This window comes from Halobellus captivus, from assembly GCF_007655485.1.
GTDB classification, from domain to species: Archaea; Halobacteriota; Halobacteria; order Halobacteriales; family Haloferacaceae; genus Haloquadratum; species Haloquadratum captivum.
Window position 1 is genome coordinate 1 of sequence record NZ_VJXQ01000004.1, and the last position, 43,171, is coordinate 43,171.

At 64.1% G+C, this 43,171-nt stretch carries 33 protein-coding genes; 20 read left to right on the top strand and 13 right to left on the bottom strand.

Translation table 11 applies throughout. The features are described from left to right. Window positions 1-513: 513 nt before the first annotated feature. Complete coding sequence (locus FJT57_RS16690) at window positions 514-681, bottom strand: hypothetical protein (protein WP_203229160.1); 168 nt, start codon at window positions 679-681, stop codon at window positions 514-516. A 276-nt stretch (window positions 682-957) separates the two neighbouring features. After that, a complete protein-coding gene (locus FJT57_RS11495) occupies window positions 958-1,377 on the bottom strand; it encodes a VOC family protein (protein ID WP_144905354.1) in 420 nt (139 codons plus the stop codon). 300 nt (window positions 1,378-1,677) lie between these two features. Here FJT57_RS11495 and FJT57_RS11500 point away from each other — a divergent pair, with 300 nt between their 5' ends. Together FJT57_RS11500 and FJT57_RS11505 are read left to right on the top strand one after the other, a co-directional pair. Continuing rightward, window positions 1,678-3,348, top strand: a complete 1,671-nt coding sequence (locus tag FJT57_RS11500; protein WP_144905356.1) for an anthranilate synthase component I family protein — start codon at window positions 1,678-1,680, stop codon at window positions 3,346-3,348. Next, on the top strand, window positions 3,345-3,917 hold the full coding sequence (locus FJT57_RS11505; protein WP_144905358.1) for an anthranilate synthase component II: 573 nt from the start codon (window positions 3,345-3,347) through the stop codon (window positions 3,915-3,917). Before FJT57_RS11500 ends, FJT57_RS11505 begins: the two co-directional genes overlap by 4 nt. Window positions 3,918-4,003: 86 nt before the next feature. Here FJT57_RS11505 and FJT57_RS11510 read toward each other — a convergent pair whose 3' ends face one another. Continuing rightward, complete coding sequence (locus FJT57_RS11510) at window positions 4,004-5,866, bottom strand: BCCT family transporter (protein WP_144905360.1); 1,863 nt, start codon at window positions 5,864-5,866, stop codon at window positions 4,004-4,006. Between the two features lie 26 nt (window positions 5,867-5,892). After that, on the bottom strand, window positions 5,893-7,098 hold the full coding sequence (locus FJT57_RS11515) for a potassium channel family protein (protein WP_203229161.1): 1,206 nt from the start codon (window positions 7,096-7,098) through the stop codon (window positions 5,893-5,895). A gap of 168 nt (window positions 7,099-7,266) precedes the next feature. Here FJT57_RS11515 and FJT57_RS11520 point away from each other — a divergent pair, with 168 nt between their 5' ends. The 4 genes from FJT57_RS11520 to FJT57_RS11535 all read left to right on the top strand — a co-directional run bounded on the left by FJT57_RS11520 (window position 7,267) and on the right by FJT57_RS11535 (window position 13,448). Then, the gene (locus tag FJT57_RS11520; RefSeq protein WP_144905362.1) at window positions 7,267-7,677 is read left to right on the top strand and encodes a DMT family transporter; all 411 of its coding nucleotides are present in this window, start codon (window positions 7,267-7,269) and stop codon (window positions 7,675-7,677) included. Window positions 7,678-7,864: 187 nt separating this feature from the next. Then, a complete protein-coding gene (locus tag FJT57_RS11525) occupies window positions 7,865-8,245 on the top strand; it encodes a Rid family detoxifying hydrolase (RefSeq protein ID WP_144905364.1) in 381 nt (126 codons plus the stop codon). 184 nt (window positions 8,246-8,429) lie between these two features. Further along, window positions 8,430-10,265: an aldehyde ferredoxin oxidoreductase family protein gene (locus FJT57_RS11530; RefSeq protein ID WP_144905366.1), complete on the top strand. Its 1,836-nt coding sequence runs from the start codon at window positions 8,430-8,432 to the stop codon at window positions 10,263-10,265. Window positions 10,266-10,700: 435 nt separating this feature from the next. Then, the gene (locus FJT57_RS11535) at window positions 10,701-13,448 is read left to right on the top strand and encodes a PEP/pyruvate-binding domain-containing protein (RefSeq protein WP_144905368.1); all 2,748 of its coding nucleotides are present in this window, start codon (window positions 10,701-10,703) and stop codon (window positions 13,446-13,448) included. Window positions 13,449-13,594: 146 nt separating this feature from the next. Here FJT57_RS11535 and fdhF read toward each other — a convergent pair whose 3' ends face one another. Then, window positions 13,595-15,709, bottom strand: a complete 2,115-nt coding sequence (fdhF, locus tag FJT57_RS11540) for a formate dehydrogenase subunit alpha (RefSeq protein WP_144905370.1) — start codon at window positions 15,707-15,709, stop codon at window positions 13,595-13,597. A 751-nt stretch (window positions 15,710-16,460) separates the two neighbouring features. Between fdhF and FJT57_RS11545 the strand changes: the two genes are divergently transcribed. Next, the gene (locus FJT57_RS11545) at window positions 16,461-17,021 is read left to right on the top strand and encodes a hypothetical protein (RefSeq protein ID WP_144905372.1); all 561 of its coding nucleotides are present in this window, start codon (window positions 16,461-16,463) and stop codon (window positions 17,019-17,021) included. 88 nt (window positions 17,022-17,109) lie between these two features. Here the strand turns inward: FJT57_RS11545 and FJT57_RS11550 are convergent, their stop codons facing one another. Further along, window positions 17,110-18,831 (bottom strand): formate--tetrahydrofolate ligase, encoded by a 1,722-nt coding sequence (locus tag FJT57_RS11550; protein WP_144905374.1) that lies wholly within the window; start codon window positions 18,829-18,831, stop codon window positions 17,110-17,112. A 355-nt stretch (window positions 18,832-19,186) separates the two neighbouring features. On the opposite strand from FJT57_RS11550, the gene folP reads away from it, so the two are divergent. The 3 genes from folP to FJT57_RS11565 all read left to right on the top strand — a co-directional run bounded on the left by folP (window position 19,187) and on the right by FJT57_RS11565 (window position 22,641). Then, window positions 19,187-21,664 (top strand): dihydropteroate synthase, encoded by a 2,478-nt coding sequence (gene folP, locus FJT57_RS11555; RefSeq protein WP_144905377.1) that lies wholly within the window; start codon window positions 19,187-19,189, stop codon window positions 21,662-21,664. 76 nt (window positions 21,665-21,740) lie between these two features. Further along, window positions 21,741-22,334, top strand: a complete 594-nt coding sequence (locus tag FJT57_RS11560) for a hypothetical protein (protein WP_144905379.1) — start codon at window positions 21,741-21,743, stop codon at window positions 22,332-22,334. 52 nt (window positions 22,335-22,386) lie between these two features. Further along, window positions 22,387-22,641, top strand: coding sequence for a hypothetical protein (locus tag FJT57_RS11565; RefSeq protein WP_144905381.1), 255 nt, complete (start codon window positions 22,387-22,389; stop codon window positions 22,639-22,641). Window positions 22,642-22,936: 295 nt separating this feature from the next. Here FJT57_RS11565 and FJT57_RS11570 read toward each other — a convergent pair whose 3' ends face one another. After that, entirely contained in the window at window positions 22,937-24,682 is a 1,746-nt protein-coding gene (locus FJT57_RS11570) for a BCCT family transporter (RefSeq protein WP_144905383.1), read from the bottom strand. Window positions 24,683-25,225: 543 nt separating this feature from the next. Between FJT57_RS11570 and FJT57_RS11575 the strand changes: the two genes are divergently transcribed. Beyond that, window positions 25,226-25,621 (top strand): hypothetical protein, encoded by a 396-nt coding sequence (locus FJT57_RS11575; RefSeq protein WP_238993979.1) that lies wholly within the window; start codon window positions 25,226-25,228, stop codon window positions 25,619-25,621. Window positions 25,622-25,709: 88 nt separating this feature from the next. Continuing rightward, complete coding sequence (locus tag FJT57_RS16695; protein ID WP_203229181.1) at window positions 25,710-25,871, top strand: hypothetical protein; 162 nt, start codon at window positions 25,710-25,712, stop codon at window positions 25,869-25,871. A gap of 129 nt (window positions 25,872-26,000) precedes the next feature. On the opposite strand, the gene FJT57_RS11580 is transcribed toward FJT57_RS16695, so the two are convergent. After that, the gene (locus FJT57_RS11580; RefSeq protein ID WP_144905385.1) at window positions 26,001-26,444 is read right to left on the bottom strand and encodes a universal stress protein; all 444 of its coding nucleotides are present in this window, start codon (window positions 26,442-26,444) and stop codon (window positions 26,001-26,003) included. A gap of 269 nt (window positions 26,445-26,713) precedes the next feature. Continuing rightward, entirely contained in the window at window positions 26,714-28,894 is a 2,181-nt protein-coding gene (locus FJT57_RS11585; protein WP_203229163.1) for a (Fe-S)-binding protein, read from the bottom strand. A 375-nt stretch (window positions 28,895-29,269) separates the two neighbouring features. Here FJT57_RS11585 and FJT57_RS17200 point away from each other — a divergent pair, with 375 nt between their 5' ends. The 4 genes from FJT57_RS17200 to FJT57_RS11600 all read left to right on the top strand — a co-directional run bounded on the left by FJT57_RS17200 (window position 29,270) and on the right by FJT57_RS11600 (window position 33,860). Next, on the top strand, window positions 29,270-29,404 hold the full coding sequence (locus tag FJT57_RS17200; RefSeq protein ID WP_275264664.1) for a hypothetical protein: 135 nt from the start codon (window positions 29,270-29,272) through the stop codon (window positions 29,402-29,404). A gap of 175 nt (window positions 29,405-29,579) precedes the next feature. Further along, the gene (locus FJT57_RS11590; RefSeq protein WP_144905390.1) at window positions 29,580-32,114 is read left to right on the top strand and encodes a GcvT family protein; all 2,535 of its coding nucleotides are present in this window, start codon (window positions 29,580-29,582) and stop codon (window positions 32,112-32,114) included. 17 nt (window positions 32,115-32,131) lie between these two features. Continuing rightward, on the top strand, window positions 32,132-32,887 hold the full coding sequence (locus FJT57_RS11595) for an electron transfer flavoprotein subunit beta/FixA family protein (protein WP_144905391.1): 756 nt from the start codon (window positions 32,132-32,134) through the stop codon (window positions 32,885-32,887). 1 nt (window position 32,888) lies between these two features. Further along, complete coding sequence (locus tag FJT57_RS11600) at window positions 32,889-33,860, top strand: electron transfer flavoprotein subunit alpha/FixB family protein (protein WP_144905393.1); 972 nt, start codon at window positions 32,889-32,891, stop codon at window positions 33,858-33,860. Window positions 33,861-33,903: 43 nt separating this feature from the next. Here the strand turns inward: FJT57_RS11600 and ilvA are convergent, their stop codons facing one another. From ilvA to FJT57_RS11620, 4 genes are all read right to left on the bottom strand, one after another. Then, a complete protein-coding gene (gene ilvA / locus FJT57_RS11605; RefSeq protein WP_144905394.1) occupies window positions 33,904-35,166 on the bottom strand; it encodes a threonine ammonia-lyase in 1,263 nt (420 codons plus the stop codon). A 36-nt stretch (window positions 35,167-35,202) separates the two neighbouring features. After that, window positions 35,203-37,752, bottom strand: a complete 2,550-nt coding sequence (locus FJT57_RS11610; protein ID WP_144905396.1) for a GcvT family protein — start codon at window positions 37,750-37,752, stop codon at window positions 35,203-35,205. Between the two features lie 205 nt (window positions 37,753-37,957). Beyond that, entirely contained in the window at window positions 37,958-38,689 is a 732-nt protein-coding gene (locus tag FJT57_RS11615) for a creatininase family protein (protein ID WP_144905398.1), read from the bottom strand. 39 nt (window positions 38,690-38,728) lie between these two features. Beyond that, window positions 38,729-39,397, bottom strand: coding sequence for a DUF7509 family protein (locus FJT57_RS11620; protein ID WP_144905400.1), 669 nt, complete (start codon window positions 39,395-39,397; stop codon window positions 38,729-38,731). A 110-nt stretch (window positions 39,398-39,507) separates the two neighbouring features. On the opposite strand from FJT57_RS11620, the gene FJT57_RS11625 reads away from it, so the two are divergent. From FJT57_RS11625 to FJT57_RS11640, 4 genes are all read left to right on the top strand, one after another. Continuing rightward, the gene (locus tag FJT57_RS11625; RefSeq protein WP_144905402.1) at window positions 39,508-39,906 is read left to right on the top strand and encodes a winged helix-turn-helix domain-containing protein; all 399 of its coding nucleotides are present in this window, start codon (window positions 39,508-39,510) and stop codon (window positions 39,904-39,906) included. Between the two features lie 75 nt (window positions 39,907-39,981). Further along, window positions 39,982-40,935 (top strand): succinylglutamate desuccinylase/aspartoacylase family protein, encoded by a 954-nt coding sequence (locus FJT57_RS11630; RefSeq protein ID WP_144905404.1) that lies wholly within the window; start codon window positions 39,982-39,984, stop codon window positions 40,933-40,935. Between the two features lie 119 nt (window positions 40,936-41,054). Further along, on the top strand, window positions 41,055-42,221 hold the full coding sequence (locus FJT57_RS11635; protein ID WP_144905406.1) for a hypothetical protein: 1,167 nt from the start codon (window positions 41,055-41,057) through the stop codon (window positions 42,219-42,221). A gap of 54 nt (window positions 42,222-42,275) precedes the next feature. Next, a complete protein-coding gene (locus FJT57_RS11640; protein WP_144905408.1) occupies window positions 42,276-43,133 on the top strand; it encodes a methylenetetrahydrofolate reductase in 858 nt (285 codons plus the stop codon). Window positions 43,134-43,171 lie beyond the last annotated feature (38 nt).

Below are 43,171 nucleotides of genomic sequence, written 5' to 3' on the forward strand. Positions count from 1 at the left end.
CTGGCTCAATGCTCCAAACTAAACACTACCAGGTCAACGAGGGAAGATTCTCTATCAATGTCCGAGAGAGAGCAGCGGACATCGTGGTGTCTCATTCTTAATGTCTCACTCCCTTAGCGCCGTTCGTGTTGCTGCCCGAACGCTGTCTCACACAAAATGTGTGTCACACGATATCTGTCTCACACGAAAGTTGTCTCATACGACGAGAGCGCGGCCGCAGGAGCGGGGCAAACTTCGGAATTTCACCAGGGGTTGACTAGGCCAGTCAGCGTGGATTTCCTTTGCTTGTCCTTCTATGTCCCACAGTTCACCCGGCATTCACCGTATCGATCACCCCTGACTGTCCCTCGTGACCGTAACTGCGGACAAAGTGGAGGGGTGTGTTTCGAAATCCGTCACTCGAACTTCAGTTATCATCCTGATCGTTATGAAACCGTGAAGCCGTGATCTGAACCGCGAAAAGTGAAAATTCCGCTCGGAATATGGCAGCCGACTCCGAGAATTACGGAGTGATTACTTGTTGTAACTGTCGGGAATCAGGACGACACCGTGTCGATTGACGAAACGACCGACGATGGATTCGAGGCGATCCACTGCCGTCGAGATCGATGACGCGGGGAGGTAAAAGTCGGTGCTCTCAGTTTCGCTTCGACGCTCTTCGTGTTGGGTTGCTGTTGCCATCGTGTTATTGAGAACGTCCCGGATCCATCTGAGGCTTTGTTAGTACTCATACGCGTATTTTTATTCTCAGTTCATCCTTCACGATTTATATTGCATAAATTTCCAACCCAATGGAATCGGTTGGATATCCATCCGACCGTTCCCCTCCTCGGCTGCACACATCTTCACACACTCGGACTCTTCCCCACTGCATCCGAATTGTCACTCTACACGCTATCCCTACGTCCAACACCCCCGGCACTCACCGTATTTCCGTTTCCAGAACCATTTCCGATTTCACTTGGACAGTACTTCCACGAGATTACCCTCCGGATCGCGTATGAACAAAATCGTCGTGCCGCTCTCAGTGGTTTGTGGTTCGCTCACTGTCTCAACGTCGCTCGGTAGCGCTTCGTAGAACGCCGCAACGTCATCGACGGTCAGTCCGATGTGCATTGCTCCGTCCCGGTCGATCTGTGGGCGGTCGTCGCTCGACTCCGTCGAGTCGTACGAAACGAGCTCCAGTCGCGTGTTCCCCGCGTCAAGATGAACGAACGACGCGCGAGCATCATCGACACCGACGCCCGTTGCGAACGCTTCCCCGCCGACGGAGAACCGAGAAATAACGTCTAAGCCGAGCCTCTCGGTGTAGAACGTCACTGCCCGATCGAGATCAGTAACAGTAAGGCCGACGTGATGGGCCGTCAGTTCGGACATATCCGTACTCGGAGCGCCGCTGATCAAAGACCCATCGAACATTGATCCCGACGCGTCCACCGGAACACGCGAAGTTTCACCGGCACCCGCTGTGGAACACCTCTCTTCTGTTTGCCATTTACACATCCGGCATACTCTGTCGTAATGTTCTCGGCTTTGTTACGATATGGCAGATATTTCGCGACATTCGACCGATGAGACTCGATGCTTCGCGCAAAGTTTTTGGCCGTACGCGACGCAGACTCGGTAGAAAACGCCGGGTCATTCGCAGTGGCTTCTGGCGGGAGCAACTCGTATCCGATGAGTGAGATTACGGTCATAACCGAACAGGAGAATTTCGTCGAAACGGCGGCCTCGGCTCCACACGGGGCTCGCGTTCCGGTAGAGGTTCGAACCGTCGTATCAGATCCATTCGAGGCGTATCGTCGCGTTCGTGACTCCGGCACCGACGGGGTGTATCTCGAAACCACCGGCGGGCAGTCCGGGTGGGGATACTTCGCCGTCGATCCGATCGAGCGCGTCGAAGTCCCAACTTACACTGGTGAAACGGCTCCCGAGTCGGAGACGTCAGCGACAGACGTAGACGCGGGAGCGTCGCCAATGCGCGATGAAACACCCACTATCGATGCAATCGACTCGCTCTTGGACCGCGAACTGCTCGTTCGCGGGGACTGTGAGGTTCCCTATCCGTGCGGTGTCTTCGGATGGCTCTCCTACGACGTCGCGCGGGAGTTGGAGTCCATCCCATCGACGACCGAGAGCGACGGGCTCCCACAGCTCCAACTCGGGGTCTTCGACAGCGTGGTCGCGTGGAAAGAACCGCGGGTCGGCGCGGGTGGCAAAGCGGCCGAGGACGGTGACACCGCCACGAGCGACGCCGACGGGGTCGAACTACGGATCACTGTCTGTCCGATCGTTTGCGACTCGCCCGAAGACGACTACAGGGCGGCACTCGAACAGGCGATTGCCCTGGCTGAAGATGTACGTTCCGGGCCGATATCGTCGCCCGAACCACCGGTATCGGCTAGCGGTGCCACGTTCGAGAGTGACTGCGGCGAAGACGCGTTCGCCGACCGCGTACGATCGATCAAACAGTACATCCGCGACGGCGACACGTTCCAGACGAACGTCTCGCATCGCCTCGTCGCACCTGCGGCGGTGCACCCGGTACAGGCCTTTGATGCGCTCCGGCGCGTCAACCCCGCCCCGTATTCGGGACTGTTGGAGTTCCCGGGGATCGACCTCGTGAGCGCGAGCCCGGAGCTGCTCTTGGAAGTAGACGGCGATCGGCTCCTCACCGAACCGATTGCGGGCACGCGCCCGCGGGGGGAGACGCCCGAAGCGGATGCTGACCTCGAAGCCGACCTGTTAGCGAACGAAAAAGAGCGCGCGGAGCACGCGATGCTCGTCGACCTCGAACGCAACGATCTGGGGAAGGTCAGCGAGTACGGGACAGTCGAAGTCTCCGAGTACCGACGGATCGACCGCTACTCCGAGGTTATGCACCTCGTCTCGCTCGTCGAAGGCGTTCGAAGACCTGAGGCGACCATCGCCGACGCCGTCGCGGCGGTCTTCCCGGGTGGGACGATCACCGGCGCGCCGAAGCCGCGGACGATGGAGATCATCGAAGAGGTCGAGACGACCCGCCGGGGCCCCTACACCGGCAGTATCGGGATCTTCGGATTCGACGATCGCGCGACGCTGAACATCGTCATCCGCACCTTGGTTCGACGCGGCAGGGAGTATCGGCTTCGCGTCGGAGCCGGGATCGTTTACGACTCGGTACCGGCGGACGAGTACCAGGAGACGCTGGATAAGGCGCGGGCGCTCATCAACGCCGTCGACGAGGCGCTCGGCGAACGGGCGTCGTTCACCGTCGAGGGGGACGAGGGGGTCGAAGCGGCCGAAGCGGCTCAATCGGAGTCCGGGTCGGACGACCCACGGCCCCTGGAGGTGGACGAATCACAATGATCCTCATCATCGACAACTACGACTCCTTCGCATACAACCTCGTCCAGTACGTCGGCGAGTTCGAGGACGTCGTCGTTCGACGGAACGACGCGATCGATATCGATGGCATCTACGAGCTCGACCCCGACGGTATCGTCGTTTCGCCGGGACCGGGAACGCCGCAGGAGGCCGGAATCTCGATCGACATCTTCGCCGAAACGGACTACCCCGCACTCGGCGTCTGCCTGGGTCACCAAGCGCTCTGTGCGGCCCACGGCGCACCAGTCGGACACGCCCCGGAGGTTGTTCACGGAAAGCCCTCTCTCGTTCGCCACGACGGGAGTCCCCTCTACGAGGGCGTCGACGAGACGTTCGAGGTCGGTCGCTACCACTCGCTGGCGGTCGAACCCGGACACATCCCCGATGTGCTGGTGGAGACGGCCGCGACGGAGGACGAACAGGGCGTCGTAATGGGCGTCGAACACGTCGATAGGCCACACTACGGCGTCCAATTCCATCCGGAGAGCATCCTCACCGACGCCGGAAAGCAGATCGTTCGGAACTTCTGTCGGTCGATTGCGACCTCGTAAGTCGTCGGAGATCCACTTCCGACGTCGTCGCAGAACCGCACATAGCAAACAGTCCGTGGATCTTATCCCCTTCCATCGCCGTCAGGTCACTTTTCGCGGTCCGGCGGGTCGAAATCGTGATGCAGCTGAACCGATGGAAGGCGGTTCAATACGTGCCGAACGAGCGACGTGTGCTCTCCGCCGCGCTCCTCTCGGATACACGCGAGTGCGAGACCGATCATCGCGACGAGAGCTAAGACGGCGAAGGGTGCGCCGGTGAGGACCGCGAGCGCCTGGAGCGTCTCGCCGCCGCCGATGAGAATCACGGCCAGTGCAACTGCCGCTTGGAACGCCCCCCAAAGCGCGATACTCCCCCGAGAGGGGGCAATTCCCCGTCGCGAGGCGAGAATCGCGGCGATGAGCGTGGACGTGTCGGCGGAGGTGACAATGAACGCGACGATGAGCGCGAAGAACAGAAATATCAGTAGATCGCCGAGCGGAAGCGCAGACAGAAGGGGAAATCCGGCGACGGCCTCCGAGCCTCCTCGCGCTTCGATCGCGGAGAGAATATCAACACGACCGGAGTGCTGCATCGACAGCGTCGACCCGCCGACGACGAGGAACCAGACGCTCGTCGCCGCAGACGTGGCGGCGACGGTCGTCAGCACAACTGTCCGAATGCGTCGGCCACGAGAGAGCGCAGCAAGGAACGTTCCGGCGAACGGTGCCCACGAGAACCACCACGCCCAGTTCCAGACGGTCCACGATGCCGCCCACGACCCGGACGAGACGAGGCTCATCGGAATGAAGTGGATCACGTAGGATCCCAGGGCGGTCGTCCCGCGCTCGACGACGAAGGATTTCGGGCCGACGGCGAACAGCAGCAGCGCGAACACCGCGAACAGCACGACGCAGGTGCCAGCGATCCGCCTGATCCCTCGGTGCAGGCCCGACACGGCCGATAGTACGTAGACTGCTGCGAGACCGCCGACGAACAGTACCGGGGCGAACGGGCCGGAGGAGACGCCCCACTGGAATTCGACACCGGTCAGAAACTGCTGGGAGACGAGTGCAATCGACGTCGCGATGCCGCCGATCGTCGCGAACACGGCCAGGGTATCCAGTGCGCGACTCCAATACGAATCAAGGTTATCGACGCCCACGAACGGCGTCAGTATCGAGGAGATCCGTAACGGGGCGTCACGCTCGAAAACGAAGTAGGCGAGCGGGATCCCGATAACCGCATACGCACTCCACGCGCTGAGACCCCAGTGGAAGAGCGTGTACCTGAGCGCGACGTCGACGGCGGCCCCTGACTGCGGCGTCACGTCGAACAACGGCGGAGGGGTCTGGTAATGAAAGAGCGCTTCGGCGGGGCCCCAAAACACGATCCCCGCGGCGATCCCCGCAGTGAACACGAGCGCGAAGTACGTCGGTAGCGTGTAGGTCGGCTCGACGTCCCCGCCGAGTCTGATATCCCCCCAGGAGCTCCCGAACAGGAACACGCAGAAGCCGACGGCCAGCAACACCGTCGCGACGAGCAGTGGGCCGAACCCACTGAGGACGGTTTCGGTGAGCGATCCCACGGCCGCAGTTGTTCCCGCGGGAAACACGATCTGAAGCGCGAAATACAGTGAGAACACGACCACCGGCAGACCGAGTATGACCGGGTCGTGTGATTTCATCACATCGGAGAGATGATTCAGCAGTGAGCCGCGGCGAACGTGGAGCAACGTCGAGGCGGTCGACGTCTCGGTCCCCAACCCCTCGTACGGGAGCGCGGCCAAGTAGCCGAGGCCCGAACCGAAAAAGAGAAGCGAGACGACGAGCCACGCCCGTCCCCCGAGTACGTTGTCGACGACAGACGGAAAGAAGAACCCGACGAGGACGACCGACCCCGCTCCGACGAAGGTTGCCAGTAGCGCGTTGGGCAGCATACGCGCCGGTTCGGCCCCGTCTCTCGCACCCATACGACACTTGTTAGCACGAATTGATATTATTCTGTTGCATCGTTTGCTTCCGTCGACGATTCCAGTACCGAGTCTCCCAACATCCGACCACCGATCGCTCGGAGGTCGATGATCTCGTCGGCGCCGACGGCGTCTAACTTCGCAACGTGGGTCTCCTCGTTCGCGACCGTGACGATCCGGACGTCCGGATTCACGGTTCTTGCCGCCAACACGGCGAGGACGTTGGTCGCGTCGTCCGCACTTGCAACTGCGACGCCGGTCGCAACGTCCAGGCGCGCGTCTCGCAGGGTTTCCTCGTCCGTCGGATCGTCGGTCAGTACCTCGATTCCCTCCTCGCGCATTTGGGCGGCAGCCTCGGCGTTCGTCGTGACGACCACCACGTCGGTGTCGCCGAGTCGGTCGAGGAACGATTCGGTCACGTCGCCGTACCCGAGCACCACCACGTGATCCTCGAGCAGTGAGAGTTCTGATGCAGTCATGGTTCCGAATGCCGCGGCCATCCGCGATTCGATCGCCGGGCCGATGAGCGCGCCGACGGCGACGGTGAACGCACCGGTGCCGAACAGGATCACCGACAGCGAGAACAGTTTGGCCTCGACGGTGACGGGCGTGATGTCACCGTAGCCAACGGTCGCCACGGTGACGACCACGTAGTAGAACGCGTCTCCCCAGCCGTTGAGCTCGAGAAATTGTCCCCGAAGCCCGTACGCGCCCACCGTTCCGTACAGGGCGACGCCCACGATCGCCGCCAGCGACGCGATCTGAAACGACGAGAGGTCGATCCGCTGCGCGAAGCTCTCTCGGTTCAGGGCGAGAAGCGGAATCGCCGCGACAGAGAGCACGAACAGCGGTAATTCGGTGGCATTGCCCGTTACCAAGGGGAGGAGCGCCAGGCCGGGAAGGAGCACCAGCGCCGCGACCCACGCGATCCGCTTCCGTCGTTGTAGGCCGACCGTAACGAGACCCAGCGGGAAGGCGAACAACACGCCAGCGAATCTGACAATCGTTTCGACCATCGGAAGGATCGCCGCGAGCGGCCCCGATACGACCGGATCCGGCTGACTCAGGTTCGAGAGCCCGGTGACGAAGGCGAGCACTGTCACCGCAGCCATCAGCGCGACCGCTGGTTTCGCTCCGGAGAATTCCCGCCACGCGACGAGCGGAACCCGTTCGGTCTGGTAAAACACCTCCTCGAACGGACGTTCGTCGGACCCCCGTTGTGAGTCAACCACCCTCAAGGGTACTCACACCCGCAATAAAACTGTAATGTCAATAACTCGTCTAGTTGTGCTTCGTCGGCAGTCTGAACAGCGGTGCGTCCGTAGCTGTGGGATAGCAATGAGTTGGCACTATCACAAGACGGATCCAGACTGGCGGGACCGACCGCGAGGTGTCGACGTGTGAACCCCGCCATTCTCTTCGGGCTGGGAACGATGCTCGCCTGGGGGTTCTGGATCACGTTCGGCGACGTGGCTTCCAACAGTATCGACCCGGAAACGGCCGCGTTCGTCTCGTATCTGACCGCTACTGTCGCGACGGGAATCTACGTGGTCGTCTCCGATGCGTCGTTGGCGATCAATCACCGCGGCCTGCTCTACTCGGGTATCGCGGGTATCGCGGCGGCGATCGGCGTCCTCTCCACCTTCGTCGGCGTCACCGTCGGTTCGACGGCCATCGTCTCGACGATCGGCGGGATGTACTTCGTGACGGCCGCTGCGATCAGCGTCGTCGCGCTCGGCGAACCGCTCTCGGCCCAGAAAGTTGCGGGGATCGGTCTCGCGCTCGTCGCAATCGTCATCATCAACCAGTGAGGGGCGTGTTAGAGGCGCCTCTACCGCCTCGTGCGTAATCCATTCCGTGTACGTGAGTACCGTCACGGTGTCCTCGCCGCTGCACTTCGTCGAAACCCGACACAACGTTTCACGCTCCGTTCACGTTGTGCTCCGATCGGTCCGAGCAACCGAGTTTTAAGACGATCGCTGGGGTATTCCATGGCGTATGAAGCGAACCATCAGCACGGACGACGCCCCGGCCGCGGTCGGCGCGTACAGCCAGGCGACGACGAACGGGAGCCTCTTGATCACCGCCGGGCAGCTGCCGCTGACCCCCGACGGCGACCTCCTCGACGACGAGTCGGTGGCCGACCAGACGCGACAGTGCCTTCGCAACGTCGAAGCGATCCTCGAATCGGAGGACCTCTCGCTCTCGGACGTCCTGAAGACTACCGTCTTCCTCGACGACATCGACGACTTCGACGAGTTCAATGAGGCCTACAGCGAGTTCTTCGACGACGAACCCCCGGCTCGGAGCGCCGTCGGCGCCGGTGCGGTTCCGAAGGGGGCAGCCGTCGAGATCGAGGCGATCGCGACGACGGAATAGCGCCGAACGATTCGTCGGATGGCTCTGCAAATCTCGGTGGGACTGCCCTGCGAACCACTATGAGACGGCCACGCGGATCACTGTCAGACGGCCCCGCGGATCACTGTCGGATGACTCCAGTACCTGCCGCCAGACGACCCCATAGCAAACGCTTAATGAGTCTTCGACTGCTATCAAGTGCTGAATGAACGTTGCGGCCACCCCCCACGTCCTCCGGGTCGATCTGACCGACGGAGAGATCGAGCGCGATCCGATCCCGGAACGGTGGCTGGCCGAATACGTGGGCGGCAAGGGCCTCGGCGCGCGCTATCTGTACGACCGACTCGCGCCTGGTACGGACCCGCTCGGCCCCGACAACTACCTGCTGTTTATGCTCGGCCCCCTGAGCGGGCTGCTCCCGGGTGAACCGCAGTTCGCGGCGATCACGCGCTCGCCGCTGACGGGCACGTTTCTCGACTCCTACAGCGGCGGGGAGTTCGCGTCGTCGCTGGTCGGCGCACTCGACGGCGCGCTCGGCGTGGCCGTCACCGGACAGACGGACGAGCCGCTCGTGCTCGAAATCGAGGACGGCCAGGCGACCCTGTCGCCCGCTGACGATCTGTGGGGTCGTGACGTTGTCGACACGTGCGAGGCCCTCGACGGCTCCGTCGCCTGCGTCGGCCCGGCGGGCGAGAACCGCGTGCGGTACGCGACGATCGCCTCCGACGGCGGCGACCACCACGCCGGGCGAGGCGGTGCGGGCGCGGTAATGGGCGCGAAGGGACTCAAGGCGGTCGTCGCCTGCGGCGAGCTCCCCGACCCGTCCCCGGACGTTGCCGCGCTCCAGGAGACGTACGAACGTCGATACCGCGAGACCGACGTCGGCCGGTGGCACGCGGCGAGCGCGACGCTGGAAACCGTCGATTTCGCCGACGAGGTCGGCGTGCTCTCGACCCACGGCTGGCAGGAGGGATCGTTCGACGGCGCGGAGGATATCGGCATCGACGCCGTCCGGGCGGCGGCCGTCGACCGCGAGGCCGGAGCCGACAGCGACATTCCGGGCGGGTTTCGCGTGTCGACCTCGTCGGGCGAGTCGGTGCCCCGAGGGGCGACACCGATGTCGCTCGGTGCGGGACTGGGTATCGACGATTTCGACGCCGTCGCAGCGCTCGGACAGGTTTGTGATCGACTCGGCGTAGACGTCATTAGCGCGGGCAACGCCGTCGCGTGGTCGGTTCGAGCGGGCGAGGACGGCGTCGTCGACCTCGATTCGGCGCTGGGACCGTCGCTCGGGTCGTCGCTACAGTTCGGTGACGAGGCTGCCGCTCGCGAACTCATCGAGGCGATCGCGGTTCGGAAAGATGGGCTTCCGGATGCGCTCGCAGACGGCGTCGACGCCGCCGCGAAGCGCCTCGGCGGAGCCGACCTCGTGCCGACGATCAAGTCGATGGAGCTTCCGGCCTACGATCCCCGAGGCTCGCCGACGATGGCGCTCGCGTACGCGACGAGCGATAGGGGCGCGTGTCACAGAAGATCGCTCCCGGCCGAGACTGAGGTCTTCGAGGGCGACTCGTGGGACGACACCGACCGCGTCCGACTCGTCATCCGCGAGCAGACGATCACCGCGGTTCTCTGGAGTCTCATCGCCGACGACTTCGCGGGTGCGGTCCTCGAAAACGACCTCGGAGCCGAGTGGCTCTCGGCCGTGGACACGCCAGCCCCGACCGATCCGTCCGAACTCCTGCGCGTCGGCGAGCGCACGTGGACGCTGACGCGCCTGTTCAACGCTCGCGAGGGATTCGACGCCGAAGACGAGACGCTCCCCGTGCTGTTCGAACAGCCGCTCGCGGGTGGCCCCGCGGCGGGTCAAACGATCGACACAGGCTGGTTCGACGGCCTGCGCCGCCGCTACTACGCCGCGCGCGGCTGGAATGCCGACGGGATACCCACCCGCGGACTCCTCGATCGATTGGATCTCGGAGACGTCGTGGACGACGACACGCCGGTCGCTCGTGATTCGGTCGCGCGCTGTAGCGACTGAGGGAACGGACGCGGTACGCTGACTACTCGATTCCTACGCGGCTCTCTTCTGTGCGGTTCTCTTCTACGTAATTCCCTTCTGCGAGATTCTCTTCTACGTGACCCTCTTCTATGCAACTTTATTCTGTGCGCTCCGGTTAGCCGTTAGAAATCTGGAACCACGAGCAACACGTTTGCGTTCCGATTCGGACCTGCGCACAACACGAGAAAATCCGCAACCTGAAACTACCCATAACACCGCTGTTCACCATTGTGAGCGTCGAACTTCAGCGGACATTGCGGTGTCTAACGAAGAGCCACGAGATGTCGTTACCTCCCAACCCTGCTCCTCCGTCCCATCGCGAGGCCGTTTTTCAACTGGCGCTCATCCACGATCTGTTGACTGAGTAACCTATCGTTATAGCGCCCCGGAACGTAGTATTCGATACTGACACCGATGCCTGGGTCTCATAGCGACTCGATCGTGCGGTGGTTCGACGAACGGGGAGTCGGGGCCATCGGCGTCGCAGGCGGAAAGGGCGCGAATTTGGTGTCGCTGTCCCGCGCTGGCCTGCCCGTCCCGCGGGGCTTTGTCGTTACCACGGCGGCGTACCGGGAACTCGCCGCTTCCCCACGCGTCCAGCGATCGATCGATCGGTTGGATACGCTCGATTTCACAGACGGCGAGGCCCTGTCCGCTGCCGCCGCCGAACTTCGATCGCTCATCGAGGAGCAGACGTTGGGGTCGTCCGTCGAGACCGATCTCGTCGAGGCCGCGGAATCACTCGCGACGGCATCGTTCGCGGTTCGATCGAGTGCTACGGCGGAGGACCTTCCGACGGCCTCGTTCGCGGGTCAACACGAGACGTTCCTCGGCGTCGCACCCGAGGACGTCCCGGATCGCGTTCGGGACTGTATGGCCAGTCTCTTCACCGACCGGGCGATCGCCTACCGCTCACGCAACGATCTCTCTCACCGCGACGCGGCGATGGCGGTCATCGTCCAGCCGATGGTCGATGCCGACGCCGCGGGCGTCCTCTTCACCGCGGACCCCGAGACAGGAAATCGATACGTTTCGTCCATCGATGCGAGCTACGGCCTCGGAGAGAGCGTCGTCGCTGGCGACGTTACGCCGGACCACGCTCTCGTCGACACCCGGACCGAGGAAGTGCTCGAGTACACGATCGGTACGAAGACCACTGCCGTCGAGTTAGCGACGCCTCCGACCGTGACGAAGGAGGCACGAGAGCCCTTCTCGGAAAAAATACACACTGGAGAAAGTGGAACGAGGAGCGTCGACCTCCCGGCGGACCGTCGGGAGTCCCGCGTACTCACGGACGATCAGCTTCGCACCCTCACGGGGCTCGGAACGCGTGCTGAAACGCTGTTCGGTGCGCCGCAGGACGTCGAGTGGGCCCTCGCCGACGGTCAGTTCGTCATTCTGCAGTCGCGGCCGATTACGTCGCTGTTCCCGTGTCCGTCGCCAGCCCCGGTCGACGACCGCCTTCACGTCTACATCAGTATGGGGCATATGCAGGCGATGCCTGAGTCGATGCCGCCGCTCGTCCGTGACGTCTGGCGGACCTACACCGAAAACGTGCTCTCCTCGGCGGATCTCGACGCCCCACACCCAAATCTCACGGTCGAGGCCGGAGGTCGCGTCTACATCGACGTCACTCCGTTCCTGCGTCGTCCTCCCCTGCGAACCCGGGTGATCGAGCGGATCGCGGCGATAAACGAGCCGATCTCCGCAGGTCTCGATGACATCGTCTCCCGACGACCCGAAGAGTTCGAGCCCCGCGGTGTTCCGATCAGCGCGCTCCCGAGGTACGTCGAAACGGCCGGGAAGTTGGTCCGGCTTGTCGGCCCCGCGGTCCCCGGCGTCGTTCGGCACCTACTCCGTGCGATGGCCGGTCGCGAGACGCCGGTAGACGACCGCTATTGGGACCGCGTCGGCGAACTGTTTCTCGGCGACGTCACTGACGCGACGAGCCCGGAAGCCCGGGCCCGCGCCGTGTTTGACGCGATCGACATCAGGCGTATTCTCCGCGACGTGTACCCTCGAATCAGCCCGCTGTTCTTGGCGTTCGCCCTCGGCGGCTGGCTCAAGCGAGCGTTCCCGGACTACCCCGAGGAGGTGAACGCCGTCGGCCGGGGGTTCGAACGCGACGTCGTCACCCGCATTAATCTCGGCCTCGGTGACCTCGCAGACGTCGCTCGGGGCCGCCCGAACGTCGCCGCCGCGGTTCGCGACGGCGCTTCACTCGACGACATGGCAGCGGTGAGCGGCGGTGCGGAATTCTGTGAGGAGTTCGAGCGGTTCCTCGACGAGTTCGGACACCGCGGGACAGGCGAGATCGACCTCAGTCGACCGCGTTGGCGCGAGGACCCGTCGATGCTTCTCGGCGTCGTCAGGGCCAACCTCGAACGCGAGACGGCGGGCGACCACCGAGAACGCATCAAACGTCTCGACAGCGAGGCCGAGACGGCCGCCGAATCGCTCGAAGCGCGCGCTGATCGCGGCCCCTTCGGACCGCTTCGCCGCCGGTACGTCCGTTGGGTCATCCGTACGTACCGCGACACCGTCTACCTCCGCGAATACCCAAAACAGGAGGCCGCGCGGGCGTTCACTGCGTGGCGGAGCGCGCTGCTCGACGCGGGCGAGCTGCTCGTCTCTCGTGGCCGACTCGAACGGCGGGAGGACGTGTGGTACCTCTACAGAGACGAACTGTTTGACGCCCTCGAGGGAGAGCGAGTAGACGTCGACCTCACCGCCCGGAAGCGAGAGCACGCCCGAAATACAGAGTTCGACGCGCCGCCCGTGCTGACGAGCGAGGGCGAAACCGTCCGCGGCCGTGCGGACCCCGGGACGCTTCCCGAGGGATCGCTGGTCGGAACCGGCGTTTCGTCGGGCGTCGTCGAGGGCGTGGCCCGCGTAATTCGAGATCCGGCGACAGCGACGGTGAACCCCGGTGAGATACTCGTCGCACCGTCGACCGATCCAGGGTGGACCCCGCTGTTCTTGAACGCCGCCGGGTTGGTCTCCGAGGTCGGCGGCGCCGTCAGCCACGGCGCGCTCGTCGCCCGCGAGTACGGCCTGCCAGCCGTCGTTTCCGTCTCCGAGGCGACGAAACGGATTCGGGACGGGCAACGCATCCGCATCGACGGGACTCGCGGAACGGTCGAACTGCTGGATGCGGAGTGAATCGAATACGCTGCGAGCAATAGATTCCCGCTTTCGGTGCCGCTTCGGTACCGCTTTCAGTACGAACGAGAGCCGCCCCCCGTCGCGCTGTGGGCCTCTCGTTCCCTTCGAACCGGTGACGGCGAGTGTCCGTCAGCCCGGTTCGCTCAGTCGTCGGCGGGCGCGTCGCCGGTGGTGGAGGGCTCGACGCCGACTTCGATCTCCGCGGCGGCGGCCTTGTACTCGGGGATCTTCGCGCGCTCGTCGAGCACGTCGTTCGTGAGCACGTTCGCCGCCGCGGCGGCGAAGTGCGGGGTCGTCCAGATGACGCCCTCCTTGATGTCTTCGGTGACGTGCGCTTCGAGTTCGATCTCGCCGCGTCGAGACTTCACCCGCACCGTCTCGCCGTCTTCGATGCCGTAGCGCTCGGCGTCGTTCGGATGGACGTCGACGAAGTTCTCCGGGTACTGCTTGTTGAGCCGCGGCGAGCGGCGACTCATCGTCCCGGTGTTGTAGTGCTCTTCGAGGCGCGCGGTGGTGAGAATCAGCGGATAGTCGTCGTCGGGTACCTCTTTGGGCGGCTGATGGCTGACGCCCTCGATGTGGCCGAGGCCGCTCTCGGTTTCGAATCCGTCGGCGTAGAGGTACTGGTCGCCCTGGTCACCGGGCTCATAGCAGGGCCAGTGGATGCCCTCCTCGCCGAGCGCGTCGTAGCTCATTCCGTGATAGCTCGGGGTGACCTGTCGGAGCTCCTCGAACACTTCCTCGGGGGTGTCGAAGTCGAAGCCCTCGCCGAAGAGTCGCGTGCCGACTTCACAGAGGATTTCGAGGTCGTGCTTGGTGTTCTCGTGGACCTTCTCGACGCCGCGCATCCGCTGGACGCGCCGATCGGTGTTGGTCACGGTGCCGCCGCGCTCGGCCCACGTCGTCGCCGGGAGGAGCACGTCGGCGTACTCCGCCGTCTCGGTCATGAAGATGTCCTGGACGACGAGGAAGTTGAGCTCCTCGAGGAGGTCGGCGACGTGGTTGGCGTTGGGCTCGGACATAATCGGGTTCTCGCCCATCACGTACATCCCCTGGATCTGCTCGCCGATCGCGCCGGTGATCTCGACGTTCGTCAGACCGGGTTCGTCCGGAATCTCGAATCCCCAGACGTCCTCGACGCTCTCGCGGGCCTCGTCGTCGTCGACGAGCTGATAGCCGGGGAGGACGTTCGGCATGGCGCCGACGTCCGAGGTCCCCTGTACGTTGTTCTGCCCGCGCAGCGGGTTGACGCCGGTGCCGGGGCGGCCGACGTTGCCGGTGATGAGCGCGAGGTTGATCTCGTTTTGGACGTTGTCGACGCCGCAGGTGTGCTGGCTCATCCCCATTCCGGTGAAGATGGTGGCGTTGTCGGCGGTCGCGTACTTCTCGGCCGCGAGTTCGATGTCTTCGAGCGGGACGCCGCACTCCTCGGCGGCGGCTTCCTTGTCGAAGTCCTCGAGCGTCTCCTTCAGGTGCTCGATGCCCTCGGTCCGCTCCGCGATGAACTCCTCGTCGACCCAGTCGTTCTCCAGGACTGTCTTGAGGACGATGTTGAGAAGCGGGATGTCAGTGCCCGGTTCGAGCTGGAGGTGCTGGTGGCGGTCCGTCTCCTCGATGTCGAACGAGCGCGTCGTCTTGTTGGCGTGCGGATCGACCTGAATGACGGTCGCGCCCTCGAGGACGGCCTGCCGGAAGTAGTTACTGTTGGCGATGGGGTGCTGCTCGGCGGGGTTCGCGCCCTGGATCCACAGCACGTCGGCCTCCTCTTCGAGGTCTTCCATACTGTTCGTCATCGCGCCCGCGCCGAGACTCGTCCGCAGCGCGTACACGGTCGACGCGTGGCACATCCGCGTGCAGTTGTCGACGTTGTTGGTGCCGTAGCGCCGCGCGAGCTTCTGGAGGAGGTAGTTCTCCTCGTTCATCGTCTTCGAGGAGCCGAAAAAGCCCATCGCGTCGGCTCCGAACTCCTCGTGGATCCCCTCCATCTCGGAGACGATTCGCTCGTACGCTTCGTCCCACGTCGCCTCGCGGAACTCGCCGTCCTCCTTGATCTGCGGCGCTGTCAGTCGGTCCTCGTGATTGACGACCTGCGTCGCCGCGCCGCCTTTTATACACACGCGGCCGTCGTTGACGGGCGCGTCTCCCCACGGCATAAAGCGCATATCGCCGGGATCCTCGCCGGGCATTACCTGAATCCCGCAGCCGACGCCGCAGTACGGACAGATCGTCTTCACCGGATCTTGTTCTTCACTTGACATAATTCACTTCCTCCGCGTGGTGATTCATCTCGTTTGTAATGCTGCCCGGCCACGAGTATGAATCTTTCTCACACACTGCACGCCGATATAACCGGACCCAGAGACGCAACGTCCGAACCTCAAAATATCCCACGGAAACCTCCGTTGTCACCGCCGAACGTCCCACGCACAAAGTTTTGAAAACAGACAGTTCTTCTCCACCGTTCCGATCACCGCCTGAGCACCGATTCCGATATCTCGCCTTCCATACCCCTGTTGACAGCTTATGTTTGCGGGTGGGACGTCCGACCGCGTATTCCAGTTCGGATCCGTAGCGTATTCTCGCTCAACCCCGACCGCGTATTCCCGCCGGGTCTGATGAGATCTCTGCTCCGCTACTCTCTGTTTCGCTGCTCCCTGTCGTCGCTCTTTCCCTCACTAGTCCGACGAACCCTTATATACCATCGGGCGGCCAGAACCCCCGTGCGTTGAGGACCAACCTCGCGTCGGAAGCGGTTGCGCGGCACGACGATGCGAGCGACTGCGCGATATGGGTGAATAGACGATTGGGTAACTGGCCGAGGAGGACCAGGCGGGCGCCACCTATCACCTGAACTGTGCCGCCTGTTCGCCACGCGTTCCTGACGGGACTGACGTCCCCCATCCGGACTGTCGAAACCGACGTCCGCGATCCAGAAGACGGTGCCGCCGACTCCACCCCGGACAGCGCTCGGAAGCAAACGTTCAGGCGTCCGGACCGAGAAGGAGGGGTATGGAACTCTCTGCGGACCTCGTCGAGGAGAAACTGCGCGCGTACCCCGAGATACAACCGCTCTCAACCGTGGAATCGGAACACATCGAGCTGTTGCCGAAGACCTTCGCCGACGGCGACTACGGTTGGCGGGATCCGGAGTGGGTCGTCCAGTGGTACGGCCGCCGATTCTTGGGCGCGGTTCCGAACGCGGACCGCCGCGCCGTCGAGGACGCCTACGACGAGAACGACTACGAAGCGGTCCACGAGGCGATTTCCGCCGCCGTGGACGCAGACGGGGCGGACAATATGCTGTCGCACCTGACGGCTCTCTCGGGCGTCGACGTGCAGATCGGCTCGGCGTTCTGCCAGTTCATCGATCCGGAACGCTACGTCGTTATCGACGAGCGTCAGTGGTCGACGCTCCGAGCGCTCGGGGAACTCGACGGCGACTACCCGGCGTCGCCGACGACGTCGGACTACGCGCGCTATCTGGAAGCGTACCGAGCGCTCGCGGAACGGTGTGAGTGCTCACTGTGGGACCTTTACCGCGCGATCTGGGTGATTGCCGAGGAGCGGTAGCTCCGGCGGCGCGAGCTTCGACCGCAAAAAATGTGACCGCCCGACTATTTCGGCACCCTTCGTGCCGTAAAACGGCGTTCTGCGACCCTCAGAACAGGCCGCTGATGTTGCCGTCGTCGTCGATGTCCATTCCCGCGGCGGCGGGAACGGCCGGGAGACCGGGCATGTCCAGCACGTCGCCCGTCAGCGCGACGATGAAGCCAGCGCCCGCGGAGGGGTACAGTTCGCGGACTTCGAGTTCCCAGCCCGACGGCGCGCCCTTCTTCGAGGGGTCGTCGCTCAGCGAGTGGAACGTCTTCGAGAGACAGACCGGCACGTCGTCGAATCCGAGGTCCTCGAGGCGCTCGATGTCGTCCTCTGCAGCACCGGTGAAGTTGACGCCGTCGGCACCGTACACTTCGGTCGCGACGGTCTCGATTTTCTCCTTGATCGGGGCGTCGTCGGGGTAGAGGTGATCGAAGTCGTCCTCGTCGCCCTCCTCGACGGCCTCGATGACGTTCTCGGCGAGGTCCACGCCGCCCTCGCTGCCGTCGGAGAAGACGTTCGACTCGGCGATCCGGACGCCGAGGTCCTCGCGGCAGTGGTCGAGCACGGCCTGGACTTCCTCGTCCGCATCGTCGGGGAAGCGGTTGAGCGCGACGACGACCGGGACGCCGAACTTCTGGAGGTTACGCACGTGCTTGTCGAGGTTCGCGAAGCCTGCTTCGAGCTCGTCGACGCCCGCCTCCTTGACGGCGTCGAGGTCGGCGGGCCACATACCCATCCCGTGGTATTTGAGGGCGCGCACGGTCGAAACGAGCACGACCGCGTTCGGCGTCATATCGCCGAGGCGGCAGACGATGTTCATGAACTTCTCCGCGCCGAGATCGGAGCCGAACCCGGCCTCGGTGACGAGGTAATCGCCCATCCCGAAGGCGGTCTTGTCGGCGATGAGGGAGTTCGTCCCGTGGGCGATGTTCGCGAAGGGGCCGCCGTGGATGAAGGCGGGCGTGCCTTCCAGCGTCTGCACGAGGTTCGGCTTGATTGCGTCTTTCAGGAGCATCGTGGCCGGACCCGTCGCGTCGATGTCGTCGACGGTGACCGGGTCGCCGTCCTCGTCGTAGGCGACGATGATGCGCGCGATGCGCTTCTTGAGGTCAGCGAGGTCCTCGGACAGACAGAGGACCGCCATCAGTTCCGAGGCCGCGGTGAGCAGGAAGCGGCTCTCCCGCGGCGTCCCGCCGGACTTGCCGCCGAGCCCGATGACGATGTCGCGGAGCGCGCGTTCGTTCATATCCATCGCGCGCGGCCAGGCGACGTCGTTGATGTCGATGTCGAACTCGTCGCTCTGGGAGATCTTCGCGTCGAGCATCGCCGCGATGAGGTTGTGCGCGGAGGTGAGCGCGTGGAGGTCGCCGGTGAAGTGGAGGTTGATGTCCTCCATCGGGAGCACCTGCGAGTAACCGCCGCCAGCCGCGCCGCCCTTCACGCCGAAGACCGGCCCGAGCGACGGTTCGCGGATCGCGATCATCGCGTCCTCGCCGACGTGGTTGAGCGTCTGACCCAGGCCGACGGTGGTCACCGTCTTGCCCTCGCCCATCGGCGTCGGGGTCATCCCCGTCACGAGGACGAGGTTACCCTCCTTGTTCTCCGCGTTGTCGCGGAGGCGATTGACGCCCTCGTGGGACAGTTTCGCCTTGTAGTCGCCGTACAGTTCGATGTCGTCGTTGTCGATGCCCCAGGGCTCGAGAACGTCTTTGATCGGTTGCTTCTCTGCGGATGTTGCGATCTCGTAGTCTGTGGGGAAACCGCCGTCGTCTTCGGACGTCATACTTTCTCGTGACCCGCGGAGGCCACGTAAGCGTATCGGAAAAAATTTACAGAAATCAGAGAAGACGTGTTTCAGCCCCTTCGAAAAAAGGACCGAATATATCGGATCATCTTCCTTCACTACTTCACCTCTGTGATTCACTCCGGCGCGGATAAACCCGAGAAAACACAGATATACGGACGATAGACCTGATACAAGGACGGTGCTTGATTGGAGGTGATCGTAGATCTCTATCACCGGCTGTCCGATATATTCGGGTACTGTTCGGGAACGGATAATTATATGATATCTAATACGTTCTCCGGTTCGTCGCGCTGCGATAGGTTAATCAGGTAACCGACGACGATACGTTGGTATGGAATACCACGAGGCGGCCGACTACCTCACCTCGTTCCAGCAGCGGCGGCCGAAGCTCGGTATCGAGACGACGGCCCAGATGCTCGCACACTTCGACGACCCCCAGGACGACGTCGACTGCGTGCAGATCGCCGGTTCGAACGGGAAGGGAAGTACGGCGCGGATGCTCGACAGCGTCCTCCGGCGCGCGGGCGTGAGCGTCGGTATCTTCACCTCTCCGGGACTGAACGACTTCCGCGAGCAGGTGCAGGTGGACGGCCGAAAAGTCCCGAAATCGCTGCTCTCGGAGTACGTCGATGAGCTCACGCCCTGTATCGACCGGCTCCGCGAGATCGACGACGAGCCTACCCATTTCGAGGTTCTCACCGCGATCGCGCTCCGGCACTTCAGCGAGATGGACGTCGACGTGGCGATCCTGGAGGTCGGAATCGGCGGTCGGTACGACGCGACCAGTGCAGTGGATCCGATCGCGAGCGCCGTCACCAGCGTCAGTCTCGAACACACCGAACTCCTGGGCGACACCGTCGAGGAGATCGCCCGCGACAAGGCGCAAGTCGCGCCCGCGAACGCCCCGCTCGTCACCGCCGCTGACGGTGCGGCGCTGGACGCGATCCGGGAACTCACGGAGGTCATCACCGTCGGGGGCGACGCCGACCCCGACGGATCCGGACCTGATGTCGTCGCCTGGGAGACCGGAATGCGATCGGCGGTCGAAAGCGACGTGACGATCGCGGGGCCAGATTGGACGGTCGAGACACAGTTGCCGCTGCTCGGCTCACATCAGGCGTGTAACGCTGGCGTCGCCGCCGCGCTCGCCCGTCAGATCGCGGACGTCGACACCGAGACGATCGCCGTCGGCCTCCGCTCGGTGATCTGGCCGGGGCGCTTCGAGATCCTGTCCACCGAGCCGATGATCGTCCTCGACGGATCCCACAACCCCGGCGCGGCGGAGACGCTCGCCGCGTTGCTGGATCGCTACACGTACGACGACCTCCACCTCGTGTTCGGGGCGATGGCCGACAAGGACCACGACGAGATGGTGGCTCCGCTGCCGTCCATCGAGACGGCGTACGCGACGCGCCCGGACCTCGATCGATCGGCTGACCCGGAGGTGTTGGCCGACGTTCTCGCCGAACGCGCCGGTTCGGTTCGAACGATTCCGTCAGTCGCCGAAGCGACGGAACAAGCCATCGACGCGGCCGGTCCAGACGACTTCGTGCTCGTCACGGGATCGCTGTACGCGGTCGCGGAGGCGCGGGACCGGTGGGCTCGTTGCCTGGTTCCCACCGTCAATACCGCTGAGACGCACGTGGAGGCGTCGTTCGTGGGTGCTTCGTTCGACGGGGACGCCGCTGACAGTTCGATCGAGCCAGCGCAACGGGAGGGATCCGGCGTCTCCGTGGATGACGCGGACCACCGGGTGTTCAGAACGTATCTCAGACCCGACCAGGCCGAGCGCGTCGCCGACCTCGCTTCCGCGGTTGGCGGCGACTGCCACCGGTCGAAATCGGGCAGCCCGGAGAAACTGGTCGCGACGGTCATCGCCGGAACGACGGCGCAGCTACGAGCGCTCGTCTCGGAACTGAGCGCCCAGGGCCTGGGGCTTCGGCACGTCGCGGCCCAACTGGAGGACCAACTCGATCCCCACGTACCGGCGAACGAATCGGGGCTCGGAACGGTCGGCGGCGACGAGACGGCAGTGATGGGGATTCTCAACGTTACCCCGGACAGCTTCCACGACGGCGGCGAGTACGAGGTGCTCGACGTCGCCCTCGACCGGGCGAAATCGATGATCGACACCGGGGCGGACATCATCGATATCGGGGGTGAGAGCACCCGCCCCGGCGCGGATCCGGTTCCGGCCGACGAGGAGATCGATCGCGTCGTTCCGGTGATCGAGCGGCTCTCTGGGCTCGACGTCCCCATCTCCGTCGACACGTGGAAGGCATCGGTCGCCGACGCGGCGCTCGAGGCGGGTGCCGACATCGTCAACGACGTCTCAGGGCTCGCCGATCCGGAGATGCCGTTCGTGATCGCCGAGCACGACGCCTCGCTCGTGTTGATGCACAGCCACTCGATTCCGGTCGACCCGGACAGCTCCCCCATCTACGACGACGTCGTCGACGACGTCTTGGAAGCGCTCAACGAGCAGGTCATTCGCGCCGAACGAGCGGGCATCGATCCCGAAAAGATCGTGATCGACCCCGGCTGTGGCTTCGGGAAGTCACCCGCCGAATCGTTCGAACTCATCGATCGGTCGGCGGAATTCCGCGCGCTCGGCTGTCCCGTCCTGATCGGACATTCGCGGAAATCGATGTTCAAGGGGGTTGACTACGCGGATGACGGACGACTGACCCCGACCGTTGCGGGCACGGCGCTCGCCGTCGATCGCGGGGCTGACGTCATTCGGGTGCACGACGTCGCGGAGAACGTGGCCGCGATTCGAGTCGTTGAGGGGCGACTCCGCTCTGAGTAGGCGTTCGATTCCAGGGGCTTCGACGTCGGCGACGTCGACCGACACACTTTCACGACGCGCTGTGATACCAAGTGTCGTGCCCCTACAGAGTGCGTTATTTGTCGGATCCGAACTCGCGCTATTCGCGTCGGTACCGCTGCAGGCGGTTGACCCAGCGACGGTGGTCGATCTTCCGGCCACCTACCGGGCGGCGGTGGCGTTTCTGAGTAGCACACTCGCCGGTGGTGCCGTCAACTATTGGTACGGCAATCGAATCAAAGCTGCCGTCGAGGCGTCGACCGAGAACCTCCCGCTGGCGGTGTTGTACGGATTTTTCGCCTACTCTCTCGCCGGGTTCCTCGTCGCCTACGGCTTCACACAGTTCGCTCGACTCGGTGTGAGTGCGTCAGTCGGTCTGATACTCGGGGGCGTCGCGCTCGGCGGTGCGCTGCTGACGCTCGGCGGCGTCGGCTACGTCGTCGTGGGCGCTTGGATCGCCGACCTCGCGGGATTCAGCGATCCGTGGATCGGTCTCCTCGCCGTCGGACTCGTCGGTGCCGTGGCCGTGCTCGCCCTTCCGTTTCTCCTCGGTGCCGTCGCCTGGTTCGCGATCGCCGCGGTGGGCATCGGGGGCTCGGTCCGTCGGTGGATACACGCCGACGCGGCACGGCGAACGGCGAACCGGCACTGACCATTCATCAGTCGCGCACGGAACTAAAGGCCTGCAACCCCTACGGTAGGGTATGGTTCGGATCGACGCCCTCACCACCCCCGACGTACGCGTTCTGCAGTTTCCCTTCGAGTCCCTCCCAGACCTCGTGAGTATCGCGGGAACGCTGGTTCTGCTGTTGCTCGTCGCCGCGTTCGCAGGCTTCTTGTACCGCAGTGTGCGAGGCGACGGAATCGAGTGGCCCGACGAGACTGATACGGAGGGGGACGAGCTCAGACGCCGACCGCCGTCGGACGACGACGACGATGACGAGTGGAAATTTTACTGATTTCCGTCGGTGAGAGCTGGTGATTCGAGGAACTGAGTCCGGGTGGTGGTTCGATGCATCGTGGCGCCGTGTGGTGTGCTCGTGTCGAACGACGACGACGTACGCAGCGTTGCGACTCCCGAGATAATTCCTGCAGGTACTTCGCTCCCTTACTCGACGAATTCGATCTGTATCGCTGATAGAATCGGTGACCTGACGATTCGAACGCTCTGCGTGAGAAGAATACCGAAGTAGTCCGTGAAGGTACGATCGACCTCTCGGAGTGTACCGAGAGGAACTGCTCGTGGGCCCTCTATCAGTCACCCCCCTCAGTGTCGGCACCGCCTCGAATCTCGGTCACCGTCTCGTTGCCGGTGGTGACGACGTCGACCTCCTCCTCATCGGTAAGGTCTCTGATCCGTTCGGCGAACTGCTCCGAAGAGAGGATCTCGTGTTCGTTTTTGAGCCCCTGATAGACGGTGTAGCACATCAGGACGAGGATGATCGCGAACGGGAAGCCGGTCGCGATTGCTGCCGTCTGCAGCGCGTTGAGGCCGCCTCCGATGAGCAGCACGGCCGCGACTCCGCCCTCGGTGACCGCCCAGAAGATCCGCTGTGCTTTCGGAACGTCGTGTTTGCCGCCCGAGGTGAGGTGGTCGATGACCAGCGATCCCGAGTCCGAAGAGGTGACGAAGAACGTGATCACCAGCAGCGTCGCGAGCAGGCCGCTGATCGCACCGAGCGGGAACTGCTCCAACAGCGCGAACATCGCGACGGTCTGACCGAGTTCGTTGTAAGTCGCGAGCGCCGCGCCGTTTCCGACGAGCGTGTTCTGCAGCGCGCTGCCGCCGAACGCGGCGAGCCAGAGCGTCGAGAACAGCGACGGGAGGAACAGCACGCCCATCACGAACTCGCGGACCGTCCGGCCCTTCGAGATCCGCGCGATGAACATCCCCACGAACGGGGACCACGCGATCCACCACGCCCAGTAGAACACGGTCCAAGCGCCGACGGTTCCCGCGCCCTCGCCGAGCGTTCCGGTGAAGAACGAGAGCGAGAGGAGGTTACCGAAGTACGCGCCGAGGCCTTCGACCCACGCGCCGAAGATGTACAGCGTGGGACCGACGATGATGAGGAACCCGAGCAGGGTCAACATCAGGTACAGGTTCACCGTACTCAGTCGCTTGACGCCGCCTTCGAGACCGGCCGCGACGGACAGCGTCGCGATGGCGGTGATACCGGCGATCAGGGCCACCTGAGGCATCGTTCCGGTCGGGATGCTCACGAGCCCCAGCATATCGCCGAGGACGTACGAGAGACCGGTGTTGACCTGTGCGACGCCGAGGCCGAGCGACGTGGCCAGGCCGAACAGCGTCGCGAAGACCGTGACGAGGTCGATGACGTGGCCCGGCCACCCGTAGATCCGCTCGCCGAGGAGCGGCCAGAAGATCGAACGGAACGTCAGCGGGAGACCGCGGTTGAACGAGAAGAACGCGAGCCCGAGGCCGACCAGCCCGTAGATCGCCCACGGGTGGAAGCCCCAGTGGAAGAACGTCTGCGTCATCGCGGCCACGCCCGCCGCGCCGGTTCCGGCCTCAGCGCCGAAGAACCCCGGTACGTTCGAGACGTAGTACAGCGGTTCGGAGACGCTGAAGAACATCAGGCCGATCCCCATTCCGGCGCTGAACAGCATCGCCATCCAGGCGAAGTCGCTGAACTCCTTTTCGGCTTCGACCCCGCCGATCCGGATCGTTCCGAACTTCCCCAGGGCGAAGTACAGTATCGTGACGATGAAGATGTTCACCGCGAGGAGATAGAACCAACCGAAGTTGCCCTCGAAGAAGCCGCGCACCGCCGAGTACGCCTCGGCGGCCTGATCTCCGAGCAGCACCGTAACGGCGATGAACACCGCAATCAACAGCAGTGCGACCGGGAATACGATCGGGTGGATATCGAACCCGAACCGCTGGATGTTGGTGTCGCCCGGACTTCGATCGGACTCCGGGTGGAACAGCTCTACTTGGAGTCCGTCGGACATCCCTCCGTCGTCACTATCTGACATACGATACCTCCGCTACGCCGTTATTTCGTTGAATCTTCGTCATAGTTGTCGTGCCGTTGAGTCGGACATCCAGTGCGTGTCACTCCCCCGAACTGACCGTCCCCCGTCGACTTGTTCTCGGCTCTTTCCCTCCGATTCCGGGTGCTTGTACATCGTCGTGTGTTACCGGTTGGGTCACTCCACTGTGGAATGGTACACAACCTCACTCACTAACTATCGTTAATATATAATAAAACTTGGGCAATATTCGCCTATGACCGACTGAAACGGGTGTTATTCTTACTTTGGTGGTCTCAGAAAATTTCAAATTACGTATTTTCCCTGGTAAAAGTGATTCTCCCGTACAGGAGGCCCCACCGTCGTGGCTACCAGTATCGAATTTGAACTCCCGATATTGGCGGCTATTATCCGAGAAGCGTGCGCGTAGCAATACCTCAATCGCTGGCGAGCAGCTTTCGGGGCGTTTCACACGCTGTCACCACCGCCGTGAGATTAAGGTACACACGGTCCTAACTCCTCAACGTGATTGACGGCTTACGTGTTGTGGTTGATTGGCTCCGCTCGATCGCTGGTCGGATCGCCGCCCCGCTCCGCGCCGATCCCGAGAACTCGGGGTTTCGTCTGTCGAGTCCCGAAACGGGCACGACGACGATCGACGGCGACGTCGGGTGGGCCTCCAGACCCCCTGCGATCGTCCTGTGTGGACGATGCGGGAGCGACGTCAGTCACCGGAGCCCGCACGACGACATCGACTGCGCGCGGTGCACCGCTACGTTCGGCTACGACGAGTTCCCCGACCTCGAACTTCGGTATTTCCGCTGTCCGGTCTGCGGATCGAAGATGGAACACGGCCACCGACACCCCCACACGATCAAGATCCCGGAGTGGGCGACGTGTCACGGCTGTCGGTACCACTGGGAGTTCAAGCACGAGTACTGATTCCACTGGCGGTACTTCTCCCGGTGGTGCGTGTCGTTCGCTCTTGCCGACGACAGAATTATACTGATTCCCGTGCCGTCAGTCACGTATGGTGAACGTTCTCGCGACCGCCGCGGCCGGGCTCGTCGTGGTGCTCTTCGCAGTCGCTCTGTACGCGTTCGCGGCTGGCAACTACGCCGTTGCCGGTGTGATGTTCCTGTCTGCGAGTCTCGTCATCTACTTCCGTGAGACCAGGTTGCTCGAATCGTGAGCCCGCTCACGCCGCGTTGGACGCTCCGCGGTAGGCCCGCCCGCACGCCGATAGGGAGTCTCCCGACCGTTCATCGACTCTCGGCGTCTCACCCCGCGAGAAAACTATGAGCTCGCTCGACACCCTCTATCAGATATCGTCCATCTGCATCCGCTGGCTGATCACCGGCACCGTGGCGGTTCTGACGACTTTGTCCATCGTCCCCCCGAGGAGCCCGCCGATCTTCCCGCGGTAGGCCGATCCCATCACGATGGCGTCCATCCCCTCGTCCTCGGCGTAGTCGACGATCTCCTCGCTCGGCGTTCCGGTCCGCATCGCCGTCGTGTAGTCGACGCCGTGCTCGGACGCCAACTCCGAAAGCTCGCCTAGCACCTCGTCGCCGTAGTTGCGGTAGTCCTCGCGCATCTGCTCTTCGTCGTCTCGCAGTGCGAGTGCCCGCGGCGTACCCGGTAGATCGATGACATAGAGTCCGTGCACCCCCGCACCGAGTGCGGCGGCGAGTTCGATCCCGTGTTTTGCGCCCTTTTTCGCCTCGTCGCTCCCGTCGTATGGTATCAGTATCTGGTTGTACATCGCTCCGAACCACTTCCACTGACACGACCCGATGACAAATAATTTTCCGCAAAATTCGACACAAATTCGAATCGAACCGCACGAACCGGGTCATCGAACGTCGTCAGGTTGGTTCTCGTTCGGTCATCTGCCCGACCTGTGTCTGTGGGACACAGGTCAGTGCCGTGCGCCGTCGGCTCGATCCGATTCACTCGGTCAGTTGTCGTCCCGCCTCGGTGATCGCAGTCGCCGGGGATGCGATCCCCGGGAAGGCGATCCGACCGACCGTCTCAGTCGCTCGGACTCGCCGCCGCGCCGCCGCTCGCCTCCGCGCTCGGACCGCTCTCGATGGCTTCGACGAGGAGCTCGGCCACGTCCACGATTTCGATGTCTTCCTCGTAGCCGCCGGTCTTGCGCCCGTCCTCGTACATCGTCATGCACATCGGACAGGCCACGACGAACTTTTCGACGGCGCCGCCCGCCTCGGTGTCTTCGAGCGCCTCGCGCATCCGCTCCTCGCTCGGCTTCGATTCCTCGTCGATGTCCATCCAGAGGCCGCCGCCGCCGCCGCCGCAGCAGAACGACTCGTTGCGGTTGCGGGGCATCTCCGCGAGCGTCGCCCCGGTCGCTCTGATGAGTTCCCGCGGGGCCTCGTACTCGTCGTTGTACCGGCCCAGATGGCACGGATCGTGGTAGGTCACGGTGTAATCGAGTTCATTGCCCCGGAGAGCCAGTTTGCCCTCGGAGACGAGCTCCTCGACCGCCTGCGTCCAGTGGAGCACGTCGATTTCCCCCTCGCTGTTCCACGCCTCGTCGTACTCGAACTGCATCAGCGGTTCCTCGGCGAAATCGGCGTACTCGATCTCGGGGTACTCGTTTTTGAACGTGTTGTACGAGTGCGGATCGGTGCAGATGATCTTCTCGGGGTCGACCTCTTCGAACCGCTCGACGTGATAGCCCGCGAGGTCGACGTAGAGGAACTCCTCGCCGAGCCGTCGAATGTCGTTGCCGTCGTACTTCTCGTCCTCGAAGAGGATGCCATACTCGACGTCCGCGCGTTCGAGGATCTTCGCGACCGAGCGGGCGACCCGTTTGTTCCGCTCGTCGTAGCTGGGGTAGTCCCCGACGTACCAGAGGTACTCGACGTCCTCCTCGCGGGCGTCCGTGACCTCGAAATCCAACTCCTCGGCCCACGCGGCGCGCTCCTCGGGCGGATCACCGAACGTGTTGCCCATCCCCATGATGTTGTCGAAGGTGTCCTGGACGTTCGAGTCGACGTCCCCTTGGTCCGTCAGCTGGCGGTTCATCCGCGTGAACGAGCTGAGGTGCTCGATGTCGACCGGGCAGGCGTCCATACAGGCCATACAGGCCATACAGGACTCCATCGTCGCGGCGTCGACGACGCTCTCGCCCCCGTCGGCAACGATGTCGACCGCCTCGGTCTCCCCGGCGTCGAGCGCGTCGCGGTACTGCTTCAGATCGAGGATGACGTCGCGCGGATCGAGCGGTCGCCCCGACGATTCGGCCGGACACGCCGAGGAACAGCGGCCGCATTTCGTACAGGCGTCCTGATCGAGGAGTTCCTTCCACGTGAAGTCGGTGATCTCCTCCGCGCCGGTGTCTGCGTCGAGGTCGGCGGGGATTCCGGGCAGCCGTGCTCCCGCCTTCTCGTCGCGGGTCACGATGTTCGCGTACGAGGAGAGCATGTGGAACGGCTTGCCGAAGGGGATCGCGGCGATGAAGGCGAACGCGAGCAGGGCGTGGGACCACCAGACGGTGGGGTAGACCGCCTCGGCCGTCAACTGCGTCATCCCGGCGAGCGCGAGCACGTCGGCGACGAACCAGCCGACGAAACTCACCGTCTCGAAGTCGGGAAAGCCCGTTCCGAGGATTCGGAGCCCTTCGGTGAGGTAGCCGCCGACGCCGAGCAGAAAGAGCGCCCAGATGAAGAAGTCGTCTTCGAGGCTGGTGTGTTTGCCGTGGAGCCGCCACTTCCGCGCGGCGTAGCGTCGGTAGAGCGCGACCCCGACGCCGACGACGAACAGCAGTCCCATCGCGTCCATCACGAGCGAGTACGAGAGGTAGAAGTCGCCGACGAAGAAGGACTGTTCGGCCCCCGTGAGGCCGGTAAGCGGCTGATAAATGTCCATATCGATCGCGAGGATGGTCGTCCCGATGAGGAGCGTGAGAAAGCCCCAGAGGATGAACGCGTGCATCAGGCCGCCCACGGTGTCGCGATCGAAGAGCTTCCGATTCGAGAGTACGATTCGGGCGGACGAGACGATCCGCCGCGGGAGATCGTCGAGCCTGTCGAACCAGTCTTCCTGTCCGTCGGTGAGTCGATCGACGCGTCGGTACGTGCCGTAAGCGAATATCAGAATAGTCACGGCGGCGAGGACGTAGAACACGATCTCGCCGAGATGCCCGATCCCCCAGAACGTCGGTCTCGTAACCGCTTCCTCGGCAGCCATAACGATTGATAATTCGCCAATCTCGGCATAAATCTTGGCACGAAGGCCACCGGGGGGTGCGACGTCCCGCGATTTCGCTCAGTGTTGGATTGGGGGCCGTCCGATTGATGTGTCGAAACCGTTCGGACGAGATGTCGAAATCCGGACGTTTGACCCGTCGCGAGGGGCCGATACCGTTCCCCGTCGCGTTCTAGCGACGCCGGACGGAGCCGACCCGATTCGAACGAACAGGCAGCTCTATGCTCACGTCTCGATGATGACCCTCCCCGATGCGAACCTTGTCATCTCTGTCGGTTGAAAGTTCGTGGAACCGCCCCGCTTCTCACCCTCGCCGTCACCAACTCTATACGGTGGGCGTTCGAATGACGGTTCAGGATGAACCTTCCCGTTCGATTCGACCACCCGGCGTGGACCGCTGGCGTCGCGACCGCCCTCAGTTACGGCCTCGGACTGCTCGGACTGTTCGTGCTTCTTTTTGTCGTTCCGTTTCTGCTGTTCGCGCTCATCTGATAGTAACTGCGTCGCATAAAATGAGGTGTAGTATTGAGGGTGTAGTTAATTATCGTTAGCGACAAAGGAACCTCACGTATAGCGTTGGTGTGCTACCAGCAGACAGACGTGTGGGGCCGTGCGGTATGACACCAAGAAACAAGATGCAGGAACGTAAAACTGAGGTTGGATATCGATGAGCACGAAAGAACTTCCATCGCACGCAGGCACAGTAATTATCGGGGCCGGAATCGTCGGCAGTTCGCTCGCGGGTGAGCTGGCGGAGCGCGGTCGTGACGACATCCTCCTGATCGACAAGGGACCGCTTTCGGATCCGGGGGGGTCGACCGGACACGCCTCGAACTTCATCTTCCCGGTCGAACACAGCAAGGATATGACCAAGCTGACCTCCGACAGCCGGGACATCTACCGGGACTTCGGGGTCTTCACGAACTCCGGGGGGATCGAGGTCGCCAGAACGGACGAGCGGATGGCGGAGCTCAAACGCCGCGTCGTCTCCGCGAAGTCCTTCGGCGAGGACGCGGAGCTTCTGACGCCGGAGGAGGTCGAAGAGCTGGTACCGTACGTCAACACCGACATCATCAAAGGCGGCTTCTACAGCAAGGGCGCGGGGACGTGTGACCCGCTTCGCGCCGGAGAGCTCTATCGCCAACAAGCCCAAGAGAAGGGCGCTCTCAGCACGGCAGCGAACACGATGGTCGAGGATCTCCGCGTCGAAGACGGCGAGATCCAGGCGGTCGAGACCGACAAGGGGACCGTCGAGGCCGACGAGGTCATCATCGCCGCGGGGCTGTGGAGCCCGAAGATCGCTGACATGGCTGGCGTCGACATCCCGCTCACGCCCGCGGTCCACCAGATGGTCTCCGTCGGGCCCGTCGAGCGCTTCGAGGACGGCGAGGGCGAGATCAACTACCCCGTCATCCGGGATATGGACACCCAGATGTACGAGCGCCAGCACGGCAACGACATCGAGGTCGGTTCCTACGAACACCGGCCGATCCTCTGGGACGTCGACGACGTCCCCTCGATCGCGGAATCGCCGCTGTCGCCGACGCAGCCCCCGCTGACCGAGGACGCCTTCGAGCCGTCTATGGAGCACGCCCTGGAAATCATCCCGGACGTCCTCGACGACCCCGACGCCGGAGTCCGTCACTCGATCGACGGCCTGCTCTCGGTGACGCCCGACGGGCATCCGCTTCTGGGGCCGATCCCCGAGGTCGACGGGCTGTGGTCCTGCGCGGCGATTTGGATCAAGGAGGCACCGGCGATCGCGCGGGAGGTCTCGAAGTGGATGACGAAGGGCCATCCCGACATCGACATCGTCGCCCACGACCACGTCGCCCGCTTCGACGAGTACGGCGAGACGCAGGAGTTCGTCAAGAGCCGGGCACACGAGGGCTATCAGAAGATCTACGGGATCGTCCACCCGCGCGAGCAGTGGCAGTCCACCCGACCGCTCCGCACGAGCGCCTTCTACAACCGTCAGGAGGACCTCGACGCCGAGTTCTTCGAGGCTGGCGGCTGGGAGCGCCCGCGCTGGTTCGAGTCGAACGCCGACCTCGTCGACACGTACGAGGATCAGATCGAAGACCTCCGCCGACCGAACGAGTGGGACAGCCGCTGGTGGTCGCCGATCGTCCTCGGCGAGCACCTGCACCTGCGAAACAACGTCGGGATGATCGGCGACACCGGGTTCGGGATCTTCGATATCATCGGCAGCGACGCCGAGGAGAATATGGAGCGGCTCTGCGTCGCCTCGATGGATATCGCCGTCGACGACGCGGTGTACACGCCGATCCTCGCGCCGAACGCCGGGTTCGTCGCCGACCTGACGGTCGCTCGTCTCGGGAAGAACCACTACCGCGTCATCACTGGCGGCGCACACGCCGGACAGGACCGCACGTGGTTCGGCAAGCACCTCGAAGGGGACGCCGAACTCATCGGCCGCTCCTCGGAGCTCTGCACGCTGGGCGTGTGGGGCCCGAAGGCCGAGGCGCTGATGGACTCCATCTCGGAGGAACCGATGACGGCCGACTCGTTCGACTTCGCGGAGATGAAGGACGTCACCATCAACGGCGTCACCGCGAAGGCGCTGCGGATCTCCTACGTCGGCGAGTTCGGCTGGGAGATCTACGCGCCGATGGACCGGGGCCAGCGCCTCTGGGACACCATTTACGAGGCCGGACAGGAGTTCGACATCCGCCCGGTCGGCACCGGCGTCTACGGGGAGACGGGACGAATGGAGAAGGGCTACCGCTTGATGGGCGCAGAGCTCGAGATGGACTACAACCCGGCGGAGGCCGGGCTGACGTTCCACGGCGTCAAAGACGCGGACTTCATCGGAAAGGAGGCCTACGCGGCGGCCATCGACGGGGAGAACGCGGCCACGCTGTGTACGCTGTCGGTGACGGATCACGCGCCCGACGGGGGCGAACCGCGGTTTATGACCGGCGGCGAGCCCGTGCTCGACGAGAACGGTGACGTCCTCATCGACGAGGAGGGCCGCCGCTCGTATGTCACTTCGGCGGGAACCGGCCCCTCTGTCGGAAAGCACCTCCTGCTCTCCTATCTCCCGCGGGAGTATGCGGAGGAGGGCGAACAGTTGCAGGTCGAGTACTTCGGCCAGCAGTACCCGGTCGAGGTCGAAGTCGCCGGTAACGGCGGCGTCTTCGACCCGAACAACGACCGCCTGTTCCGAAACGAGTACTGACGGGAGGGCACACAACTATGGAGATACTCACTGCAATCAAACGCGTGCCGGAAACGGGCGCGAAGGTCTCACTCACGGACGACAAGCTCGACATCGACACCACCTCGCTGGGCTTCACGTTCAGCCCGCACGAGGAGTGCGCGGTCGAGGAGGGCGTCCAACTCGTCGAGGAGCACGGCGGCAACGTCACCGTGCTCACGCTCGGCGAGGCCGACGCGACCGAACAGCTCCGCTCGGCGATCGCGATGGGTGCCGACGACGGCATCCTCCTCGACGGCGGCGACGACGAGTGGGGGCCAGTCGGAACGTCGAAGGCCATCGCGGACGCGGTCGGAGAGAGCGGCACCGACTTCGACCTCCTGCTCTTCGGGAACGAATCGGCCGACACGGCGAACCACCAGGTCGGCGTCCGCGTCGCCGAGGAGCTCGGTCTCCCCTGTATCACCGGGATCAAAGAGCTCGACGTCGCCGATGGGACCGCCACCGCGAAGCGAGAGGTCCCCGGCGGCTCGGAGGTCTACGAGATCGATCTGCCCGCCGTCATCACCGTCAAAGAGGGATTGAACGAACCGCGCTACCCCTCGATGCGCGCGAAGATGCAGGCGCGGAAGGCCTCCGTCGCCGAGCGGACGCCAGAACCGCACGAGGGAGACCTCGAACTGGTCGAACTCGAAGTTCCGGAAAGCGACGACAGTCCCGCGGAGGTCCTCGGGGAGGGTCCCGAGGCGGCCGCGGACGTCGTCGACGTCCTAGAGGACTTGGAGGTGGTCTGAGATGGTACTCACGCTCGTCGAACACGAGGACGGCGAGGTCGACGACGTCTCACTGCAGACGCTCGCGCTCGCTCGCGACGTCGCCGAACAGTCCGGCGAATCGCTCGATGCGATCGCCTTCGGCTCCGATGCCGAAGCGATCGCCGAGGCAGTCGGCGCACACGGCGTCGAGACGCTGCAGATCGTCGACGACGACGCGCTGGCGGACTACGCGCCGGAGGCGTACGGCCGCGCGGTCGCCCAGTGCGCCGAGGAACTCGGCACCGAGGCCGTGATCGCGCCCGGGACGGATCGGGGCGCGGAGACGCTCGCGCACGCCGCCGCGAAGCTCGACGTGACGATGGCGGCGGAGGTCACCGCGGTCGAGGTCGGCGACGCCTACGAGCTCACCCGCCAGCGCTGGGGCGGCACGCTCATCGAGCACTCGAAGCTCACGGCCGACACGAACGTCCTCACCGTCGCCGCGAACGAGGTCTCGGCGAGCGAGACCGACGGCGGCGCGGCCGCCGTCGAGGCGTTCGCGCCCGATGTCGACGACGGCGACCTGCGGGTGCGACTCGCCGAGGTCGAGGAGTCCGACGTCGAGGGCGTCCCGCTCGGCGAGGCTCGGGTCGTCGTCTCCGGCGGCCGCGGCACCGACGGCGACTTCTCCGAACTGGAGGAACTCGTCGAACGCGTCCCGAACGCCGCGTTGGGCTCCTCGCGGGCGGCGGTCAACGAGGGCTGGCGGCCGCACGACGACCAGATCGGTCAGACGGGTGCGAAGATCGCGCCCGAAATCTACATCCCCTGCGGTATCAGCGGGGCCGTCCAACACATGGTCGGCTGTAAGGGCGCGGAGAACATCCTCGCGATCAACACCGACCCTGAGGCGGCCATCATTCAGAAGGCCGACTACGCCGTGATCGCGGACCTCCACGAGGTCGCACCAGCGATCGCCGAGGAACTCGAAGCCCGCGGACACGCCGAATAACTCAAACGGTCCTCACCGCGAACAGCGTTCTTTTTTCACTGAATTACGCGTTCGCCCTTGTCACGTCCTCGACGCTGTAGTCGGCGGCTTCGATCGCGTCGATGATGGCGTCGGCGTGCTCCGCACCGCTCGTCTCGACGTCGAACACGAGGTACGCCTCGCCGACTTCCAAGTCCTCCACCGACCGGTCGTGTCGCACGTCGTGGATGTTCGCCTCCTGCTCGGCGATGATCCCCGAGAGCTCCTGCATCTTCCCCGGCCGGTCGTCGATCCGGACGCGCAGGCGGATCCGCTGTTTCCGCTGGGTCAGCGCGTGGACCACGACCGTCTGTAGCTGTGTCATATCCAGGTTGCCGCCGCAGAGCAGCGGCATCACCGTTTCTCCCTCCACGTCGAGGTCGTCGCTGAGGAGCGCCGCGACCGACGCCGCGCCAGCCCCCTCGACGACCTGCTTTGCGCGCTCCATCAGGAAGAGGATCGCCTGCGCGATCTCGGTGTCCGTGACGGTGACGACCTCGTCGACGTTCGCCTGAATGATCGAGAGCGTGGCCTCCGAAATCCCGCCGGTGGCGATGCCGTCGGCGATGGTATCGACTTCATCTAAGGTGACTGGTATCCCCTTATCGAGGCTCTCGTGGACCGTCTCCGCGCCGGTGGCCTGCACGCCGACGACGCGGGTCTCCGGCGAGAGGTGCTTCAGCGCGGTCGAGACGCCGCTGATCAGGCCGCCGCCGCCGATCGGAACGATCACCGTGTCGACGTCCGGATTGTCGTGGTACATTTCGGTGCCGAGCGTTCCCTGCCCGGCGATGATGTCGTGGTCGTCGTAGGCGTGGACGAACTCGGCGTCGCTCTCCTCGACGGCCGCCTGCGCGTGCGACATCGTCTCCTGGAAATCCTTCCCGACCAACTCGACGGTCGCGCCGTAGCTCCGCGTCGCATCGACCTTCGCCTGCGGGGCGTCCTCGGGCATGTAGATCGTCGACTGGGCACCGCATCGCGTCGCCGCGAGCGCGACTCCTTGGGCGTGGTTTCCGGCGCTGGCGGCGACGAACTCGCTGACGCCGTCGGCCACGTCTTGACTGATCTTGTTGTACGCGCCGCGTGTCTTGAACGACCCCGTCCACTGGAGGTGCTCCATCTTCAGGTACACCTCCGCGTCGACGAGCGCGCCGATCGACGTGCTCTTCTCGACCGGCGTCTGCTTGACGACGGTCTCGTCGTCGAGACGTTCGCGCGCGCGTTCGATGTCAACGTACTGCACGGGCAATGCGTCGGCGTCGGATTCGGATTCTGTGTCGGTCATAGCTTGGATCTGAAGTCTGGTCGCGCCCCCGATCGCTCACCGGATCAGCTTCTCGCGGCCGGGGTCGAACAGCGGTTCGTCACGCACGGTCGCGTCGTACAGTTTGCCTTCGCACTGCACCTGTACGTCGGTTCCGGCATCGGTGTATTCGGTCGGGAGGTACGTGTAGGCGATGGACTCACCGATGCTGTAGCCGAAGTCCGCGGCCTGTACGTACCCTTCCGCCTCGCCGTCGACGAGGACCGGCCGACCGCTCAGCAGGACGTCGGTCGAGTCGTCGAGCGTGAGCGGAGTGATCTCGGCGTCGACCCCCTCGGCCTTCGCCGCTTCGAGCGCGTCCCTCCCGACGAAATCGGTGTCGAGGTCGACGGCGAAGGAGAGGCCCGCCTCGTAGGGATTCGCATCGGTATCAATGTCGGTGCCCCAGAGTCGGTAACCCTTTTCGAGGCGCATCGATTCCAGCGCGCCGCCGCCCATCGGTCGGACGCCGAGGTCCTGTCCGGCCTCCCAGAGCGTCTCCCAGAGGCGTTGGCCGTACTCCGTGGGCGCCCACAGCTCCCAGCCGAGTTCGCCCACGTAGGAGACCCGAAGCGCGATTACGGGCACCTCGCCGACGTAGAGGCGCTTCGCCGTGAAGTACGGCAAGCCGTCGTTCGAGACGTCGGCGTCGGTGCAGCGTTGCAGGAGGAGCCGCGACTTCGGCCCCCACAGCCCGATCGTGCTCCGCGCGCCCTCCTCGATGTGGACGGAGACCGTCTCGGGAGCGTGCTCCTTCAGCCAGCCGCCGTGGATCCCCGGCGAGTTGCCGCCGCCGGTGGTCACGAGATACCGGTCGTCGTCGAGGCGGATGACCGTGACGTCCGCGAGGATGCCGCCGCCCTCGTTCAGGAGCAGCGAGTACCGCACCTTCCCGACGTCGATGTCGACGTCGTTGCTGCACATCCGCTGGAGGAAATCGCCCGCGTCGCTCCCCTCGACGACGATGCTGCTGAACGACGTCATATCGAACATCGATACCGCCTCGCGGGTGTGGAGGTGTTCTGCGCCCTCGATCGCCGAGCGGTTGATCCCTCGCCAGCCGTCCTGCTCGGGAATGTCGTCTTCGTACTCGTCGACGAGATCCTCGTTCGACTCGTACCACTGCGCGGACTCCCAGCCGCCGGATTGGTAGAATTCCGCGCCGAGTTCCGTCTGTTGGTGATAGAACGGGCTCGTGCGGAGGCCGCGGTGCTCGTCGGGCTGCCAGCGCGGTTCGACGATACTGTAGACCTGCTGGTAGCGCTTCGCACCCTTGTCGACGAAGTACTCTTTCTCGCCCGCGTGCGGCTCGAAGCGGCGCACGTTGACGCCGCCGGTGTCGACGGGGCCGGAGGGGAGGCGCGGAACGCCGTTTTCCATCCACTCGGCGACGATCTTCCCGTAGCCGCCGGAGTGCGTCCACCAGATCGCCAGCGCGCTCCAGAGGCCTTCGACCTGCGCGGTCGGCCCGACCGCGGGCATTCCGTCGGGCGTGAAGACGAAGATGCCGTTCTCGGTCATCTCGTACTCTTTCCCCTTCGTCGCGGGCAGTAACTCGTCGAACGCCTGCTTCGCCGACTTCTCGCGATCGGGGTGCGTCGGCCGCTCCCAGTGCTCGCGGGTGAAGCCGCGCACCGACGCCTGTCGGTCGTCGTTCTTCCCCATCGCGTCCGGGTCGACGGAGAGCGTCTCGTGGTTGTACGAACCCAGCCCGAGGGAGTCGCCGTGCGTCCGGAAGTACAGCGAGTTGTCCTGGTCGCGACCGACGGGCCGGTGGGGTGCCTCGCTCATATACTCCTGGATATCCCGATCTCCGGGGACGAGCAGGCCAGCGGTGTTCTGGCCGACGTTCGAGCCAGCCTCTCGGAGTTCCTCCATCGGTTCGGTGACGACGTACTGGTGCTCGACCGGCGCGATCGGCAGGTCGAGATCGGCCATCTGCGCCGTCTGATAGCCCCAGTTGTTGGTCGCGATGACGCAGCGCTCGCATTCGATCCTCCCGCGGTCGGTCTCCACGGCGCCGATTTCGCCGCCGGAGACGTCGAGGTCCGTCACTTCCGTGTTGCCGAAGAAGTCCGCCCCAGCGTTCGCGATGTACCACTGCAGCGCGGCGATGCCGTCGACGCGCCCGTCGGTGGGAGAGTAGTACCCGCCGAGGATCTCGTCCTCGTTCACGAGCGGGAGGTGCTCCGTGACCTCCTCGGGCGTGAGCAGCTGCGGGTCGGGCAGGCCGTACGATTTCGCCCACTCGACGCGCCGCTCGAGGAAGTCCATCCGCTCCTCGCTGCGGGCGAGTTCGATGCCGCCGACCTCGTTGTACACGCCCGCGTCGGAGAGGAGCCGACTCGTGTAGTGGGCGGCCTTCGTCTGGAGCTTCGAGGGGGACGTCTGGAACATAATCCCCGGCGCGTGCACCGACGAGCCGCCGGTGACCGGTAGCGGTCCCTGATCGACGACGACGACGTCCTCTGCGCCCAGTTCGTGAAGGTGGTAGGCGACGCTGCAGCCGACTGCCCCAGCGCCGATGATGACGGTCTCCGCCTGTGACGGAAGTTCCGGGTTGCTCATTCGTGTTCGTCTCACGGTCGCGGTGTCACGGGCTTAAATACCACGGTGGCCCAGATCCCGGATAGACGAAAAGACGGTTTCTGGGCCGTATTATTGGTGGTTACGCGATCTTCGACTCCAGCAAATATGGTGTCCAATCGGCGGGCGATTTCCGCACTATCACCGAAACCACAGTCTGACAGCCGATCGATACAACGAGCCCCGTTCAGGCTCGCGGTCCGGGGTCGCGTTCACGGACTTCGTCGAGCAGCGCACAGAGGGCCTCGGCCGAACGGTCCAGAAGTTCCTCTCCGAGTTCCGCACTCGACTCGCGAGGGTCGCCGACGACGCCGTTCTCGGTGAACTCGTGGGAGTCGACGGCGAGGTTGACGCGACCCTGCCAGTCGCCCCAGCGGTCGCTCCCGCCTTCAGCGGCCGCATCTAGGCGGTCCTCGTGGACCGTCTCGGGGTTCGTGTGACGCAGTAGCGATGTCTCCAGCGGTCCGGCGTGCCCCATCTCGGAGCTGTGTTCGCCCACCTCGTCGAACCACGTGAAGGGCGCGGCGTAGGCGTCGTCGTGCCGGATGATTCGTGCGCAGACCTCCGTTAGCGCCGCGACGTTGCCGCCGTGGCCGTTCACGACGACGACACGGTTCCAGCCGTGAGCGGCGAGGCTCCCCACGACGTCGCGGACGTACGCGCGGAACGTCGATTCGGTCGTCCACAGCGTCCCGGAGAAGCGACGGTGCTCCTCGGCGATCCCGACGGGTATCGCGGGTGCGACGACCACGGGATCGACATATCGCTCGGCGGCGGCCTCGGCGACGGCCTCGGCGTCGAGGGTGTCGGTTCCGAGCGGGGCGTGCGGACCGTGCTGTTCGGTGCTACCGACCGGCAGCAGTGCCACTGCCGCCTCCGACGCCTCGGCGTCGGTCCACGTCGTGGTCTCCAGGTTCATACGCGCCGATTCATCGAGCCATCGGATAAAAGGCGGCGGTTACCGTAACCGATCCAGCGTCCCGTAGAGCTCTTCGTTCTGAATGTGGGTGCAGAACTGTGCGGACAGCCGACAGCAGTCTTCCGCGTCGGTGAACGTCCGCACGCTGGCGTCCCACCGTGCGTTGACCGATCCAAGCATCGCGCTCCGAACCGACGGTTCGGCCGCGACCATCACCCGTCGCGTGCGCTCCGGTGGCGTCGCTTCCGCGGCCGGTCCGCTCATTCCCTCAGTCGACAGCAGGTCTTCGAGAACGCTCCCGATTTCGATTCCGACACCGAGATTGTCGCCTACGTGCGGAGCGACGAACACGACCGCGTTGCTCGCCCGCGCGAACGCGATACTCTGCGTTGCGGCGTCCATTTCGTCCAACGCGATCCCGACATCAATCGCGAGAAAGGCGTTGAATCCGCGGTCACGGAGGCAGTCTCGCGTTTCTTGCAGCAGCCGCAAGACCTCGTCTTCGGCGTAGTCGCCGCTGGTACCATCCCACGTCGCAAACGACGGGAGATCACGGTCGGCGTCGGTGTCCTCGGGAAGTAGCGCGTCGACGTCGAACGTCCGGTACGGCCCCATCAGATAGACGAGAAACCGCTCGCGCCGTGGTGGCGCCAGCGCTTCTGAGCCGCCGACCGCACGTGGGAGATTCTCGACGATTCGGTTCCGCATCCTGCCGTTCGATTTGTCCGTATATGATATAAAAACCCGTGATCTCAGGAATATTCTACTCGAGAATAACTAAGTAGTACGGGACACTACCTCTGACTGAGTCAGTTCAGATGGCAGAAACCGACCGGCATCCCTCGAACGAGATCCGACAGCCGGAACCGCCACTTCCCGCCGACAGCGGGCTGACGCTCGAAGAATACCTCGCGATGCAGCGGGCGATCAGTCACCAGACGCGGTTTCGCATCCTGCGAACGCTCGTCGTCAACGACGAACTGAGCGCCGCCGATCTCAAGGCCGCTGTCGACGTCGAAGCACACAACTTCCATTACCACCTCGACGAACTCGTCGACGCCGGACTCGTCGACAAGCGACAGCGACGGACCGCCGACAGCCGTGGCTTCTACACGTACTACCGACCGACAGCGATGGGACGTGATATCCTCGAACACGGCGTCGAGGAACTGATGCGCCGGGAACGGGAGTTCGACGACGCGTATCGCCGCGATTGAACTGACCGCTGATCCCGACCGAACTCCGTACCGCTCGACCGGGGATTTTTACCGCGCCGACGCACCCCTCCGCGTATGGAATACGAGTCCGTGACCTACGCGGTGTCCGATCGCCTGCTCGGGCACTTCCCCTCCGGTCGGGACGTCTCGGTGACCGTCCACCGCTACGAGGGCGGCGACGGGCCGACGGTGTTCGTCCAAGCCGCACAGCACGGCATCGAACTCAACGGCCCGGCGGCGCTCCGTCGGGTCCACGAGCGACTCCTCGACGCCGAAATCGCGGGCGCGGTCGTCGTCGTTCCGGTGACGAACCCGATCGCGTTCGACCACCGCTCGTATCTGACGCCGGAGGCCTACGACGCGTTTCACTCGAACTTCAACCGGATCTGGCCGGGCGACGCCGACGGCAGCTTTCAGGAACGGCTGGTCGCGAACCTCTGGCCGATCGTCGAATCGGCCGACGCGGCGGTCGACCTTCACACGGGGATGCCGCAAATGCTCGAACACGTCCGGTTCAGCCGGAGCGACGAGGTCGCCCGGGCGCTGGCCGAAGCGTTCGGCACCGATTATCTCTTGGCTGACGACGACCCGATCCACGGCGACGATTTCACCGGAAAGTTCCGGCTCGCCGCCGCACAGGCGGGCGTCCCGGCGATCACCGCGGAGCTCTCGAACAGTCGGACGGTCGCCCGCCCAGCGGTGAAATCCGGCGTTGACGGCGTCTGGAACGTCCTCCGCGAGCTCGACGTCGTCGACGAACCGGTCGAGACGGGCGCGACTCCGCAACTCCTCGCGGACGACGTTCCGCGGGTCGTCGCCGAGACCTCGGGGCTGTTCGAACTCCGCTCCGACCTCGGCGTCGGCGACGAGATCGACGCTGACGAACCGCTCGGAGCGGTGTTCGATCCGTCGTCTTTCGAGCGATTGGAAACGGTGACCGCGAGCGGTGCTGGCGTCCTCTACTCCGTCTCCCGCGGTGGCGTCGTCGTCACCGGCGAGCGCGTCGCGAGTATCGCGTCGACGCCCTGATCCGCCACCCCCCGGCGTTATTCTCCGTGCTGCGGTTTTTCCCGAATTCACTCTTGAAGGCCCTCACCATTCCACACGTAGCGTTAACCAATCACAATGTGTTGGATGATAGCAGTGCTATGGCGATGCAGCCGCAATCCTCGTTCGACGCGCTCTCCCGCGTGCTCGAACGCCTCGGTTCCGGAGGTCGAAGCGTGTGTCGGGCCGAAGCGGCTGCCGGGGCCGACGCCGACGGCCCGCTGCGTGCCACGGTCGAAATCGCGGTCCCGATCTGCGCGGAACTGGAAGTGGCCGCTGAGACCCGTTCGAACGAACAACAGGCCTCGGCGTCGGTCGCGGACGGCGCGCTCGATATCTCGATTCAGGTTCCGGTCTTTCCGGAGGGAGCGGACGACGGCCTCTCCGCTGAACTTCCCGACTCGACTTCGGTTTCGACTCGCGCGACGGACGTTCGGTTCTCCGACGGCGACGCGCTCGTCACGCTCTCGGTTCGCATCGACTCGAACGTAACCACTCCCGATCGCAACACGGGTACCGACCAGCAGGTGGCAACCGACCGGAACGATTTCACTCGATCGCCCGCGGCCGCTGCCGATCGCGCCTCTGCGGAATCTGAAACACGCGTCTCGGAACCGACCGAGGAGTCGTTTGATTCGATTCGGGACGAGTCGGTACCGCCGTACGACGACACGGCGTACCTCCAACACCTGTACGACACCTCGGAGACGTTCCAGGAGATGAGCCGGAGGATCGAGATGGACGTCTCCGCGGAGACTGTTCGCCGGTATATGATCGACGCGGGAGTTCACTCTCCCGCGTCCTACGAGACGAACTCTTCGGACCGCTCCGACGGTGCGAGCGCCGACACGCCGTCGGCGGCATCGGCAGCGGACGCCTCGAAGGAATCGGCTGAGGCGGGTGCAAAGAGCGCTGCTGACCGGACCGAGAGGCCGAAGCGGATGGACCGATCGAACGGAACGGGACCGACCGGAATCGGTATCGACAGTTCGATCTCCTCGCTCCCGGACGAACAACTGGTCACCGACGGCATCGGCCTCCCGGACCGACTGACGTTGCGCGACGTCGTCGACGCGGTCGTCGACGCCAGGACTGTCCACGAAGTCCAGCGCGAGCTCGGGTTAGAGCACGACCGGACCCGTCGGCTGCTCCGGCAACTCAACGTCCTCGATCTGGTGTTGCGCCGCGTGGCCTCCGACCCCGACCGGAGTGTCACCGCAGAGGCCGTCGCGGCGCGGATTCGCGAGTCCGCTCCCGACGGGTCCTGATCGGGATTGGTCGCCAATAGACAGAAGTGGATTCCTCACTATTGAACGGTATCGATGTCAGTGGGCACACAGCACGGAAGTTCGGACGGAGTGAGAGAGTTGTTGACCTCGGTCCGGTTCGAGTTGATGCCGTTCAAGAGCTTCGAAGAGGAGTTATCCCACCTGCCGGAGGGGGCGAGCGTGGCGATCACGACGTCGCCGCAGTTGGGGATCGAGCGAACGGTCGACAAGTGCGTGGCGGCCGCGGAAGCGGGCTACGATGTGATTCCGCACCTGGCGGCGCGCTACATCGAGGGACCGGAGGAACTCGACGAACTCTGCACCCGACTGCGTGACGTCGGCGTCACGGACATCTTCGTCCCCGGCGGGGACAAGGAGGAGCCGGTCGGCGAGTTCGAGTCCGCCTACGACCTGCTCGTCGCCTTGGACGATCTCGATCACGAGTTCGAGGACATCGGGATCACCGGCTATCCCGAGGGGCACGCCTTCATTTCCGACGCGGAGTTGGAAGCGGCGATGGAGAAGAAAGCGCCGTACGCGACGTACATCGTGACGCAGTTGTGTTACGACCCCGACACGATCCTCGAATGGATCGAAGCGGTCCGTGAGCGCGGGATCGACCTCCCCGTCGAGGTGGGGATCCCCGGCGTGATGAAATACGAGAAGCTACTGGGCATCTCGCGCAAAGTCGGCGTCGGCGATTCGGTGAAGTTCCTGCGGAAGACCACCGGTATCGTGGGTTTCATCAAACAGTTCATCGGATCGCGCGGTCGGTACAAACCGGATGCGTTGGTCGAGGGACTCGCCCCGTACGTCGGCGACGAGACGTACAACATCCAGGGCCTCCATCTGTACACGTTCAATCAGACGCCCGATCTCGAATCGTGGCGACAAGCCAGACTCGCTGAGTAACATAGAAATCTCCTCTCCTCTCCTCTCCTCTCCTCTCC

Bases quoted from the DNA above. Each gene is read 5' to 3' on its own strand.
- ilvA (WP_144905394.1), bottom strand. From the start codon at position 35,166: ATGACCGACACAGAATCCGAATCCGACGCCGACGCATTGCCCGTGCAG.
- fdhF (WP_144905370.1), bottom strand. From the start codon at position 15,709: ATGTCAAGTGAAGAACAAGATCCGGTGAAGACGATCTGTCCGTACTGC.
- FJT57_RS11615 (WP_144905398.1), bottom strand. From the start codon at position 38,689: ATGAACCTGGAGACCACGACGTGGACCGACGCCGAGGCGTCGGAGGCG.
- FJT57_RS11495 (WP_144905354.1), bottom strand. From the start codon at position 1,377: ATGTCCGAACTGACGGCCCATCACGTCGGCCTTACTGTTACTGATCTC.
- FJT57_RS11600 (WP_144905393.1), top strand. From the start codon at position 32,889: ATGGTACTCACGCTCGTCGAACACGAGGACGGCGAGGTCGACGACGTC.
- FJT57_RS11530 (WP_144905366.1), top strand. From the start codon at position 8,430: ATGAACGTTGCGGCCACCCCCCACGTCCTCCGGGTCGATCTGACCGAC.
- FJT57_RS11580 (WP_144905385.1), bottom strand. From the start codon at position 26,444: ATGTACAACCAGATACTGATACCATACGACGGGAGCGACGAGGCGAAA.
- FJT57_RS11590 (WP_144905390.1), top strand. From the start codon at position 29,580: ATGAGCACGAAAGAACTTCCATCGCACGCAGGCACAGTAATTATCGGG.
- FJT57_RS11505 (WP_144905358.1), top strand. From the start codon at position 3,345: ATGATCCTCATCATCGACAACTACGACTCCTTCGCATACAACCTCGTC.
- FJT57_RS11500 (WP_144905356.1), top strand. From the start codon at position 1,678: ATGAGTGAGATTACGGTCATAACCGAACAGGAGAATTTCGTCGAAACG.
- FJT57_RS16695 (WP_203229181.1), top strand. From the start codon at position 25,710: ATGGTGAACGTTCTCGCGACCGCCGCGGCCGGGCTCGTCGTGGTGCTC.
- FJT57_RS11535 (WP_144905368.1), top strand. From the start codon at position 10,701: ATGCCTGGGTCTCATAGCGACTCGATCGTGCGGTGGTTCGACGAACGG.
- FJT57_RS11550 (WP_144905374.1), bottom strand. From the start codon at position 18,831: ATGACGTCCGAAGACGACGGCGGTTTCCCCACAGACTACGAGATCGCA.
- folP (WP_144905377.1), top strand. From the start codon at position 19,187: ATGGAATACCACGAGGCGGCCGACTACCTCACCTCGTTCCAGCAGCGG.
- FJT57_RS11525 (WP_144905364.1), top strand. From the start codon at position 7,865: ATGAAGCGAACCATCAGCACGGACGACGCCCCGGCCGCGGTCGGCGCG.
- FJT57_RS11595 (WP_144905391.1), top strand. From the start codon at position 32,132: ATGGAGATACTCACTGCAATCAAACGCGTGCCGGAAACGGGCGCGAAG.
- FJT57_RS11545 (WP_144905372.1), top strand. From the start codon at position 16,461: ATGGAACTCTCTGCGGACCTCGTCGAGGAGAAACTGCGCGCGTACCCC.
- FJT57_RS11635 (WP_144905406.1), top strand. From the start codon at position 41,055: ATGGCGATGCAGCCGCAATCCTCGTTCGACGCGCTCTCCCGCGTGCTC.
- FJT57_RS11630 (WP_144905404.1), top strand. From the start codon at position 39,982: ATGGAATACGAGTCCGTGACCTACGCGGTGTCCGATCGCCTGCTCGGG.
- FJT57_RS11585 (WP_203229163.1), bottom strand. From the start codon at position 28,894: ATGGCTGCCGAGGAAGCGGTTACGAGACCGACGTTCTGGGGGATCGGG.
- FJT57_RS11610 (WP_144905396.1), bottom strand. From the start codon at position 37,752: ATGAGCAACCCGGAACTTCCGTCACAGGCGGAGACCGTCATCATCGGC.
- FJT57_RS11625 (WP_144905402.1), top strand. From the start codon at position 39,508: ATGGCAGAAACCGACCGGCATCCCTCGAACGAGATCCGACAGCCGGAA.
- FJT57_RS17200 (WP_275264664.1), top strand. From the start codon at position 29,270: ATGAACCTTCCCGTTCGATTCGACCACCCGGCGTGGACCGCTGGCGTC.
- FJT57_RS11570 (WP_144905383.1), bottom strand. From the start codon at position 24,682: ATGTCAGATAGTGACGACGGAGGGATGTCCGACGGACTCCAAGTAGAG.
- FJT57_RS11510 (WP_144905360.1), bottom strand. From the start codon at position 5,866: ATGGGTGCGAGAGACGGGGCCGAACCGGCGCGTATGCTGCCCAACGCG.
- FJT57_RS11565 (WP_144905381.1), top strand. From the start codon at position 22,387: ATGGTTCGGATCGACGCCCTCACCACCCCCGACGTACGCGTTCTGCAG.
- FJT57_RS16690 (WP_203229160.1), bottom strand. From the start codon at position 681: ATGGCAACAGCAACCCAACACGAAGAGCGTCGAAGCGAAACTGAGAGC.
- FJT57_RS11640 (WP_144905408.1), top strand. From the start codon at position 42,276: ATGTCAGTGGGCACACAGCACGGAAGTTCGGACGGAGTGAGAGAGTTG.
- FJT57_RS11620 (WP_144905400.1), bottom strand. From the start codon at position 39,397: ATGCGGAACCGAATCGTCGAGAATCTCCCACGTGCGGTCGGCGGCTCA.